The organism is Salimicrobium humidisoli, from assembly GCF_002295105.1.
GTDB classification, from domain to species: Bacteria; Bacillota; Bacilli; order Bacillales; family Halobacillaceae; genus Salimicrobium; species Salimicrobium humidisoli.
The window spans coordinates 1-57,492 of sequence record NZ_NSGH01000006.1 but is presented as its reverse complement, the minus strand read 5'-3'; the positions used below and the strand labels follow the sequence as shown (position 1 = coordinate 57,492).

The following is a 57,492-nucleotide window of genomic DNA, read 5'->3' as shown; positions in this document are numbered from 1 at the left end:
GTTTTCAGGGTTGATCGCTTTCTTTTTTGCTTTTTCAATAATGCTGTTCTTTGGTTTTACCCTTCCAGTAACGAATTCAATCGGAGATTCTTCTCCTTCGAAATCGTACTGCTGCCGCATCCCTTTAAGCTTCACTTTCAGTTCCTCGACTACCTGGGCGTAAGGTGCAAAAAAGGCTTCCCAATTCATACTGCGCACCACCTTATCACTCATTTATAATAGTTATGAAGTGATTTTTTATTCAAAACCATTGTATCATAATACCATAACCAGCAGACTGCATACATTAGCCGAATCATATTTTTTTACTGAAGGAGCGTGAAGTAGTGAGTCATGAAATCGAGATTGAGTTCAAAAACTTGCTTACGGAAGAAGAATATAAGAGAATGCTCGAGGAGTTGCCGTTTGATCCGGACGAATCCTTTGATCAGACCAATTATTATTTCGAAACAGAAAAGCTTCTTTTAAAACAGCACGGAGCTGCTCTTCGTATACGTCAAAAAGGTTCGGGGTGGACAATGACCCTGAAAGAACCTCACCCTGAGGGCCTCCTTGAGACTCATGATGAAATCGATGAATACGAAGCCAATCTGTGGATCCGCAATGAAGGACACGCCCAGCCGAACATTACAAAACGGCTTTATGATCTCGGAATCGATATCAGTGATTTGCGCTACCTCGGTTCCCTTTCCACCCGGAGACGGGAAATCAGGTATCAGGAGACGACAGTGACACTTGATTACAGCCGTTATTTTCAGACATACGATTATGAACTTGAAATCGAAGCCGGTTCCAGGGAACAAGGTTTGAAAGTTTTCCGGGAGCTCCTCTCCGGGTTTTCCATTCCTCAAAGAGAAACGAAAAATAAAATTCAGCGATTCTATGAAGCGAGGGGCAGGTCAGATTAGTTGTCGGCACCCCTCCTCATTGCTACAATAGATTATATAGATAGGAAGGGATGAATTATGCCCCAGGAACATCGGTCTATTTACGAAGCGATCGGAGACGAAAAGCTGCAGATACTTGTCGACGCTTTTTATAAACGTGTGGCCTCCCACTCGGAGCTCACCCCCATTTTCCCGGCCGATTTAACCGAAACAAAACGTAAGCAGAAACAGTTTCTGACTCAATTTTTCGGAGGGCCGCCCCTGTACATTCAGGAACATGGACACCCGATGCTGAGAGCTAGGCACATGCCTTTTCCCATCACGCCGACCAGAAGGGACGCCTGGCTTTCATGCATGAGAGAAGCCGTTTTTGAGGTCGGTATTGAACAGCCATATGAACGTATCATATTAGAGAGGCTGACAATGACAGCAAACAATATGATGAATACACCGGAAGACGAGAAAGGGGAATCTATGTGAGTTGGAGAAGCTTAAGCCAGGCGGATCAAACATCCCAGGGCTTTGAGGAAGGTTTTTTCAATTTGCAGAAGCGGCCTATCGAAATCTACGTTTTCGTCGACCCGCTCTGCCCCGAATGCTGGTCTCTTGAACCTTTCATCAAAAAACTTACGCTTGAGTACGGCAGATATTTCAAAATCCGTCCCATATTAAGCGGATCTCTTACCACCTGGCAGCGGAGCCACTCAGAGAAACCCGAGAACCTGAAGCGTCAGTGGGATCAGACTACTTCCCTCACAGGTATGTGCTGTGATGGTGATGTATGGATTGAAAACCCGGTCCACTCCCCTCTTTCTACGGCTCTTGCAGTGAAGGCCGCCGAATTCCAGGGAAAGAAATCTGGTATGAGATTTTTGAGAAAAGTTCAGGAGTACGTATTCCTTGAAAAACAGGACGTTTCCAAAGAAGAAATACTGGTGGAATGCGCAGAAAAGAGTCATATAGATGTGGAAGAGTTCAAACGGGATCTTCATTCCGAAACCGCTAAGCGGGCTCTTCAGGATGACATGAAACTCAGACAGGAAATGGAAGTTGACGAAACCCCTACAATCGTTATTTTCAACGAATCCGAAGAGGACGCCGGCCTGAAAATCACAGGCCTTTATGAATATCATATTTATGTTAAAGTTTTGAAAGACATGCTTCAACAGAACCCGGCCCCTTCGTTAAAACCAAGCCTGGAAGAATTCATGAATCAGTACCGGTTCGTAGCCAACAAAGAAATCGCTGTCGTCTACGACTGGACTGAAAAAGAAGCCAGACGGGAAATGCGCAAACTCGTTCTGAAACAGAAAGTACAGGAAATACCTGTGAAACACGGTGTATTCTGGGAATATATACGTTAAAAAAGATGGACATCTATAAGATGGCTGCAGCTTGCAGAGAAACCCGGGGTTTCTCTGCAAGCTTTTTTGTGTCAACCGACAATAAGCGACAACAACGCAGCCCGTAAGGTTGTTTTGAACTTGCAGGACCATGCTGAGGGCAAAATTTAACCCCCGGTGTTATACCGGGGGCCAGCTGATAATATCTTTCACTTCGACTATTTATTTGTCAGGAGAATCAAACTATCACCCTTCTAGCAGACGCTCCATTTCGTCAAGCTTCTGTTCAAACACGTCGAGCGCTTCCAGTACCGGCTGTTTGGACGTCATGTCCACTCCGGCTTTTTTAAGGACTTCAATAGGGTAATCACTGCTTCCCGCTTTAAGGAAATCTTTGTACCGTTCCACAGCGGAAGCCCCCTCCTCCTGAATCTGCTTTGCAAGAGCTGTAGCGGCAGAATAGCCGGTTGCGTACTGATAAACGTAATAACCCATGTAAAAGTGAGGGATCCGTGCCCATTCCAGTCCGATATCTTCATCGATAAACGCATCGTCTCCAAAGTACTTTTTATTAAGATCGTAGTAGATTTCTGTCAGTCTCTCTGCAGTAAGAGCTTCGCCTTCCTGCTCTCTTCTGTGAATTTCATGCTCGAATTCAGCAAACATCGTCTGACGGAAAACTGTGCCCCGGAAGCCTTCCAGGTAGTTATTCAATAAGAAAAGTTTCTCTTTCTCGTCATCCGTCTGCTCCACCATATAATCGTTCAATAATGCTTCATTCGTAGTGGAAGCGACTTCGGCTACGAAAATCGAGTAATTCCCGTAACGATATGGCTGATGCTGATGCGTGTAGTAACTGTGAAGCGAGTGGCCCAATTCGTGAGCCAGCGTGAATAAGTTATCCACATTATCCTGCCAGTTCATAAGAATGTAAGGGTTTGTGCCGTAATGACCAGAGGAATACGCCCCGCTTCTTTTTCCTTTATTCTCTTCTACATCAATCCATCGATTTTTGAATCCTTCTTCGAGTTTTGCAGTATAATCCTCACCTAGAAGTCTGAGGGCCTCTATCACTTTCGACTGCGCTTCTTCAAACGTAATCTTCATTCCGACATCTTTGACGAGAGGTGTATAAAGGTCATACATATGGACTTCATCCAGTCCGAGAACCCGTTTTCTTAAACGGACATATCTGTGCATAAGGTCAAGACGGTCATGTACCGCTTCGATAAGATTGTCATAGACGGTTTCCGGTATTTTATTAGAATCAAGCGCCGCTTCTCTCGCACTGCGGTAATTACGTACGGTCGCCTTGAAATTGTTTTTCTTAACGTTAGCACTCAGTGTGGAAGCGAACGTGTTTTTAAAAGAGCCGAATGTATCATACATAGCACGAAAAGCATCTTCACGTACTTTCCGGTTGTCGGATTTCAGGAAGTTGATATAGCGGCCGTGTGTCACATCCACTTCATTCCCCTTCTCATCGTTTATGGAAGGGAAAGTGAGATCGGCGTTATTAAGAGCTCCGAAAGTCTGAGCAGGAGCACCTGCGATTTCAGAAAAACCGGCAAGCAGTTTCTCTTCTTTCTCGGATAGTATATGTTCTTTCTGGCGGATTATTTCGTTTAACGTGTGCTCGTATAATTTAAGCGGTTCGTACTCTTCGAGAAACTTATCAACCGTTCCCTCAGGCAGCGCCAAAATTTCGGGTACTATGAAACTCATTGCCTGAGACGCTTCAGTGAGTAACGTCTCAGCTTTCGTATTCATCTCCTGGTAATATGCATTTGTCGTATCCTGGTCACTGCGCATGTGTGCATACGTGAACAGCTTTCCGAGCCTTTGCATAAATCGATCCTGAAAATCGAAAAGTTCGTACAATCGCTCTGCTGAATTTCCGAGCGTATTTTCAAATGGAGGGATCTTTTCCACTTCTTTTTTTAACTGCTCAAATTCTTCGTACCATTTCTCATCCGTTTCGAAAATATCTTCGAGTTTCCACGTGCGCTCTTCAGCCACGTCCTCGCGTTTTGGAAGTTCTTTCGTCTGTACCACTTAAAAGCCTCCTTATTCTATACTGCTCAGGACCATTCGTCCCTTAGCTTTAATTGTATCATTAATTCCCTGTCCTGCCTTACAGCCTGCTCTATGTTTTTAGGGAAAGGGACGTCTTTTCCTTTGTACCATCCTTCTTCTATCTTCTGAACATAACCAAAATCCGCCAGCTCCTCCATGTAAGCTTCTGCAAGGTTGAACTTTCTGCTGCCGATTGCGTCCGACACAGAGACAGGCGGACAGTTCACCTTCTCTCCCCGCTTCAAAGAAGACATGTAAAGAATTATCTTCGTCTGCCATCTGACGGATATATCGTAATACAAAGGCTGACAGCTTACAGGCAGGAAACATACGGAAGGAAGAAGAGAAGGAGATAAATTATTGGAATAAAGGAACTGACGGAATTCATTTTCTTTTCCGGAGTTCCGTGGTGCGGGAGTCGTCCGGTAATAATAGACGGTCTGTAACCAGTGCCGAAGAGATCTGCCGACTTTACGTATGCGGAAAAGATCAGTGAAGGATAGATGATCAATGGAGCGACTCTGTTTCCGGATGAGCCATTTTGCGGAGGAGAGGGCCTGCCGGACATATATGACAGAGAAGGTTTTTGTGGAGGAAGAAAAAGTATAGAAGACAGGTTGAAGATTGAATACGTAAAGGAACGACCTGAGAAACGCTGAAGATGAAATCCGCCGGGAATCTCCTGTCACTTTCTCGTCAGCCAGAATCCATATCGGAATAATCCCGCCCTCACGATAATTTGCAGTTCTTTGTACTATCTTGTCGGCGGGGATGACGGAGCATTGAAATTCTATAGCGAACTTACGTTTTTTCCATTCCACGTAAACGTCGGGCCGCTGGCTGACAGCAGGTATGTAATATTCCAGAACAGGATTCAGATTCTGATTTCTCAGCCATTCGTACAGAAGTACCTTCCCGGAATGATGTTGGAGCGTTTCTCCTTTACGGTCACATGCATTTCCCGGTAAATGTGCAAAATGCGGGGCGTATTTATCACTGAGCCGGAGCCGCACTCTTTCTTTACATTCAGGACAATAGAAAGCTTTTATATGTTTGAGGTGTGCAACTTCCCCTGTCGTTCGTCTATACAGAGAAAATACGGTTCCTTGTGTATCCAAAGCTGAAAACATGTCTCATCTCCTTTATGAAAGTTATACCACTGTTCAAAGTATTACTTTCGTCACGCATTAAGAAAATCCTGCTTTCTTCTCCGGCTTCCGGACGACATAAATAAAAAAGCACTTTCCTTAAGCGGAAAAGTGCTTTTTGATAGATTGTAGAGCATCTTCTTCAAATATAGGATTACCATATTCGTTAATGACGTGAACAGTGTGCTTCGTTTCTGAACCGAATTCCATCAGGCGGCTTAAATAATTTTCCTGAATATTATCACCCATATTCTCATCCTGGAAGCGAACACTTAAATAATACCCTTCCTCATAATGATACAAGGCATTGTGAACGCTGTCCGGCAATGTCAGGTAATGGCTCAACTGAATGACATCCTCGATATCCGGAAAGTGAAGAACGAAGGATAACGGCTCTTTATTTTCTTCTTCCTGCTCACCTTCATTATCTTTCTTATCTTCTGCAGTACTTTTCTCTGAAGGTTCATTCTCCAGTAACGACTCCAGTTTCTCGTCCATCGGAATGTCGATGTTCTTGTCTTCCTCATCCGGCAATTCAAGCTTTTGTCCGTCCTGGGAAAGTTGTGCTTTCGTTACGATGATTTCCATTCCTTTATCCATCGCCTGTACCTGAATCCACAACGGCCCTTCCGGAGAGAAATCTTCCTGGTCGCTTACTTCATCCATCATGTCCCAGAAAAGCTGCTCGCTGCGTTCCCGGTCATACCAGATTTCTTCGCGATTGAATCCCCGTTGTTCTACATCCTGATACGTTATATAAAACTTAACAGTGTTTTCATTAATCCGTTCTATTTCCATTTTCGTCTCTCTCCCTTCGAGGTAGTATAACAGGCTGAAGAGACTGCTCTATTATTTAACACAGTACCCGAATCCGCAACGGTCTACACCCTGCTTTCGAATAATTCATCTGTGCTGTTGACTTCATTATAGGATACCTTCCCTCGGCTTCAAAATAAATTGCTTTCACCTGAGGTAAATGTAAGTTGGTATTACATTTTAGACTATTTTCTTTCTTTTGTCACTATATAAGAAGGAACGAAATTTATCGTTCTCACGTTCGTTGATTATTGATTAATAAAAAAGCTATGCCTCTTATCCGGGCATAGCCTTTAACATCAATTGACAAGACGTTGAGCTTCTTTCAACTGGAAAGTTCGAACGCTCCTTGGGAGGAAGCGGCGTATTTCATCTTCGTTGTATCCAACCTGCAACCGTTTGTCGTCAATAATGATAGGACGGCGCAACAAACCGGGATTTTCCTGGATAAGATCGAACAATTCCTGCATTGGTAATTGATCGAAATCAGTGTCCATTTCCTGGAACACTTTGGATCTTTTCGATATGATCTCTTCTGTTCCGTCTTCAGTCATTCGGAGTATTACTTTTATTTCATCGATAGTCAAAGGTTCTGAAAAAATATTTCTTTCCGTGTATCCAATGTTATGCTCTTCTAACCAGGCTTTGGCTTTACGGCATGATGTACAGCTTGGTGAGGTATAAAGTGTAACCATGTGAGACTTCACTCCTCATTTTTAGAATATAACAATATCTGCAAGCGAAATTGTTTATCAGTTTAAAATCACTTTAATTAAATCTTTATGTTCAGTATAACACAAGAGAGGCCGAAAATCCATACCGCTTCCCGAAAAACTGGTGAAATTGAGGCAGCGATAATAAGTGTCGTTTTACCTTACATACACTATTATACCACGTCTGACCTCTACTTAAACCCCGCAAGCGATTAAGTTCACAAAGTTTTCATTATCAATTAATACTCCCTCATTGAAAAAGCTCCCGTTCTGAAACGGGAGCTTTTTCAAACTTTCTTTTTAACATCGAGAGAATCAATCATGTTCTCTACGGCCCTTTCTTCATCCAGCTTCAGAACTTCTTCCACCGGCTGATAGGATTTGCCGTAAAACTTCTTATCTTTATAAGTGTGTATTTCCTTATACATCTGCTTCATCTGTTCAAATATTTTTTCTTCACTATAATCTTCCGGAGACCAGTAAAGAATCTCGAGCTGGCTCCATTCATTCGTAGCCAGTGAACGGCGGGAATACCCAATAGACTGTGCGTGTGAGAATCCTTCACGCTGATAGAAGCGGAGGCGTTTCTCCGTATCCGAATCTTCGTAATCGACCGGTTCCACTTCAAGTATAATCGGTTTATTCTTTTCTTTCATCCTGTCCATCAGTTTGTGACCGAGACCTTCGCCCCGGGCGCTTGAGGAAACGTATACATAATCGATAAAGACGAAAGTCGGGAATTCAGCGTACATTAACACGTGTTTATCCCCTTCATCTTTGTAGTATAAATCTCCCTTTTCATTCAAAAGAGCTTCCATATGTTCCTGAGATTTCATTTCTTCAATTGGAAAATACTGATTAAGCTTTTCAAACCAGTTCATCGATCTACTCCCTTTTTCGTAGTCTTCTATATTATAACGGAAATCCTCTCTTTTGTTAAATTGGATTAAATAAACAGAAAACCCGGCCGCAATTTAACTGCGACCGGATCTTTGATTAAGGAGTATAGTCTACTCCCTCAGTATAGTTGCTTCCTGCATTCCATATAAGATATTCTTCGATTCCGTTATTATTAAGAGCCTCGATCTGTGCTTCCACTTCCGCTACCCCATACTGTTTCGTCGGACCCGAATATAGCCACGGAGCTTCGAAATCCTGAATCCATGGCCGGGAGACCGGCGGGTCTTCTAACGTTTTCAACCGGTCATTTTCCACTTTAGCGTATTTCTCAACAAGCTTATAAGGTTCTGTGTCTGTATTTTCAATTCCAAAGAAAGAACCCCAGTGGCTCGGGTAAATCATCGAGGAAATCACATCGACATTCGAAGCGATTTTCGAAAAGTTCTGGCCTATATTCGGTTCTTCGGGAACTACCGCCGAGTAGCCGAAAATATCGACAGATACATCAGTATTGTAATTTCTGAGCGATTCTCTCGCGTACTCTACAAAGTCCGTTACAGCATTAACTCTTTGCTGAACGTCACTCACACCTTCTGAATCGTAATCGCCTTTCCCGTACTGAAGTACGTCGTCTCTGGATGCGAACCCTTCCGGAAAGCGAACATAGTCGAACTGCACTTCCTGAAAGCCAAGGTCCGCTGCCATTTTAGCAACTTCAACGTTGTACTCCCACACTTCTTTCTTGAATGGGTTCACGAAGGCCTCCCCTTTCCCGTTCGTCCATATTTCCCCGTTTTCCCTGGTAAAAGACAATTCAGGCCTCTCTTCTGCCAGAACATTGTCTTTAAATACGACAACTCTCGCTATCGGGTATATACCTTTCTGTTCAAGATCTTTCAATATGGCTTCCGGGTCGTCCATTACGCAATCGTATTTACCTTCGAATATTTTTTTATATTTGTCGTTATGCGGTTCGAGCATAATTTCCCCGTGGTCTTCTTTAACATCAATTACCATTGCATTCAAATCCGTCGTTTCTACCAGTTCCGTCAACTCAGGCATCTTTTTCCCTGCTGCCGAATTGGCAGTGACATAAATTCCCCTTACTGCATCGGGATATGTAAACGAGAGTTCCGACTCACGCATAAAACGCTGAATTCTGTCGGGAAATGGATATTTTTCAGGAACAAGTTCTTTGCCTGAAACTTCCGTTGCGGGTAATTTTTCCCCTTCTTCCGCCTGCACCGCTCCCCCAACACTGCAGATCACTATTATAACGAACAAAACGTTGCATAATACATTTTTCAATTTACCATCCCCTACTGTCATTTCCTATATTATATACGAAATTCCTATTCAATGACCATAGATTTCCATTACTTTCATAAAAATACTTATATTTAAAAGGACCGCTTCTGTGCAGAAGCGGTCCTCCCGGTTACTTACCCGGATAATCCTTTTGATATTTTTCCATCTCTTTCGTCGTACAGAGCACCCAGTGGTCCGGTCGCACTTCGCGGAATTCGGGTTCCTCGCTCTGATCATGATCGCTCGGGTCATAGTTGAATCTTCTTCTGGATCTTTCATAATCCGGATCCGGAAGAGGGATAGCAGAGAGCAGTGATTTCGTGTACGGGTGCATCGGATTTTCATACAGATCATCGGCATCTGCAAGTTCAACCATTTTTCCGAAATACATCACTCCGATACGGTCACTAATATATTTTACCATCGACAAATCGTGGGCGATGAACAAATAAGTGAGCCCTTTCTCGTTCTGCAGTTTCTTGAGCAGGTTCACTACCTGCGCCTGAATGGAAACATCGAGAGCTGAAATCGGCTCATCAGCTATAATAAAGCTCGGGTCCACCGCCAGAGCGCGCGCAATACCGAGACGCTGACGCTGCCCGCCGCTGAATTCGTGCGGGTAACGGTTAGCATGGTCTTCGTTGAGTCCTACTGTTTCAAGCAGGTTAACGACAATCTCTTTACGTTCCTGATCGTTGGAAGCAAGCCCGTGAACATCAAGGCCTTCCGCTACAATATCCTCCACTTTCATACGGGGGTTCAAAGAAGCGTAAGGATCCTGGAAAATCATCTGCATTTCCCGGTTGAAACGCTTCAGTTCTTTTTTATCTTTCACACTGTGTACATCTTCCCCGTTAAACAACACTTCGCCTTCCGTTGCGTCATACAGGCGGATGATGGTACGGCCCGTCGTCGATTTACCACATCCCGATTCTCCTACAAGTCCGAAGGTTTCGCCTTTGTATATATCGAAATTAAGACCGTCTACTGCTTTGATGACGCCTTTTTTTCCTGCTTTGAAGTGCTGTTTCAGGTTGCTTATCTCAAGCAGTTTTTCTTTACTCATACTTTATCTCCTTCCGCACTTTCCCGTGTCATCCCTTTCATACGAGTCTGCACACTTTCAGGCGGCTGGACGGCCGGTGCATTCTCGTGAAGAAGCCAGGTAGCTGCGTAGTGATCTTCCGATACTTTGAACATCGGTGGTTCCTGTTCGAAATCGATTTTCATTGCAAAATCACTGCGCGGAGCGAAAGCATCTCCTTTAGGAGGGTGCATCAAGTCCGGCGGCGACCCCGGAATGGCGTACAGTTCGTCGTCCGTGCTGTCCAGAGAAGGCATGGAACCGAGCAGTCCCCACGTATAGGGATGTTTCGGGTTGTAGAAAATGTCGTCCACTTTACCGATCTCTACTATTTTACCTGCATACATGACCGCTACTCTGTCAGCGACGTTCGCCACAACTCCTAAATCGTGAGTGATGAATACGATCCCCGACTCCATCTCCTTCTGAATATCTTTCATTACTTCAAGGATCTGTGCCTGAATCGTAACGTCGAGTGCGGTCGTCGGTTCATCCGCGAGAAGAAGCTTCGGGTTACACGCAAGTGCAATAGCGATTACTACACGCTGGCGCATTCCTCCGGAGAACTGGTGGGGATACTGCTTAAGACGTTGTTCTGCATTTGCGATCCCGACGAGTTCCAGAAGTTCCAGGGCGCGCTTCTTCGCCTCACTTTTACTTTTCTTCTGGTGTTTAATGAGACCTTCCATAATCTGATTACCGACTTTCATCGTCGGATTCAGGGAAGTCATCGGATCCTGGAAAATCATCGCTATATCCTTCCCACGGATTTTGGAAAGCTCTTTGTCTTTCATTTTCGTTAAGTCTTTTCCTTCAAAAAGGATTTCCCCCTCTTTGATTCGGCCCGGAGGACTCGGTATGAGTCCCATTAAAGCTTTTGTCGTTACGGATTTACCGGAACCGGACTCGCCTACGATGGCGAGGGTTTCTCCTTTTTTAACACTGAAATCCACACCCCGGACTGCTTTCACTTCGCCTCCGTAGGTATCAAAGGATACGTGCAGATTGTTCACTTCGAGTAAGTTATCCATGATGTATCCCTACCTCCTATTCACGCATCTTCGGATCGAATGCATCGCGAAGACCGTCTGCTAATACGTTAAATCCAATCATCAATATCGACAATACAAGCGCCGGCCAGAACAGAATGAACGGGTAAATCTGCAGAGATTTGAACCCTTCATCAATAAGCGTACCGAGAGATGCCTGTGGTGTCGGCAGTCCAAGACCGATGAAACTGAGAAAAGCTTCAAAGAAAATGGCAGATGGAATCGTGAACATCGTATTGATGATGATAAGTCCCATGACGTTCGGCACTAGGTGTTTTCTGATCACCCTGTTGTCCGAGGACCCGAGTGTCTGCGAAGCAAGTACAAATTCCTGGCTTTTAAGCTTCAGTACCTGTCCTCTTACTATCCTTGCCATCGGAATCCACCCGGTTATGACCAGCGCGATAGTAATGGACATGATTCCGGGATCCAGAATAAGGATCATCAGTACGACGACGACAAGGTTCGGAATACCGGTAAGTATTTCAATGATACGCTGCATGTAGTTATCAACACGCCCGCCGTAATAGGCGGAAATACCGCCGTAGGCGACTCCGATCACCATGTCGATCGCAGCTGCAAGAAGAGCTATGTAAAGTGAAATTCTAGTCCCTTCCCAAACTCTTGTCCATTGATCCCTGCCGAGTCCATCTGTTCCAAACCAGAAGTTGGAATCGATGTCTTTGGCGGCATACGGGTCGTGTACGGCTTCGACTCTTGCTTCCCCGCCATCGGAGCCGTCACTAAGTACATTTATTTCTGTGAATTCTTCATCGTTGCTGAATCGGGCAAGCGCACTCGAACGTGCAGCTTCCACCGTATCTCCTTCTTCAATCTGGGAAAGCGTGCCATCGAGGCCTAGCCACCCAAGACCATCGACTTTCGCAGGAATCTTAGCCCGCGATAAGTCCTGCTCATTCGCCGTGTACTCGTTCATATAAGGGCCGAATAACGCCATGATTGCCACTATGATAAGCATTACCAGGCCGGCCATTGCGCCCTTGTTCTTCCGGAGACGGATCATGGAGTCTCTCCAGAACGAAAGACTCGGTCTCCCTATCTCGTGCTGTTCTTCTCTTTCGCGTTCCACCGGTACAAATAAATCTTTTGAAGGTGTTTGATTTTCCATACTCAATTAATCTCCTTCTGTCAGTCGGATTCTTGGATCAATGAGCCCGTACAACAGGTCAATGATCAGGATGATAAGGATGAACAGGAACGAGAAGAAAAGGGTCGTTCCCATAATAATCGGGTAATCGTTTGTGTTGATGGATTTGACGAACTGTTCACCGATCCCCGGCACCGAGAAAATGTTTTCAATTACGAGTGTACCTGTCATCAGACTTACAGCAAGCGGTCCCATAATGGTTATGATCGGAATGAGAGCGTTACGAAGTCCGTGTTTAAATACCACTCCGAACTTGTTCACCCCTTTTGCCCTCGCCGTAGTTATAAAATCGGAACCCAGTACTTCCAGCATTTCAGTCCGCATGTAACGTGCGGCAATTGCAATTGGGAAGATCGCCAACGCTAATGTTGGTAAGATTGTATATTCCCAGCCTTCCCAAAGAGCAACTGGAAAAAGCCCCCACCGGACACCTAAATAAAATTGAAGAATCCCTGCGAAAACGAAAGAAGGTATGGATTTACCTATGACTGCGATGAATGTGGAACCGTAGTCCACGACTCCATTGTGATAAATCGCTGCCAGCAATCCAAGCAGAACACCGATTATCGTTCCTAAGATCAGAGACTGTGCCCCGAGCGTCATCGAAGGTCCCATTCTCTCAAGCAGAATCGTCGTTACTTCACGATTATCAAATTGGAACGAAAGCCCAAGGTCCCCCTGGAAAAGTCCGGTAATATAATTGAAATACTGGACAGGAAGAGGATCATTCAAACCGTATTTCTCCAAAACAATCGCCTGCTGTTCTTCCGAAAGCTTATCTGCAGCACTTAAGGGGGTACCCGGCAGAAGCTTCATCAGGAAAAACGTCAGTGTTGCAATAAGCAGCAACGTTATTAACATATACACAAGTCTCTCTAATATGTAACGCACCATATGCTGACACCTCCTGGTTGTTTAATCTTCTCAAACGGTTAATTGACTGAAAGTTCCGTATTATCGGAAAAATTCCTTTACAGGGAAAAAGAGAGCATACGTCCTGCGACATATACTCTCCTTTCTTGTTACTGGCCTATATAAAGTTAAGAATGTCCTTCTTATTTACCTTCAATATAAGCATACTTGTACGTGTAGTCGGCACCCATAGGGTTTACATAAACACCTTTTACATAAGGTTTCTGCAGCTGAGCCACACTACGCTGATAAAGTGGAGCAAGTACAGCATCTTCTTTCATAAGAAGTTCTTCAGCCTTCAGGAAGTTTTCCCAACGGGCTTCAGGATCCTGGGCAAGATCTGTATTAGCTTCATTGATCAGTTTATCGTACTCTTCACTTGCATAACCGGTGTGGTTGTTACCGCCGTCCGTCAGCCACAAGTTAAGGAAAGTATTAGGGTCGATGTAGTCCGGTCCCCAACCTGCGTTCTGAAGCTGGTAGTTCATGTTCGTGTCGCGCTCCAGACGTACTTCGAACGGTACGGAATTCACTTTAACGGAAAGTCCTTCGAGCTGCTCCAGCTGATCTTTGATGTAAGCATCAAGATTTTTAGCAACCTCTGTATCTCCACCGAGATACTCAAGCTCAACGGAATCTTTACCAAGCTCTTCTTTCGCCTTCTTCCAATGTTCTTTCGCTTTTTCAAGGTCGGATGTTACAAGATCGCCATTCAGTTCACGGAAATCTTTTCCGGATTCAGGGTGAGAAACGAAGTTCTCAGGTACCTGTCCTGTAGAAGGTTTCGAACCGTTGTTCAAAATGACATCTACCATTCCCTGTCTGTCGATTGCGTACTGGATAGCTTTACGTGCGTTCACGTTCGAAAGCACTTCGCCTTCCTGGTTCATCTTAATATAGAAAAGAGTAGGTTCGTCTTTGATCTGGAACTCCTCCGAAGAACGGTATTCATCTACGAACTCGGAAGAAAGACCTGTCCGGTCGATTTCACCGGAGTTGAAAAGGTTTACTCCTGTTGCTGTATCTTTCACTACGTTTACGTCGATTTTATCAAGTTTCACGTTTTCAGCATCCCAGTAATCTTCGTTCTTGACTACTGTCCAGCCTTCACCGTGATTCCATTCTTCAAACTTGAATGGTCCGTTAGAAAGAAGGGCATCCGCTTCCTGAGCGTAGTTATCTCCCTGCTCCTCAACGAAATCCTGGTTCAATGGAAGGAATGTTCCAAACGCTGTCAGTGATTCGAAGTATGGTGTCGCCTGTTCCAGTTGTACTTCAAGCGTATGTTCATCTTTTGCAGTTACACCAAGTTCACTTACTTCCATCTCACCGCTGGCAATCGCTTCGGCATTTTTAATGACGCCGTTCATCATGTACGGACCATACTCGGAACCTGTGTCCGGATTGACGGCGCGCTGCCAGGCGTAGACGAAGTCTTCCGCTGTTACAGGGTCTCCGTTGGACCATTTTGCGTCTTCACGAAGATTGAATGTATAAGTAGTTCCATCTTCACTCATTTCATGATCTTTAGCAATACCCGGCTCCGCCTGTGCATCCTCATCCAGACGATACAGACCGTCTTTCGTGGAACCTAACCACTGGAACGCTACTGTATCGGTAGCCATGGATGAATCCATCGTCGGGATATCTGCGGATTCAGAAAGACTCAATACCTGTTCTTTGTCACCTTCTCCACCGGATCCTTCTTTATCTGATCCTGAACCTTCCCCGCTGCTACTATCGTCTCCGCCGGAGCAGGCAGCCAGGAACATACTCAACGCCAGTGTCAACACCAGCAATAACCAATTCGACTTCTTCATGTGAAAAAGACCTCCCCTTATTATGAATGTATTCTGAAAATTCAGCGGTTCGAACAACCCGCAATTTGAATTATACAAGTTTTCTTAAAATTTTGCATTAATTTTTTAAATCTTTTTGAAATAAATATTGTTACAAAAGTACATTCGGACGTTTTTTTAAGTCTAAAGACCTACGTTAAATTACAATACCATTACAACCTTCTATACCTTTACCTTTGAAGGGAGAAAATTCGATGCTATAATTGTAACGATTTGTTACATAGTGAGGAGTGTTTGAATATGGAGGCTGTGAAAAAACCCTTCTTCGTATTACTTGTTAATTTCGTGATTACCGCTCTGCTTTTTTTGTTCAACTCTCCTGAATATACACTGAAGTACTATATCAATTCCGTTTTTTACGTAGTATTTTTCTATTTATTCATCGCTCTTATAATGTGGGTGATCCGCGGAAGATTCTTCGACGGGATCGCTTACAGTTTTCGCAGATTTTACAATAAAACTTCAAAACAGCGGGCTTACCTTGAGGAATGGAAAGGAAAACCTCTCCCCTCAGAAACCGTCAATCGCAGCTGGCTCCGGATGTTTTTCTTCCAGGGGGTTATCATGCTGATGGTTATGTTTGTACTTTTGTTTTTCTACTATGCAGGGGTTGCAAATTAGCCTCCGCTTCCCTATACTTCTATTACAATATATATTCATAGAACAATGATGGAAGATAAGTATGTACTATGGTTTATTCTACAGAGACGCTGTGGTCGGTGTGAACAGCGAAGACATGGTACGGAAATTGGGCTTCCGGAGTTTTACCGTATATCGGCGTTAACGATTAAAGTCGGCTGTATGATTGCAATACAGCAATTAGGGTGGCACCGCGAGCATTCGTCCCTGCACAGGCAGAGAGGAATGCTTTTTGTATGCAGAAAATCAATTATATAAGCAGGGAGCGATTACTATGTCCGTTATTTTTTCAGGTATTCAGCCGAGTGGTACACTTACTCTCGGCAACTATTTGGGAGCGTTGAAGCACTTCGTCGATCTGCAGGAGGATCACCACTGTTACTTCTGTATCGTGGATGAACATGCGATTACTATGCCACAGGACAGATTAAAATTGAGGGACAATATCCGGTCTCTCGCAGCTCTTTATCTTGCTGTCGGTATCGATCCCCGGAAATCCACGCTTTTTATCCAGTCGGAAGTTCCCGCTCACACTCAGCTCGGGTGGATGCTTCAGAGCATCAGCTATATCGGGGAACTTGAACGGATGACCCAGTTCAAAGATAAATCGCAGGGAGGCAGGGACGGAGTTTCTTCCGGACTTCTCACATACCCGCCTCTTATGGCTGCGGATATCCTTCTTTATCAGACAGAGACTGTGCCTGTCGGCGAAGATCAGAAACAGCACCTCGAACTTACACGGACACTTGCGGAACGTTTCAACAATAAGTACAACAACATTTTCACGGTACCCGAAGTCAGCATACCCACTACCGGGGCGCGGATCATGTCTCTCCAGAAACCCGATAAGAAAATGAGTAAATCCGATGCCAACACAAAAGCATTTATTTCAATGCTCGATGCCCCCGATACGATACGAAAGAAAATCAGGAGCGCGGTTACGGATTCGGAGGGAATCGTAGAATTCGATCCCGATAATAAACCGGGAATTTCAAACCTGCTTACCATTTATTCCGTCTGTACCGGCCGTTCACCGGAGGAACTGACAAATGCCTACCACGGGCAGGGGTACGGAGATTTCAAGGCGGACGTAGGGGAAGCAGTCGTCGAAGTCCTCTCCCCTATCCAGGAAAAGTACCATGAACTTCTCCATTCGGAAGAACTGGACCTGATTCTTGATGAAGGAGCCGGCAAAGCGAATGTTTCTGCAGAAAAGACGTTAAAAAAAGCGAAAAAAGCGATGGGGCTCGGACGCGTTCATCAAAAAAGAAAATGAATCTCAAAAACCTTTCCATACGGTACAAACCGGAACTTTTTCAGGTTCCGGTTTTTGTTTTTACATTAAGGGAGCGGCCCGCCGGGTAAATTTGGCAGGAACGCTCAAAAATACAGATATGATTCCGTACTTTATATGGGTGGAGAAAGTAAGGTACAATACGTTCAACTCCTTCTTTACTTATGGAAGGATAAAAGGTACATTTGAATTGGTAAGCTACGGGAAAGGGGAATAATTATGGCTTCGAGCCGTGCAGTGCGCAGACGAAGAAAAAGTAAAAGAAAACTGAAATTGTTCGTCGCACTTATATTGATTTTAACATTGACGGTCGTCGGTTATACGGCTTTTGAATATTTGAGTGGAAAACACAACGCAGAAGGGATGGCTTCTGCAGATGCCAAGGCTTCTTCGAATGAAATGAACAGTGAGTATATGAAAGAATGGGAAGGTACGGATAACGGGGATGGAAAGACGAACGTTCTGATGCTCGGAAGCGATCAGCGCGGCTCGGAAAGGTCCCGTACCGATACTATTATGATTGCCCAGTACGATCCGGGTACCCAGTCAGCGAAACTGGTCTCCATTATGAGAGACACATACGTCAAAATACCCGGCCACGGATATAATAAAATAAATGCTGCATTCGCCCTTGGTGGTCCGGAACTGATGCGGAAAACGATAAAAGAAAATTTTGGTGTGGAGTTGGAATATTACTCTCTTGTAGATTTTGACGGCTTCACACAAATTGTGGATACTATCGCTCCGGACGGACTCCGTATTGATGTGGAAAAAGATATGAACTTCGAGGACAGCGCGGGCAAAATCGATCTTGAGGAAGGCGAACAGAAACTGGACGGGAAAGAACTGCTCGGATACGCACGTTTCCGCAAAGATGCAGAAGGCGATTACGGACGTGTCCGTCGCCAGCAGCAGGTGATCACCCGCTTAAAAGAGGAAATCATTTCCCTGAACGGTGTACTAAAAACACCTCGGCTGATCGGTACAATCCAGCCTTACGTCGATACGAACCTCGGCACCGGGAAAACTCTTTCCCTGGCCAAGGACTTTCTTTTGAACCCTGTGGAGGATATTGAAAAACTACGCATACCGACTGATGACAATACGTGGAATGAACGTAAAGAATACCCTATTGGCCTGGTACTGAATCACGATACAGAAGAGACAGCAAGAACGATCCAGGAATTTCTGGAATAAGCTAAAAGCCTTCCCCGAGATAGTCAGGGAAGGCTTTTTTTGTAATTTATTAACAGATTGCAAAGTCAGTCTGCATATTTTTCAAAAATCAGCGCAACGTTGTGTCCCCCGAAACCGAGGGAGTTACTCATTACTGTCTGAATTTCTTTGGATCTCGCTTCGTTCGGTACATAGTCAAGGTCACACTCAGGATCCGCTTCCTCATGATTTATTGTAGGAGGGAGGATACTCTCATTGATAGCTTTAAGGGAAAAGATAGCTTCTATCGCTCCGGCTGCTCCTAAAAGGTGTCCGGTCATGGACTTTGTGGAAGACATGGCCAGTTTGTAGGCATGATCTCCGAACACGGTTTTAGTGGCAATCGTTTCATATTTATCATTAAGTTCCGTAGAGGTGCCATGAGCGTTAATGTAATCAACAGTCTCCCTACTGATACCGGCATCTCCAAGAGCCTGACTCATGGCTCTTGCAGCACCTTCGCCTTCCGGAGCAGGAGCCGTAACATGGTGAGCGTCTCCTGTAGAACCGTACCCGGTAATTTCACCGTATATTTTAGCACCTCTATTTTTCGCGGACTCAAGCGTCTCGAGAATGACAACGCCTGCGCCCTCTCCCATTACGAATCCGTCCCGGTTCCGGTCGAAAGGTCGACTCGCTTTGGCCGGATCTTCATTCAGCGAAAGGGCCTTCGCTGAAGAGAAGCCGGCAAAAGCCATTTGAATCATCGGAGCTTCTGTCCCCCCGGCAATCATAATGTCGGCGTCTCCCCGCTGTATCACTTTGAAGGCATCTCCGATAGAGTTGGCACCCGAGGCACAGGCTGTTACCGTACACGAGTTGATGCCTTTGGCGCCCAGCGAGATGGAAACCTGACCGGCGGCCATATCCGGAATCATCATAGGGATGAAAAATGGGCTTACGCGGCGATATCCTTTCTTCTGAAACTTCTCGAACTCTGATTCATACGTGCCCATGCCGCCGATTCCTGAGCCGATCCACACACCCGTTCGCGGAGCAATCTCTTCGGTGATTTCAAGGTTTGCATCCTTTACGGCCATGTGGGAAGCTGCTACTGCATACTGGACGAATGGATCCATCCGTCTGGCTTCTTTCTTATCCACGTACGGCGAAACGTCGAAATCTTTAAGCTCGGCCGCCACGGAGACCGGGTAATTGGCAGGGTCCATTTTAGTCATGGGGCCTATACCCGACTCTCCTTTCTTTATACTGTTCCATGTATCTTCGACATTATTACCTAAGGGTGTTACGGCACCCAGACCGGTAATAACGACTCGCTTATTATCCATCCTCTGCTTCCTCCTTAAAAATTCGCTGAATATTATCTATAAGTTACTTTTCGGTTCACCTCGTCCGTGAAACCCTGGAGCTTTATTTGCCCCAGCGCAGGGCGACTGCACCCCACGTCAATCCGCCGCCGAACCCGACGAGGACTACGAGGTCTCCGTTTTTGATTTTACCTGCTTTCACTTCTTCTGACAAAGCGACAGGGATAGATGCTGAAGAAGTGTTCCCGTACTTCTTAACAGTTGTAGCCATTTTCTCCGGAGGGATGCCGAGGCGTTCTCTGGCAGCTTCCATAATACGGATGTTCGCCTGATGAGGCACGAGAAAGTCTACATCCTCTTCTTTCAGACCGATTTTTTTCACTACGTTCACGGAAGACTCGGGCATCTGACGCACAGCAAACTTGAACACTTCACGGCCGTTCATCTGAAGTGCATCCTTCTGATCCTGATACAGATGCGGTCCGCCCGATCCATCGGCACCAAGTTCGAAAGAAAGTATTCCTTTTTCATCGTCTACCGGCCCAATCACTGCAGCACCGGATGCGTCTCCGAACAGCACACACGTATTACGGTCTTCCCAATCGGTGATTTTAGAAAGTTTATCGGTTCCGACTACGAGAATGTTTTTATAGGATCCGGTATCGATGAACTGTTTAGCAGTAATTACCCCGTACATAAAACCGGCACACGCTGCCCCGACATCCATGGCAGCAACTTTATTGGCGCCGAGTTTATGCTGAAGCATGGCCGACACGGAAGGGAAAGGCTGATCCGGTGTAACCGTGGCGACAATGATCATGTCCAGATCCTCTGCTGTCATACCGGCGTCTTCAAGAGCATTGACTGCCGCATTGTAAGACATATCAGAAGTATCTTCCCCATCAGCTGCAATCCTTCTTTCTTCGATCCCCGTACGGGTGCGTATCCACTCATCACTTGTATCTACAATTTGTTCCATATCCTTATTTGTAAGAACTTTTTCGGGTGTATAATGTCCAATTCCGAGAAATCCAGCATTCATGTTTTCATCCCCTTAAGGTATAATCTAATCTTATTACTTGGTGCTAATTCTAATGTAAATTATACCTGTCTGCAAGCACTTTGGCCGGAGAATCGCCTTATTCCGCGAAGATTCAGGCTGACCCCGCCTTTTCGGCGAACTCTCCCGGTCCTGGTTTTTTGTGAATGTCATCTGACAGAAGGTCCTCCTGGTCTCTTGTCCCCTGAAGGTACTTGGTGAAATATGTTTTTTTGTTTTATTTCTTTCCGTCTTTTGGTAATATGAATAGTAAGATTGTACATAATTGAGGTGAATAACAATGCGTATTCTTTACACGATTCTATGGTCATTCCTATTCAGCTTCATGACTGCTTACGTAATAAGCAACATGAATCAGGTTGATTTCTCCATGCTTCAGGTCATTTTAATGACTGCCATATTCACGGTCGCAGTCATATTACTCGGAGAAGTCGGTCTCAAAGAGGAAGATGCTTAAAAGAAGCGCTCAGCGCGCTTCTTTTTTTAATGGTGGAAGACCCGTACTGCAAACAGAAGTTTATTCAGAAGGAGGCTTCTTTACATTGGAAGCGATATGGTTATGGATCAAATACTTACTATTGGGCATATTTCAGGGATTCACCGAACCGATTCCCATCTCTTCAAGCGGACATCTTGTCATTTTACAGGAGCTTATTTCCCTGAGTGATGAAGGACTTGATTTTCTTGTGCTCGTCAACTTCGGTTCATTAATTGCCGTCCTCATCATTTACCGGAATGATATTATCCGCCTCGTCCGGAACGGTTTCGGCTACATTTTCAAACAGGAAAAAGCACATAAAGAAGACTTTGATTTCATTCTCTACCTTGTAGTTGCGACTATTCCTGCAGGTATTCTCGGAGTTGTATTCGGAGATTATATAGACAGTAACCTCGATGCCGTATGGATTGTGGGCGCGACGCTGCTCGTAACGGGACTGGCTCTCTGGGTCATAAGGAATATCCGTGGTGGTAAAAATGACAGGAATCTTACTATGAAAGATGCGATTATCGTAGGGCTCGCCCAAGGGGTCGCCCTCATACCCGGCATCAGTCGTTCAGGAGCGACTATTGTAGCCGCCATGCTGCTCGGAATGAAGCAGGAAACGGCTCTGCGCTTCTCTTTTCTTCTGTTCATCCCGGTAAGTCTCGGTTCGATGCTTCTTTCGCTCGAAGACATTCTCGGAGCAAAAAGCGGACAATTATGGGCTGCTTACGTACTGGCTTTTGCCGGTTCCATAGTAGCTTCCTATTATTCCCTTCGCTGGTTCATGAACGTCATGGCCAACGGTAACCTGAAGTATTTCGCCTACTATTGTTTTACTGTCGGTATTCTCGTCCTGCTGTTTTTATCCTGAGCAGCAGCCCGAGTATCAGCATAAAAAACTCCCTCCGGAGGAAAGCGTCTGTACTAGCACGCAGCCTTCGGGGGGAGTTTTTAGATTTCGTATAAATCAATCCGGGATACCGAGAGCTATCTTCGCATAGCGGCTCATGCGATCTTTGCTCCACGGCGGGTTCCACACGATGTTGACCTGAATTTCATCAATTTCAGGGAGATCGGATAAAGCACGTTTCACATCCTGCTCGATGTGTCCTGCCAATGGGCATCCCATCGCAGTAAGGGTCATCGTAACGACCGCCTTATTATTTTCATCTACGTCTACGCCGTATACCAGGCCTAAGTTCACGATATCGATACCAAGTTCCGGGTCAATAACGTTTTCAAGAGCACCCATTGCGTTTTCTTCGATTGCAGTAGTCATTATTCAGCCTCCTTCTTATCTTCTTATACGTATTATAACGAAAAACAGGCCGAACGTTAAATTTTTCGCTACAATATTTTTTCAAGCCACTTCGTCATCTCGAGAATACCGCTCCGGCTTACTTTGTGATCTCTTCCCGGTTCTTTGATATGACGAATCGCCTGCTTGTTTCTGTATTGACTCTCCACTTCGTTATAAAACTCATAGCTGTGAGTGAACGGCACGACCGGATCCGCATCTCCATGCCAGAAAAAAAGCGGTCTCTCTTTCAATTTCTCCGGATGAAGCGAGAGATCTATAGTAGACAGCGCCCAGTACAGACTGTTCAACTCTTCGTCGCTGACAGGAAGCTCTCCACCGCTTGCTCTTACGTCCTCTATTATCTTTTTCGAGAACTCTACCGGTTTCGGAGAGCCCATCATGACACAGGCTGCACTTATCCACGGGTACATCGTCAAAGCCGCCGTAGTCGTAATACCCCCCATGGAAGTGCCGCCGACTCCGAAGCGGTCCCCTTCCAGCAGATCACGGATTTCCAGTTCATCATACAGAACCTGGAGTTCTTTCAGGTTTTGGTAAACGATATCCCAGAATTTGAGATTGAGCTGCTGCTGGTGCAGTTTTTCTTCGCGCTCTCCGTGGTACAGACTGTCCGGGAGCAGCACACGGTACCCTTTCTCCGCAAGCAGATAAGCCTGTGGTAAGTTGTGTTCTTTGGCGGAAGTGAATCCGTGGAAATATGTAAATACCGGGAGCGGTTCTCCCTGTTTTGCCGCTTCGGTTACGTGAAGCAGCGGAATTCCTCTCCATGACTCGCGTTGTACTGAAATCATCGGCTCTTTCCTTTCTTTTCTAAATTTATTTTGGTAAAATACGAATATTCTCAGTTAATAGTAACATTCACAAATTTTATTGGAAAGTTTTACATATTTCCAATAGTCGAGGTGACGAAATGAATAAACATATAATTGCGCTGGACCTGGACGGAACGCTTCTCACAGATGAAAAAACGATCAGCCCCGGTACGAAAGCAGCCGTACAACAGATTATTCAGGAGGGCCACATCGTAGTTATATCTACCGGCCGGCCGCACAGGGCCAGTATTAAATATTATCACGAACTCGGACTGGATACTCCGATGGTGAACTTCAACGGGGCACTCATCCATCATCCACTGAACCAGAAGTGGGACGCCATCCACTCCCCTCTCCCTTTGCGAAAAGCAAGAGAGATCATCCATATGGCAAACGAAATGGGTGTGAAGAATATTCTCGCCGAAGTAAAAGACCATGTCCACCTTCATTATTACGATGAAGATATGATGAAGATATTCGATACGAACGAACATCCCGTAACCGTGGGCCCACTGGCCAGCCATCTGAAAACCGACCCCACGTCCCTCCTTATTCAACCGAAAGAAGGCGACATGGAAAAAGTGAAGTATATCCGCGAAGAGCTCGACAAACATGCCGAAGCCATCGATCACAGGCGTTGGGGCGCTCCATGGCACGTTATCGAAATTGTCCGGGCAGGATTGAACAAAGCGGTAGGTCTTCATAAGATTGCTCACTACTACCGCATACCACGCGAGCGGATTATAGCTTTTGGTGATGAGGACAACGACTTCGAGATGATAGATTACGCCGGTACAGGAGTGGCGATGGGAAATGCGATTGACGGACTTAAATCAATTGCCGATGAAACGACTGCTTCTAACGAAGAAGACGGCATTGCACAATTTCTTAACAGTTATTTTGAAATAAAACCTTCCATACGATAATTGCATAATGGTATGAAAGAGGAGTCCGGACGTAATCACCACGCCCGGACTCCTTATTTATCATATTGATCTGAGGGACCTGATCCGAAAAAAAGACAGCCGACTGTAAGCTTACTCCTCCTCTTTTTTCTCTCTCAGACAGCAGCAGGGCGGTCTTTCCATTTCAGTACATCATAACTGCCGGACAGGACCAGTCCGAATACAGCATGTCCGGCGAGCCAGAAGGAAATTGCCTTCCCGTCCCGAAGTGAAGGTGTTTCCTGTACCGCAAGAAGAGTCAGCGGAACATACGTAATTGCTGCTCCTGCGGACAGCAGCCCGGAGAGTATGAAACGGAATGTCGAGTCCCATGCGTTTCTCTTTTCAACTATATAAACGAAAATAAAACCTATGCTCAAAGAGACAGATAGATGAAGCAGCCACTCAAGCGCAGGGTGACCCATCGCATGACGGACCCCCGGAATAAAATCCACGTTCATCAGAAGGGTATAGACGGAAAGACCAAAAATCTTCTCTATGCCGTAAAGAAAACTTCCGAGAGCCACACCTGCAATGGTGCCGATCCACGCTCCGATTTTTTTGATCATTTCCGTCTCCTCCTTTCAGTAATGCTCCTGAGTTCTCAATTCCCTTAATATCTGAAGTAAAACCTCACAAATTTCTTCTTCCTCTTCATCGATCAGCCGGAAGTAAAGAGCGCGAAGCAGATGCTTACCGTTATTAATGATAAGATCCTCCTCCGGGTCCTTCCAATTTTCCCGTTCATAGAGGAAAGTCCAAAGCCACGCGACCTTTTCTTCTTTTTCTATCTTATCGAACATAGTTATAATCGCAGTAACCATATGTTCTTCTTCATCGAACAGGTAAGGTCTGTCTATAAGGAATTGTTCACGGATGATCGGCAGCATTCCTTTCACTTCTTCCCCTGTAATACAATCACAGGCGGACAGGCTGTTAAGTGCTTTGCCGGCGTGAGCCATCGTGTGCACCCAGCCTTTCCCTTTCACGTAACCGCGATGATCCTGTTCCTGCTTCATGTATTTTTTCAGATTTTCCCATACCCGGTGTATATTTTCCTCGGAAAGGAAAGCGTTATTCGAATGTCGGGAGAGGATGGGGGACATGAGTAATACTGAATAACTGCGACGGAATACAGCGTCTTCTTCCTGTTTGGACGTATTGATTCTATAAAATAAATAATTTTTATTCATCAGAGATGTAAGCATATTTCTAAGCTGCTGATCTGAGTATTTTTCTCTTTGGATGAAAGTGGACAATATATCGTGAATAAGTTCCGAACGTAAATAAGGGTCCACCGCCCCCATACTCTGGAGCATCACTGTCGTTATTTCCTGCTGGTTGACGCGTTCAGGAAGAGTATAGTCGTTTTCCTTGATCTCTTCCAGCGTTTCTTTAAGTCTGTTTTTCAATATGTTCACCTCTACGCAGCGAATAGAATGTTTTGTTTCTTCGTTTTGCTCCCGCCCTTTTTCTGCTAAAATAAATAAGTATAAAGGTTACAAGGAGGTTTTTATAGTGGGCGTAGTTGTAGAAGAAACACCGAATCCCAATGCCAGAAAATTCACGACGGATTCCCGTATTTTCCCCGGGGATGGAAGTGTGTCCGTAATGCCGGGACAGACGAGCGATTTCCCGATTATGAATGCACTGATGGAACTCGAAGGTGTCGATAACGTATTCGGCTTCCAAAATTTCATTACTGTCAATAAAAAACCGGATGCCGACTGGGATCAGCTGACTCCGAAAGTGGAAGCTGCAGTTAAAGAAGCCGGCTATTAAGAAAACTCTGAGACAGAAAGGCTGTCTCAGAGTCTTCTTTTATTTCATCCGTCTTTCCGGGCTCATTCGCCCCCGAACCGGTCAAGAGGTACGTAATTAACGTTCACGGGCTCACTGTCCTTGGCATTTCTGTCGTACATCATAAGCGTAAGCGCTCCGGAATCCGGCAGATCAGATTCAGGGATGGAAATGGCGAGTTCAAATTGCGACCAGTTCGGCGCCCCTGCATCCACTTGAACAGCCGTTTCCGAAATCAGTTCATTGTGACCGTCTTCTACTCTGTAGAGGAAGTCCCCTTCGAAAACGCGGGCTTCCCCCCTCACTGTATAGTTTCCTTTTTCCCCGGACAGTTCAAGATTACGAAAAGCATCATTGCCTTCAACAGAACTCGACGGTTTGGATGATTCCGGGTCCCCTTCTTCCTCTGTACCTTGTTCAGACCCTTCTCCCTCAGCATTTCCTGACTCTTCGGAAGAACTTTCCTCCTGTTTCTCGATAGTGAAAGCTGAAGTGGACGTAAACTCCATACCCTTCACTTTTTCACCGTTCACCGTATCAACCAGAAATGTCGCTGTCGCTTCATATTCTCCTGGCGTCACGTTTTCTTTCCATTCCACTGCATTCTCAAGCTTTTGTCCGGCTTTTATATTCTCGGATGTTTTAGCCTGGGTAAAAGAGCGATCAGCAGAAAATGTGTACACATTTTCACCATTTTGATCCGTTATGCGGACATCGAACTGCTGTCCCGACAGGAACCCTGCTTCAATAGCTTCTTCACCTTCGTTCGTCAAAGAAAAACTAATGACGGCTTTTTCCCCTGAAGTTTCAGCACTGCTTTTCACTGCAAGCTGTTCAGCCAGTGCCTGCCCGTTACTCTCGTCATTGGTGTTCTTTTCTTCATTTCCCTCGTTCTTCTGCTGTACACTTTCTTTCTCGTTTTTCTTTTCTTCATTTTCTCCGTTATTCTGCTGTTCGCTCTCTTCTTCATTTTTCTTTTCTTCTGTATTACCCGTTTCATCGGCTCCACACGCCGAAAGACCAATAACTCCCGTAATCAGAATTGCCATCCACCATTTTTTCATTTCATTTCCCCCTTAAAGGACTGTTATACTACTTTACTAATGTACCTTATTTTCATTCTTTTCGGAAGAAGCCGAAGACACCGGTGGTCTGGACAATATTGGTGAACGCCCGGTCATCGACATCGTGAATAATATGTTGAAGATCGTAAAGCTCGTAGCGGGAAATAACCATTATCAGCATATTCTTGTCCTCGCCGGTGAAAGCCCCTCTTGCCGGTAACGTAGTAATCCCCCGGACCACCTGCGCGTGGATCGCCTCTTCCATATCTTCTGCCTTCGAAGTAATAATCATCGCTGTCAGTTTTTCATGACGGGTATGTATTGCATCAATCACCCGCGTCGTAACGTACAGAGTCAGCAAAGTATATAAAGCGTTTTCCGGTTCATAAATCAGGCCGGCAACGGCGATGATAGCACTGTTGATTATAAGGAAATAAGTGCCGATCGGCCGGTCTTTCATGCGGGAGAGGACCATAGCGATAATATCAAGTCCTCCGGTGGACGCCCCCCATTTAAGGGTGATACCTACACCGACACCCCCGAGCACGCCACCGAACACAGCGTTAAGTATAATGTCCTCCGACAATTGCAAAAGAGGTATAACTTCCAGGAAAAATGTCGTAAAAGCCACTGATATTGCGCTGTACACAGTAAACCCTTTTCCTACTTTCAGCCATCCGAGTATCGCAACAGGTATGTTCAGAATAAATAATATGATTCCGGTGCTGATAAAATGGATGTCCAGAAAATCCTGGATGATACTCGTCAAGAGCTGAGCCATACCGGTAAAACCGCTTGCGTAAACATTAGCTTCTATGAGAAATAAGTTCAGGCTGACTGCGTTAAACAGCGCGCCTATAATAACGACGATGATCCTTTTCGTTTCAAATGTAAACATGGTGCTCCCCCTGTCTTTTTAATTATAGATTATTATTACTGAAATGAACATATGCTATACTTTGACTAAATAACTTCTTAGACATAAACTTAACATAGAACTCACTCTAATAGAATGAAGGTGAAAAAATGAGCGTACAAATCATCTGCGATTCTGCATGCGACCTTTCAGAAGCTACATTGAGCGAATACGGAGTGGATCGCGTATCGTTGAAAGTTCTTCTTAAAGGCAAAGAGCATGAAGATGGTCAGGACCTTTCTCCCAAAGAAGTGTATGATGCAATGAGAAACGGGGAGGCTCCGAAGACGTCACAGGTGACGGCACAGGACTTCCGCGAACTCTTCACCGAAAAAATTGCCGCTGATCAGCCATTTCTATACATCGCTTTTTCCTCCGCCCTCTCCGGGACTTATCAGTCGGCAAAAGTAGTGGAACAGGAGCTGAAAGAAGAATACCCGAAGGCCAAGTTTGCAGTAATCGACACGAAAGCCGCCTCTCTCGGGTACGGACTCATCGTGCTGAGAGCAGCGGAAGAGAGTCGGAAGAACGCGACGCTACGGGAACTTATATCCCTCGTTTCCTACCACTCCAAACATATGGAACATTTATTTACAGTAGACGACCTGGCATACCTGCAGCGTGGTGGGCGGGTAACTAAAGCAGAAGCTTTCGTCGGCAGTCTTCTTAAAATCAAACCCCTTCTGCACGTCGACGACGGGAACCTGGTGCCCCTTGAGAAAATCCGAGGTCAGAAGAAAGTATTTAAGCGCATGATTGAACTGATGGAAGAGCGCGGAAAAGATCTGAAACGCCAGCGAATCGCAATCAGTCACGGAGATAGCGAAGAGAGGGCGAAGCAGCTCGCCTCTATGATTGAAGAAAGATTCTCCCCTGCAGATATCCACATAGATATGGTGGGCGCAGCTATCGGAGCCCACGCCGGCCCGGGAACGATAGCACTCTTCTTTATAAATGAAGAGTACAGGTAAAAACCCCTCATTTACAGAGCAAAAGGTCAAAAAAATCAACGAACACGACGCTCAGTGTCCGTTGATTTTTTGTTTTCTGTTTTTTACCATTGTCATTATAACAAAGATGACGAAAATAGCCATTACGCTTACGACAAAACCGACGAATAACCAGTTGATCCCTGCCGAATCTTCCACGACGAACACGTCGGCGGTCTCACGCTCCAGCACCACCCGGTACTTCCCATCATCTGACTGTCTGAGAAAACCGTCATGCATAAGACCGCGTAACTGTTTATTGTCTCCGAGCGAAGTTACAATGCCGCTTTTCGTTTCCTCCGAATTGTTTACGGCTACAAGCATTGTTTTCTCCCCGTCGATTTTAAACACTTCCATACCGCCTTCGTTATACACTTTCTGAACTTCACCTTTCGCAAACGACGGGAACTCATTTTGCATCGCGTTCAACTTATTTATCCTTCTGGTTACTTCTTCGTCTGTTCCACCAAAGTTCATCATCGGTAAATTCCCGATTCCCGGCTTTTCCCCCATAGGGATCGCTGTTCCATACTGTACTACGGCTACATCGTGATCGGTATACAGTTGGGTCAGAGCCAGTTTCCATCTCGTCACCGGGTTAAAACCAGCCTCCTGAGATAACGTCGTGAAACGTCTCGTATCATGAAAATCAACAGCACTGGCGGTGGTCCCCTCTTTCGCCGGAGCCGGCAGTTCTATGTTACCTGTTCCTGAAAAGCTTTCGGAAATCGCTTCCTGATACGATTCATCATACCATATGTCAAAACCTGCTTTGCTGTAGGAAGAATCTTCTCCCTTACCGATCAGTACCATATCCGTAACATCGCTTAAAGTTTTTTGCCAAAAGTCCGGGCTGGCCTCTTCCACTTCCGGAAAACCGAAGCCGTCCAGACCCGCTTCTTCTTTCCAGTACGAAAGAATGGAACTTATTTCTTTTTGTACATCCCCGCCGGTTTCCTTCACCTTGACTTCCCCGTTTCCGGAGCGTTCCGTAAAACCTTTTTCCACCCATGGATGGTCTTCGTCGATGCCCATCAGTGGCATATCCATAATCACTTTCATATCTCGATCGTGGGCTTCTTCGGTAAGAGTCCGGACTTCTTTCATTGTACCTAAGTGTTCATCCACTTTTTTGTAGTCCTTCACCTCGTACCCTTCAAAGTCCGACGAACTCATCAGCGGCGATAACCAGATTGTCGTAAATCCGAGATCCTTGATATAGTCCAGTTTCTCTGTGACGCCCTGGAGGTCGCCACCGTGATACCCGTTTTCTTTGCCGGTCTCAAGGTTCTTATCGTTAGCGGTCTTCCCGTTCATGAAACGGTCCACCGTTATGTAATAAATACTTTCACCTTTCCATTTCTCTCCTTCTTCTGCCGTGGCCGGTGTGGGAAGTACCCAAAAAAGAAGAGACGAAAGAATGAGCATAAGACCTGTCATTCTTCTCATCTGTCCTACCCCCTCAAATTTTCAATCATTATTAAAGGTTATCCTCCCAGTACCTTTACCGTCAACTATTATCTTTACATAAATACTCTCTCAGATTGAAAAGAGTATAAATCGTCCACACTTTCTTCACAGCTCTTTTCGATGTCTCGAGTTCCTCCACTTATTGCAGTAATTCACTTCTATCCGCTATAAATATTTTCAAAAAATTTATTGACTTTATAAATGAGAATGATTATCATTACAAGTGAGGGTGATTCCTCGCCATAACCTTGAACATAGTAGCAGGCACTCCCCCGTGCCTAACCCCCTTATCACAATAAAAAAAGGAGTGATCCGCTGGTCCGGACCACTCCTTTTTTTATTAAATTTACGATTATGGCAATATGCCCATCGGCAGCATTACGAAACCGAGGAAAAGTGCCAATAGCACGGAAATGGTGAGCTGTGTCCACCAGCTCGTAACTTTTTGACCTTTTTTCTTTTTGACAGCCACCATCTCTATGGAGGCGATCACCCAGATTCCGACCAGGAGTTTAATGATAACTGCCGGACCGTAGCTGGAGTAAGAAGCGAAAAGATCTCCTCCGGAATAAAGAATCAGTAAATAGTCTAAGCGTAGAATCATGTGAGAAATCTTGGCAGGCTTTAAATTTCCCGAATTTAAAAACGTTGACACCAGCGCAAGAAGTGCTAAAGCCAGCACCCATGAAAAAATATGTAGATGCGTCATTTCATCATCCTCCTTTCTCTTCTTATCGTATCACTTCTCCCTCCCGATTCCCAATGAAAAATGGCTGGAGAAATCAGTAGAAAAACCTGTTATAATGGAAAAGTATTGTTATAAAGATTCAAAGGAGGTCCTGTATGTCTCGTAACAGTCAACAAATCATTGATCAGACCCAAGAATATGGTGCCAAAAACTATCACCCGCTCCCTGTAGTCATCTCGGAAGCAGAAGGAGTATGGGTAACAGATCCGGAAGGTAACCGTTATATGGATATGCTTAGTGCCTACTCGGCCGTTAACCAGGGGCATCGCCACCCTAAAATCATTCAGGCGTTGAAAGACCAGGCCGACCGGGTGACTCTTACATCCCGTGCTTTTCATAACGACCAGCTCGGACCCTGGTATGAAAAGATCTGTAAAATCACTAATAAAGAAATGGCTCTTCCTATGAACACAGGAGCTGAAGCCGTAGAGACCGCTCTTAAAGCAGCCCGCCGCTGGGCTTACGATGTAAAAGGTGTGGAAGAAGACAATGCGGAGATCATCGCCTGCACAGGTAACTTCCACGGACGGACGATGGCTGCTGTTTCCCTCTCCTCGGACGAGGATAACAAACGCGGCTTCGGTCCTACTCTCCCGGGCATCAAATTAGTCCCTTACGGTGACATCGACGCTCTTCGGGAAGCGATTACAGATAATACAGCGGCTTTCCTTCTTGAACCCATCCAGGGAGAAGCAGGGATCGTTATGCCACCGGAAGGTTTTCTGAAAGAAGCTTCCGATCTTTGCAATGAGGAAAATGTTCTGTTTATCGCAGACGAAATTCAGGCCGGCCTTGCGAGAACCGGAAAGATGTTTGCGTGCGACTGGGAAGATGTAAATCCGGATATGCTTATTCTCGGTAAAGCCCTCGGCGGCGGTGTATTCCCTATTTCCTGTGTAGTATCCAACAAGGATATTCTCGGAGTATTCAATCCGGGTTCCCACGGGTCCACGTTCGGAGGCAACCCGCTTGCATCAGCTGTATCTCTCGCTTCTCTCCAGGTGATCGAAGACGAAAATCTGGCCGACCGCTCTCTCAGACTCGGCAATCATATGATGGAAGAGTTAAAATCCATCGACAGTTCCATTATAAAAGAAGTGCGTGGAAAAGGGCTCTTCATCGGTGTGGAACTTACCGAACCTGCGCGTAAATACTGTGAAGAACTGAAAGAAAAAGGACTTCTCTGTAAAGAAACGCACGAAAACGTCATACGTTTCGCTCCGCCTCTGATCATTTCCGAAGAAGATCTGAACTGGGCCATCTCTCATATCAAAGAGGTTCTGAGCGTTTAATATCACAAAAACATGAAAGCGGCTTCTGTCCAGGACAGAAGCCGCTTTTTTCTTTCGAAAGTGTTTATATATCAGTTTTGTACGTTCCTCTTCTCCACAGCCATTCCACCGGACCATACCGGTATTTTTTCAGCCACCATCTGCTTATGACGACCTGCAGCAAGAAGACGATCAGCACAAAAATGGTACTCTGCAGCGGCGACACTTCCCCGTAAAATCCGAAACCGACAGAGTAAAAAGCGATGAAACTTACAACCGACTGCAATATATAGTTCGTAAGCGACATCCTCCCTACCCATCTAAACGGCCGTATCGCCCGTCTGACCGAATTTCTGTACAACATAGTAATAGACAATACGTAGAACACAGCCGAGGCGGACCCGCCGATGTTGTCCTGAGCCAGTTCAAACCACATGGGCCTTCCGAAGAAGTAAGGTCCGACCTTGAATACGAGGAACAATACACCGGTCACTACCCACCACTTCCACATTTCATTTCTATGGTTCTCCGGTTCATGAAGCCACCTTTTTCTCGCGATGTACATACCGAACAGCATCATCGGAAGCATGCTCATGATTAAAAACGGCCAGTTCCCCGGGCTGTTCGTATACCACCAGTCCGTCAAATTCTGCGCCCATATCTCCCCGAGCGTCCCTTCACCATAACTCGTCATTGCCGCCTGTATAGCTTCCCTGTTCATCACAGCCGCATTGAAATCTCTGGCTGCATAAAGCAGTAAAGTGAATGGTAACGTTACGGCAGCCAGCATTCCGAAAGCGGAACGAAGCAGCGTCCGGTTCTTCCCTTTCATAAATAGCAGAAGAATCATCCCGAGAATGCTATAGGTGAGCAGTATGTCTCCGTGCCATATAAGGAAAGCATGTACGATTCCGAAAAGAAAAAGAATAAACATCCTTCGCTGTAAAACGGGTTCGTAACTTACGCCTTTTGCCACCAGTCGGTCTTTCATCATTTGCAGGCCAAACCCGAACATAAGAGCAAAGAGCGTGTAAAAACTTGCCTGGAAGAAGATATCAATGATCGCCCGAATCATTCCGCTCATTTCTGAAGAAAAATACTCCTCTCCTCCTCCATATAGAAAAAAAGGGGCGTTAAACGCCGGAGCGTTCACCATAAAAATACCGAATATCGCGAAGCCTCTGGCGACATCCACCCATTCCAGACGCTCCTTCTCTACTATTGGGCCTCCCTTCGGCATAGTCCTCCCCCCTTACTTCCTTCTATTGGCTTTTTTCGTAGTGACTCTTTTAGCCGGATCCTGCTTCTGCACCCATTTCACATACTTTTTCATATCAGGGTGGTCCTGGAGTCGTTCAATCCGGTTGTAGAACCGGGCCAGTTCCCGGTTGGAGAAAAGTGCATGAATCTGACGATGGCAGGCCGTACATAATTGAACCGTCGGCCCGTGTACGCCTCCGTACTGTTTAGGGGTAAGATGGTGTTCTGTTGTTTTCACCGGGAAGCGCCAGCACAACTCACAAATCTCCTCCATCACTTCAATCCCCTTTCACCTCCACAACTTTTGCTGCATCGAAAAAGTAAAGTATGCTTTTGTACACTTTCTTTTTTCTTATATCCTCAATCGCTTTTGTATAAAGGGAGAGCTGGGTGCGGTAACGGGAAGAAAGCTCTTCATCCGTTTCCTTTCCGCTCAGACTGTCTGTTTTGTAGTCAAGCAGAATATATCCATCTTTATAAGGGATGAGAAGATCCACAATCCCCTGGATAAATACCCGGTCGTTATCGTCTTCCTTCCAGTCGCTATATACTTCTTTTGCAGGAAGCATATAGTTGAAAGCTGCTTCACGTTCCACTCCCGGTTCGGAAATTACTGTCTCACCCGTTTCTGTATCAAAAAAACGGGAAATGGCCTCGGCATCGATTGCGTCCGCTTCCTGACGTGTTATTATTTCCCGGGTAATAAGTTTTTCAGTGAATTCTTCCACTTCCCGGGGGGTATGAGGTTTTAGAGGAATGTGCTGCATCACGGTGTGCATAGCTGTCCCCCGCTCGGCGGCAGTGAGCGCTTTTTCCTGCTGCATAAATTTAGGTCTCTTTCTCATCGGAGGCCGGTAAGGAAGAGCAAGAGTCGTGTCGGCATATTCATCCACTTCCTGTTTCCTCTTGATTTCCGTCACCGTCTGTTTGGCGCGTCGCCTCGCTGCCTGTTCATGAGGATAGCGATAGCCCAGTCTTTTCTCAACAAACGGTTCTATTTCGTGATCAACGGGAGACCACTTAAAAACGGATTCTTTCACTGTATCATCCCGATGTTCTCTTTCCTTTTCTGTACCGGTTAATTCTCTGCCGTGGATGACTCCGACAGACCACTGTGATTCATCCTTGTGAATAGCGGAAGAAGTTGCCACTTCCACTTCCCCGGCCGTAAGAATTTGGGCCTGCTGATGTCGGACAAGAGAAGGACCGATCCAGTCCAGGTACGATTTCGCGCTTAGTCTGTCAGCTGCCGGCAGTGTCCATGGTTCATAGCGGGCAAAACGCTTCCATTCCTCCTGTTTTGCCTGAAAAGAAGCGACGTTTCCTACAAGCACCAGTTTTTCCTTAGCCCTCGTAAGAGCCACATAGAGCACCCGCATTTCTTCGGCGAGCATCTCTCTTTTTTTCTTTTCGCGCAAAGCGTGATAAGCGATCGTCGGGTAAGTGAGCCTTTTTTCGGGGTCGATGTATTTCGATCCGAAGCCGAGATCTTTGTGGAGTAAATACCGGGAATTAAGATCTTTCATATTGAATTGCTTATCAATACCTCCGAGAATGACCACCGGAAATTCCAGTCCCTTACTTTTGTGGATCGTCATAATCCGCACGACATCTTCCTGCTCTCCAAGAGCCCGGGCCGCCCCAAGATCGTCTCCCCTTTCTTCCATTCTTTCAATGAAACGAAGGAAACGGAACAGTCCGCGGAAAGATGTAGTCTCATAGGAGCGGGCACGGTCATAAAGTGCCCGGAGATTTGCCTGACGCTGACGTCCTCCAGGCATACCTCCTGTAAAATCATAGTAACCGGTCTCACGGTAAATGTACCAGATCAGTTCAGACAGGGCTCCCTGTCGCGCCCGCTCCCGGAAATCGTGGAGCATGATCAGAAAACGGTCCAGTTTTCCGCTTAACGAATCCGTTTCTTTGGCGGTATATAATTTAACAGCTTCATAATAATTTGTCCGCTTGTCTTCCAGACGGATGCGTGCAAGCTCGTCCTCATCCAACCCGACAATCGGAGACCTGAGTACCGAAGCCAGCGGAATATCCTGTTTCGGATTATCAATGATCTTCAACAGGCTGATCATTACCCGGATTTCAATCGCTTCGAAATACCCGGTGGAAAGTTCTGCGTAGACCGGAATCCCCTGCTGTTTAAGTTCATCCATTATAACCGGCGCCCACGTCATGGAACGTTGGAGAAATACTATATCCCTGAATTTAAGAGGTCTCGGCATACCTGTTTCTTTATCCATTACCTGCATCGGCTCGTTGCCATCATACCCGAGCCACTTTCTGATTTTCCCTGCGTAAGCCCGGGCTTCCAGCTGTGCCTTTTCCAGATCACGGTAATCTTCTTCCATGTCCTCCTGCTCCTCTTCTGCTTCTTCCCGGTCAATTAACAGAAGTTCCGTGCTCGTGTCTTCTTTGAACCATTCGTCGTAGGAGGTGTTCCCGTAAATAAGTTCGGCTTCTTTCTCATACTCCATCTCCCCGACCTCTTCGTCGAGAATTTGACGGAATAGATAGTTCGTTGCATCGAGCACCTGGGTCCGGCTGCGGAAATTTTTGGCCAGATCTATTCTCTCTCCGTCTTCTTCTTTCTGCTGGAAACGGCTGTACTTCTGGAGAAACAGGGAAGGTTCCGCGTGCCGGAAGCGGTATATACTCTGTTTCACATCCCCCACCATAAACAAATCTCCCGCCCCGTCATCGGCAGTCAATAGTTTAAGGAGCGTCTCCTGTACCAGATTCGTGTCCTGGTACTCATCTACGAGTACTTCCGTAAACTGGCGCTGATAATTTTTCGCCACCTGCGAAGGTACGAGATGTTCCGGCTGTGAACTTTCATCCCGTAAAATATTCAGTGCATAATGCTCCAGGTCGGAGAAATCGACTACCCCTTTTTCTTTCTTCGCTTCCTGGTAGCGCTGTTTAAAATCTTTCACTACAACTCCCAGCTGAACGATGACCGGATACAATTCCCCCATCTCTTCAAGATATCTCACAAGGGGGCGTGCAAACCATTCTTCCTGAATCTTTTTGAATCTTTTCTTATATCTTTCCCGTATTTCTTTCGCTTCATTTTTCTTATCCTCTGTCACGTCTGATTTTTTTCTCGACAGTGACGGAAATTTAGCTTCTTTCACGTAGTTCTCAAGCGACTGCCAGGACGTGGCGAGGCTGGCTTTCGCTTCACGTACAAGAGCGAGATCCTTGTCTGCCGTTTCCCCGTATGTATAAGGGCCGTCCGGCTTGCGGGTAAGTTCAAGGAATTCTTCTGCTTCTTTTTCCATAGCTTCAAGCTGATGGTGTACTTCTCTTTTCAGCAGCACAAACCAGGGCAGATCTTCCACCTCTTCATTCACTGAAACGTTATACATTTCTGCCACCTGGTCCAGCCAATTTTCCGGCCACGGATGCTGTTCCGAGAAGGTGTACATCTGAAGAATAAGCGACTCCACGTCCAGGTCATGACGGTCCCCAGAGAACCGGTCCACCAGGTCAAAAAACCGGGTTCGCTCCTCGCCTTCTCGTCCATACCAGTCTTCCAGAAGATCTTCCAGCACTTCCTGCTTCATTAAATCCGCTTCTACGGAATCCGCAATTCTGAAGGCCGGATCGATATCCAGAAGATACGCATGTTTCCTTATCACTTCCATACAGAAGGAATGAAGTGTCGAAATGGACGCACTCTGCACAAGGGAGAGCTGTTTTTTCAGGTGGATAGAATCCGGCGACTGTTCAAGAGCTTTGTCGAGCGCCTCCGTCACCCTGTTCCTCATTTCCTGAGCTGCTGCGTTCGTGAAGGTTACTACGAGAAGGGAGTGGATATCCACCGGGTTCTGCCTGGCGATCACCTTTTGAATGATCCTTTCTACAAGAACCGCTGTTTTTCCCGATCCTGCCGCTGCCGAGACGAGAATATCATGGCCGGAATTATAAATCGCCTCTTCCTGTTCTTTTGTCCAGCTAACCATCGACTTCCCCCTTTTCCTTCAATTTCTCCCAGACTTTACTGTCTTTCATATCGGCCAGCTTCCGGTACTGGTTCTCCGCAAGAGTCGGGTCGAACTGACAGACGGAACGGAAGGAACAGAACTGACATGCCGTTTCCTGTTTCTTCTGATATGGATTAAGCGGAATATTGCCTTCCGTAATATCCATCCCCGCCTGCGTCATCAGTTTACGAACGTAACCGTCCAGCGCTTCGAACCTTTCCCTGTCCGCCACTTTGGAATTGGAATAAAAACCGCCTTTTTCCTTTAATCCTGCCGGAACCACCGGGCTGTAACCTTTATCCGTCTCTGTATCCATCATGCGGACAGCGGCTTCATCTTCCAGAAGCAGCCCCTGCATTTTGAAACTTTTCACGATTTCCCGTTCCAGTTCTTCATCGTTCAGCACTTTCTTTCCTGTAATCATCGGGTTGTGGACGTGGAAATACAGTACACCTGCAGGAGTCGCCTCCATTCCGAGCCACTCTTTCGCATTCTGTAATATAACTTCGAGATAAATAAGCATCTGCAGCGAAAGACCGTAATATACATCGGAAAGATTCAGACCTCTTGCACTTGACTTGTAGTCAATGATTCTCAGGAACATCTCTTCATTATCAACAGCCTGATCCACCCGGTCGATCCTTCCTCTGAGCATGAGTTCGAAGCCGTTTGGAAGATCCAGACTCATAGCCGGAAGGGCTGCATCTTTCACTTCCCCGAAACCGAGTTCAAGACCGACAGGAGCAAAATTCGTCCGTCTCGCCTGTTCTCCGAGGATATATGTTGCCTGGGCGATCACTTTACTCAACTTTTCCTGAATATATCTGTATCGATTCGAACTTCTGAGCACCTGATGCTGCAGAACCGGTGCAAGTTCCTGTGTGGCACGGCGCGCATACTGTTCGGCAGAAGAACGATCCAGTTCCGAAAACTGCTTCCCTTCTTTTCCGATCCAGTCGGTTATCTGCCGAAGAGCCTCATGGAACAACTGGCCTATATCGGGAGCGTCCAATTTATACGTCCGTCGTTCCTCCAGATTCAGCCCTTTACCGGCAAAGTGCTGAAATCCGCAGCTGTAGTAAGATTCCAGGGCGGAAACACTCGTTTTCACCTGTTTCTTATGCATGCGGCGGGCTGTGTCCTGCTGGAGTTGAACGGGTTCATTTTTATAAAACAGACTGTGAAGCACTCTTCGCGTCGTGCTCTCTTTCGTTTCCGCCTGAATATACCAGTTTAACACGCCCCACCAGGCATCCTGGATCCGGTATCCTTTAATATAACGGGCCAGCTGGGCGGTGAGAGCCGATCGCGTCTTGACCGGCGTAGTGATAAAACGTTCGGCTTCTTCCAGATCATCCGGATCCTGAAGAAGCACATGTTCCCTGCAGGCCGGAAACAGTTCTTCGATGCGGGTGATCATGGGAGAAGCCGCCTTCGCTTTACCTTCCTCATCACTCAGCGGATAACTCACCCATAATTTCCCGCTCGGCATCGTTGCTGCAAGATACATGTAGAAACGGTCATAAAGCAGCCTTTCGCGACTACCGGCCGCTAATTCCACTCCATGCCGGGACAGAAGTTCCCGGTCTTCCTCAGAAATCATTCCGTCTCCGGCCGGTTTCATCGGCCACGTTCCTTCGTTGACTCCGAGAAGAAATCCGGCTTTTATTCCGTTTAACCTGGAACGATCCACGCTTCCGACAATGATATGATCCATACTTGGAGGTACGTGAGCGAAAGTAAGGGCATCGAGACCACTTTCGAATGCCTGACGGAACACCTGAAGAGACATAGTTTCTTCCCCTATCATCTCCACCATTTCGTCGAGAAGTTGAAGCAGACTGTCCCATACCTGTTCCTGCTCCCTTCCTTTCTCCACTTCTCCGTTTTCATCATAGAAACTTCTCCATATTTCAAGCGTGCCCGGAACATCCATTCTGTCCAGCCACTCAAAAAGAGCGGTAGCCCTCTTTTCATTGGACTTCCTGCCCCGGAGGTCGTCATCCAGATTTCCGAGGGCTTCTGTCACCTGATGACGGTATGCGTTAATGCGATCCTGTTTCTGCTTCTCCTCATCCGTCTGTGCCGCCTGTTCAAAGCCCCGAAACCGCTGATATTTCCATGGCTCCGCCGACCTCCATTGATCTCTCGAACGGATACCATATTCAAGAACGTAATTTTCCAACTCATCAATGGCTTCTTCGTTAAGAGGATGTTTCTTATCGCCGGAAGGGATAAAACCGGTTTTCAACAGCCGGAATACCGCATCATAGCGCCATCCCCCCTCTACGACATCAAGTGCGGAACGTATCAGTTCCAGGAGCGGGTGGTTCAGCATCGTCCGCTTTTCATCAAGAAAGACCGGTATACCATAATCGGTAAAAATCGTTTCGATTAAACTGTGATACATACCGGCATCACGCATGAGAATCGCTATATCGCGGTACCTGTACCCGTCTTCCCGGACGAGCCGGAGGATTTCCTGAGCAGCTCCTTCCACTTCCGCCCTGGGGTGGACAGCTTCATAAATACCGATCGGCACGTCTCCTTCGAAAGGAGGGGCAGGACGTTCTTCAAAGTTGTTCTCCAGGTGCTGAAATGCTTTACGATCAAGAAAACGACCCTCTTCATTCGAAAGGGTCAGCGTCTCCTCCACTTCCACGCCCCCTTCTTCAGCCAGCTCTCTTAGAATGGCACAGGTTTCTTTCGTTTCCGCAAAAAGATCGACATCTTCAGGCTCTCCGTCTTCTTCGTCGAGTGTCAGTGTGACCTGTACCTGTTCCGCATGCTGGAAGAGTTCACGCAGAACCTCATACTCCTGGGGAGTGAAACTGTGGAAACCGTCTATGTATACTTCTGCACCCTGAAGAAATGAAGAGTGGGGGATTTTCTCTCCGAGCAGTTTTAACTGGTCTTCCCCATCCACGTAGACGCCTTCCATGTAGTGGGTGAGACGGCTGTAGATATAATGAAGATCTTCCAGTTTATCCTGCAGCGCCCTTTCTTCAGCGGTCCGGTGGACATATCCTTCCATAGCCTCCATTTGGGATTCAAGCGTCTCAGGAGTCACGCGATATCTTTTGAATTCGGTAATCATTTCTTCCAACTGATGAATAAATCCCTGTTTCTCCATCGCCTTTTGGAAGACATTCCAATCGGATGTGCGTTCCTCCACGATTTTTCTGAGCAGCATCTGTACTCCCGTAGAGCTTATATAAGATCTCGTCGCACCTCCGGTTTCCTGAAACACTTTCCAGGCGAGACGGGAAAAACTGAGCACATGAGCTCTCGTCGCACCGTCGATATTCCCCCGCTTCAATAACGCATACTCCTGCTGGAAGGTCATCTGATCCGGCACCAGATATACAATCGGGCGGCCTGCAGGTTCCTTTTGAAGTTTCGCTTCGATTTCACTCAGACAGTAGTCACTTTTTCCGGCTCCCGAACGTCCGGTTATGAACTTAATGCTCATCCGCCTTCCTCCTTTTTCCTTATCTTACAATACCATAAGAAAATGAACCACCCGGGCGGCAGTTCATTGAAATGTTATACCCACCTGTGACATCGGCCAGTAACGTATTGACACTTTTCCGACCACCGAAGCTGAATCGATAAAACCGAAGCGGCGGCTGTCCAGGCTGTGCCGGCGGTTATCCCCGAGAACGAAGAGTTTACCCGGAGGGACTGTCGGTGTTCCTGTTATTCCTTCGAGCGTGAAACTGGGGGTGAAAACTTCCCCGTTTTCCGGACGCAGCTTATCAAGATACGTTTCTTCCAACCGCTCATCGTTAACGTATAATTCGTCGTCTTTCACGGCTATCTCATCCCCCGGGAGACCGATCACCCTTTTTACATAGTCGTCTTTTTCGTTGTAATGAAAAACGATGACGTCCTGCCGGTGTATTTCCGTCCATTCATAGGAGACTTTATTCACCATTAAAAGATTTCCATCGTGTAACGTAGGCTCCATCGACTCCCCGTCCACAATATAACTTGCGAAGATAAAAGTGCGGAAGAACACCGCCACAAGGGCTGCCAGAACGACCGCATGAAACAGATATTTATGTTTATTCATTCCGTTTCCTCCAAAGGGTTTAATACTGGTAATTTACCCGGGAGAGGGCCGGTTCAACCCTTCTTCCTTCTGGCACGTGCCGCCAGCCGCTGCTCCAAATATTTACCGAGGAGCCAGAAAAGACTGATACAGATAAGCACAACGATAGTTTTGACAGGATTCGAAGTAAAAGAGGTGATGCTGTCACCGACGAACGTTATCGAAAAAATCATTACGGATTTCCCGAGTACAGCAGCCAGTAAAAAGTCTCTGGTCTTCACTCCAGACAATCCTGCAACGACATTAATGATGGCGGAAGGGGAAAAAGGAAAGCACATGAGAAGAAACAACGGACCGAATCCGTGCTCTTCAAACCATACCATCACCCGTTTTACCTGACGGTTCTTTCTCAAAAAACGAAAAAAACGCCGACGTCCGAGACCTCGTACTATAAGAAAGACGAGTACGGCTCCTGCCACAGCCCCGATCCATGAGTAGAGAAATCCTTTAATAAGACCGTACACCACGGCATTGGCGACTACAAGTACTATGAGCGGCAAAACAGGGAGAAAAGCTTCGATAAGAGGCAGAACTATACCGGGGAGCGGACCAAAGCGATCCAGTCTCTCCAGTTGCCGTATAGCGTAATCGAACAATTGATCATTTTCAGCTAGCAATTTCAATTCCTCAAGCGTTGGCATAAAGGTTCATCCTACTCTGTTTATCTATAGTAATTTTATTTTACTGGAATTCTTCTTTTCTGCCTACCGTGTCACTTTCGAAAATTGGATTGCATAAGCGAAGGGGTTCTATGATATACTACCATACAAGAACACATGTTCGCAATGAATGAGAGGAGGTCCAGGTATGGCTCACCTGAAAGAAAAACAACTTGATAAAGCCTCCCGCTACCTGTTCCTGACAATGGCGATCACTGTCATAAAACAGGACCGGCAACATATAGCGAATGGCGCCCACAAGATTAAAGAACCTTACCTCGAACTGCTTGGTAAAATGGAAGTGTGTGCCAGGGAAGAAAGAAAGCATCTTCGTTCATTTATGGATACGCATCAGGTTTACGTTATTGAAACATCAAGGCACGAAGCCTTTACCACTTTTTCCTTTATGGCTGCAGGTTATGAGGAAAAGAGAAACTATTTCAATCCGGCTATCCGCAGGAAAGTGGAATTCATCTTATGGGAACTGATGGAGAAGGCTCTGAAACAAAAGAATGTCTCACCGTAGAAGTGAATCGTTTTTCGTACATGAGCCTGAACTGGGCGGTGCGTTCCAGCTGGTTCGAAAATACGCCGGGGGAGACGGGCAATTCTTCACTCAGTTTGTTTACAAATTGAACTCTCGTTCTTCTGGGATCGGTCTGGCCGGGGGCGAAATCACGTACAAAACTGTGGGAAATCCAGGAGCATTCAAGTCTTGAAGGGGACATGGTCGGGAAGTAATAGAGCTTCAGCATGCCGGAGATGACTATGGGGGATTTGTGTGTGTAGTTCGTAATAGCTTTTGTGCCGGAAATTCTACCGGAGAGGTTGCTTCCAAAATACTTACAGGAGTTGTCGATCACTTTCGTCGGGGGCAGGTCCACTGTAAAAGAATCTTCCACTTCCATCACCCTCGTTCTGATTTTCCCTTCTTCTTCGATGGCGATGAGAGCAACTGTCCGTTCGTTCACTTCATATTCGGTTTTCAACATTTCTTTCACGGTTATCATATCCCTTCCTGTGAGTGCAGTAATTGCTTTTTAAATATAGCAGATTATTTTCGAACCGTCTACGTTCCTGTTATTTTCTTCCGAAAATTCCAACATCTTTACCGTTTTTGTTATAATAACAGTAAAATATCGGAGGAGATTGCTATGTGGATGCGTAGAAAGAAGAGGGAACCTGCCCCCAAAGAGTTGGAAACTATGGACTTGTCCCTGAACGATATACGAAAAGCCATCAACGATTATGCCGAAAAAAAATCGGACAGGGTGCCTTTGAGTGTAATCATTAATGAAGATCTTACCATCGACTACGATCTTCTTGCTCACTTTATCGAAGGGAAACCGAGGAAGACTTTCTACATGTCCCGGGAAACTTACGAAGTATTTGAAGAAGAAAACCTTCAGCTCGCAAAAGATATCGATATGATGCAGCGGGCAGTGGATGCTTACGTTCAGCAGGAGAAAGAACTTCCAATCATTGAAGACGACCCCTATCGACGGGTGAACTGCTACAAACTGGAGCGTCTCGGTTTGATAACCCACCGCCCCGACAGAGAATTTTATATTACTAAAGAAGAATACATGGTGGATTACGAGAGGAAGTGACTTCTCTGATAGAGATATTCGATCACGCTATCCCGCACTCGGCATTCTTATCTCTGTTCAACCTAAAAAAGAGCCAATGCTACGGGGAGCATTGGCCAAAAGAGACGACTGATTAACTTTTGAGTGAGGGGTTTACATGAATGAAAAGGCTCTTTAGCGTACAAAGGCTTTTCTTTCATGCAGACAGTTATTTAAACTGCCTTTCTCAATTTTCATTATAATACAGCCTCTGAAAAATCTCACCGAAAGCTTTTTGCGGTCTACCGCATATGTGTCTGCGATATTTCTATTAACTGACAACAGACATCTGTTAACTTTGCTGTAAATGCTCTCGCAGGTTCTTTCTTAAAATTTTACCGGTCGTGTTTTTAGGGAGCTCTTCCATGAACTCTACGCGCTGTGGAAGTTTGTATTTCGCCAGTTCCTTCTTACAGTATTCAATGACAGCTTCTTCATTCAGGGAAGGGTTATCTGAAACGACGAAAGCGATCACTGCCTCTCCCATCTCCGGATGAGGTTCTCCGACTACAGCCGCTTCCGTAATTTCCGGGTGCTGATAGAGGACTTCCTCCACTTCTCTCGGGTAAACGTTATAGCCGCCGACGATAATCAGATCTTTTTTCCTGTCCACGATATAAAAGTACCCTTCCTCATCCTCACGGGCCATATCTCCGGTGAACAGCCAGCCGTCTTTAATCGTTACCGCTGTTTCTTCCGGCATTTTATAGTAACCCTTCATCACATTCGGTCCTTTGACGACGAGCTCGCCTGTTTCTCCGGCAGGTACTTCCTGGCCGAGCTCATCAACGACTTTATTTTCGACGTTAGTGATATTCTGTCCTATAGAACCCGCCCGGCGCGGCCGGTCTAAAGGATTAAAAGCTGTCACGGGAGAAGCTTCCGATAACCCGTACCCTTCCGACACCCGTACGTTGAATTTTTTCTCGAAAGCTTCGAGGAGAGAAACCGGAAGAGAAGAGCCACCCGAAACGTTGATACGCATATTTTCAAATGTGCTTTCCTGGCCGTCTCCTGTCTGCAGAAGATAGTTGTACATCGTAGGCACACCGGCAAATACAGTAGCCTCATAATCTTTCGCAGCTTTGAACACTTCTCCCGGTGAGAACTGAGGGATGACTATAATCGTTCCTCCATTTACAATCGGAGCATTCAACGCCACGGTCAGGCAGAACACGTGGAACATAGGCAACGTTGCAATTACTCGATCTTCTTTACTTATTGCCAGGTAGGTGGCCACATCTTTTGCGTTCGAATAGATGTTTTTGTGGGTAAGCATCGCTCCTTTCGGCTTCCCGGTCGTTCCGGAGGTATACAGAATAACTGCCAGGTCATCATCATCCACTGAAGGAGGAGTGAACGAAGTTGACCCTTGCTCCACCGTTTTTGTAAACGATTTCATTTTTGGTGAAATAGTAAAAGCTTCCAGATCAATATCCGCCCCGGTATCCGCAACGAAATAATGGGTGACATCCAGTTCATCGTCCACTACGTCCAGCTGACTTACGAGAACATCAAGTGTTATAACACCTTTGACATCGCCATTCTTTAAAATATACTTCATTTCCTTAGAAGTGTACGTAGGGTTGATAGGAATGACGCTGAGACCTGCACGAAGAGCGCCGTAAAGGCCAATCATAAACACAGGACTGTTGCCACTGATCAGTGCGACGTGATCCCCCTTCTCGAAACCGGCATCTCCGAGGGCGCTTGCGAATTTAGTTACAGTAGCATCGAAAGTCCGGTAATCCGTCCTCTCTCCCTGAAAAATATACGCATCTTTCCCGGGCATTTCCCGGGCTGTCAAGCTTAATCGTTCACTTACGTTCATAGGTACTTCCCCCTTCTTTTATTAAATGAATGAATAATCATTCATTATAAGGAATATCAACTTAAATTATAAATTATTGCCAGACTATTCGCAAATTTATTTCCATTCTTTTTTATATTCCGTAAATTCCGTAAATTACCTGGTCGATGAAGCGATTATTCATACGGGCGCCGGACCGGGAGACTCCTTCTTTCGTAAACCCGAGACGTTCCGCGACAGCCCGGCTCGTTTCGTTTGCAACAGAGGCCCGAATAATCACTTTATTCATACCGAATGAAGAGAAAGCACAGGTGATCAGTGATTTGACGGATTTCGTGATTATCCCTCTCCCCTGGTACCTTCTCCGAAGCCAATATCCTATGTAAGTGGTGCGATTCGTCCAGTCCAGCTCGTTGAAACTTACCACTCCGACGATCTCTCCCTGGAAAAGGACGACTGCGGTCATGCTTTCATATTCGGCATAACCGCGACGAAAATTCCTTATCGCATTTTCCATCTCCCGCACTCCCCAGGTATTCTCTACCCATGGAAGCCAGGCTTGTAAGTAGCTCCGTTCTTCTTCAACTATTTCGAACAGCTCACCTGCGTCGAAAAATTCCACGAGACGCAGTTCCGTTTTTTCATCAACTTTCCGAACGAACATTTTCTTCCTCCTGCTCCGCTTCCTCCCGTACTCTTTCCAGAAAGTCATGCACCACTTTTCTGTTACTCTTATCCCTGACGATTTTCAGCATTATTTTCCCTAAAACGCTGGCACCCTCATTGGTCCCTTCATAAATGAGTCTCGTCCTGTTTTCTGTCAGTTTTTGAAAAGTATAGGAAGTCTTTATATCAAAAGCACGTCCTACAGTGAATGTCACTTCTTTCAGTTTATGCTCTTCCCTGTCTTCACAGGCCGTAGTCGTCACAATATATGTCTCCGTTCTCTTTCCTTCCCTGTAGGTCTGACGATGCCTTGCTCCCACCTCGTTCTCTTCTTTTTCAATGAGAGCGTGTTCTTCCACTTGCGGCATAATCCTGGTGATGTTCTTATCTTTAAAAAGTTCCCATACTGTTTCAATATTTGCATCAATCGTTATCTCTTCACTCCAGGTAATCATCATTCGTACCTCCTACTGTTCGTATTCAACTGTAGTGCATTTCCTTCTACAAAACGGCCCGACTCTTTCCGGAGCCGGGCCTGTTTGATTAGTACACAATCGTTAAGAAGTCTTCTTCATTAATCTTCCCGAGATAGTGGGGAAGGTCAATGTCTTCGACTGACTTCCTGATTGCTTCTCTTTCATATTTTGTCCCTATTAAACGATTTTCCACATCAGAAACGTCCCCGATTCCGAAAAAGTCGCCGTAGATTTTAGCATTTTTAATATATCCTTTATCTACATCGAGACGTATGTCATACGTTCCTGCACCTTCAATACGCTTCGTCTGGCTTATATTTGATTTCGGTGACTTTCCGTAGTTCCAGTCCCAGTTGCGGTAACGTTCTTCCGAAAGCTTTCTGATCCCCTCCCAGTCTTCCTCGGTCAGTTTGTACTGAGGCACATCCTTCACATCTTCCACATCGAAAATATAGCGGAGAATCATCGACTTGAATTCTTCCATAGTCGTTCCTTCCGGAAGATATTCGGAAATATTGGCTACCCGGCTGCGAATCGATTTAATACCCTTCGACCGGATTTTTTCCGACTTCACGTTCAGACTGCGTACTACATTTTCCACTTCGGAATTGAACATGAGTGTACCGTGACTGAACATCCGGCCTTTTGTCGTGAATTGTGCGTTTCCGGAAATTTTGCGGCCTTCTATCGTCAAATCGTTTCGGCCTGACAATTCTGCAGGAGCGCCGAGCTGCTTAAGTGCTTCCACAACGGGTTTGGTGAATTTAGCGAAATCATGAAAGCTGTTTCCGTCGTCCCTGGTAAGAAAGCTGAAGCTGAGATTTCCTTTATCATGATAAACTGCTCCGCCTCCGGAAAGACGACGAACGACGTGAATGCCATTCTCCTCTACGAAATCAGTGTTGATTTCTTCTACGGCATTCTGGTTTTTTCCTATGATGATGGACGGTTCATTAATATAAAACAGTAAGTACGTTTCACTGATATCGAGGTTTTTAAGCGCATACTCCTCAATAGCAAGATTAATAGTCGGATCATAAATACCTTCGTTATCGATAAAGAGCAAGATTCTCATCCTTTCCTGTCAGTCTTTACTTATTTCAAGTATAAAGGAGAGGGGCTTTCTTCGCAATTACTCGTCTGTCCACTTCAATCCTTCCTCCGCCAGTTTCACTTCTCCCTGATACACGTCCGCAGCTTCCTGTTTCAGTTTCGAATGATTGCCGAAATGCGGAAGGTGACTGAGCCAGAGCTCTTCCACATCCGATTTCACAGCGATTGCAGCCGCCTCCTCACTGGTCATGTGACCGGCCGCCCGGGCATCCATCCCTCTGTAAAAACTGGTGTCGGCAATCAAAAGATCCGCTTTCCAGGAAAAATCAATCCACTCTTCCTGATAACAGGTATCTGCTGTATAGACGATAACCGATTCACCATTTGAAATCCGCATACCGTAGCACGGAACAGGATGATCGGTTTTCAGGAAAGAAATGGTGAAGGGCCCTATCGTCACGGGGGCATCGGGATCATAAGGAATCGCCTCCGTATAGGAAGAGGACAAAGCGGCGAAGCCATCCGGGTCTTCCTCATGCCCGTAGACCGGAAGTTTTTCATTCACTTTTTCAAGCAGGGTCTGTACAAGCCAGGCGTGTTGCAGTACACCAATATCAGCTATGTGATCATGATGGTAGTGGGAAATGAGGACAGCGTCGATGGAACTTAAAGGCATATACCCCTGAAGACGGGAAAGCGCTCCACTGCCGCAGTCCAGAAGCAGTCGAAAACCATTTTCCTCTATTACATAGCTGGATGTCGCGCTGTTCTGGGCAGGATAAGCTCCCCAGTATCCGATAGTTGTAATATTCACAATATTCCTCCTTTTATAATTCTTTAGTCCTATTTTGAATTGTTTTATAACATCCTGTTGCTTTCTCACTTCTGTTATAATACAATGAATTTAACATAAAAACAGAGGAGGCATTACCCTATGATGAACGTCGTTGAATTCTTCCGTAACTTGCCTAAAAAACAGTGTGCCAAATGTGGAGACGTAATCCAGGAGCAGGCGGACTGCTACGGTAATACGTGTCATGATTGTGAAGGTCCCGCTCTTTAATTCCAGAGGAATAAATCAAAGAAGGGAGCAGACTGCTGCTTCTTTCTTTCATTTTAACAGACTATTTCCGAAACTTGTGAAGCGACAGTCCCGTTCCTATACCAGCTACTATATAACAGTTGTTACTAAAAAGCTTACAGCAATCTATGTACGGATTGACTGTAAGCTTTTTTATTATTCACTTTCAATAATTCGTCCGGCTGCTTCTTTCCCCTGATCGATACAGTCAGGGAGACCGATGCCGTAATAATGGGCACCTGCAAGCTGAATACCCGGCAAATCTTTCTTCATATGGTTCGTGACCTGATTCAGACGTTCTTTATGACCTACACTATACTGGGGCATCGCATTGTGCCAACGGGTAACGACGAAAAAGTCAGGCTGGTCGGTGATATCCATTATTTTTTTAAGATCCTTCATAACGATATCCCTGATCTCTTCATCTGTTTTATCGACGACTTCCTCGTCTCCCGGCTTTCCGATGTAACAGCGGAGCAGCGCTTTCCCTTCAGGTGCTGCATGAGCCCATTTTTTATGCGTCCACGTACATGCCGTAATCCGGTAGTCATCTGTCGTTCTTGATACCACAAACCCGGTACCGTCGATATCCTGTTTGATCGCTGATTTGTCAAAAGCCATAGCGACATTGGCCACCGAGGTTGCTTTCATCTGTTTCAGAGGTTCCGTCCAGTCATAGTGAGCAAGCATTTTTGCAGCTGCTGGAGCGGGGACAGCCAGAATAATATCGTCTGCCCGTTTCACTTCCCCGTCACTCATCAGTATGTGGTAGCCGTGCTCTTTCTTCTCGATGTGGTCTACGCCTTTGGACAGCTGGACGCTCCCCGGCTTCAGAGCACCCTGCAGGGCGTCGATGAAACCTGAAAGTCCGCCGGTGAATGAACGGAAGGCACTCGGTTTTTCCCAATTCTTCTTTTTTCTCACAGGGGGGGCAGTCCCGGTATCCTTCAGCCCTTTGACCAGACTTCCATACTCTTCGGTGATTTCTCTGAACTGCGGAAAAGTGGCGTCCATACTCAGACGATCGATATCTCCGGCATAAATCCCGGAAAGAAGCGGTTCCACTGCGTTCTCCACTACTTCATTCCCGAGCCTGCGCCTTAGAAACAACCCGAGAGCCTCATCCCCGGTCATTTCTTTCACCCGTTTGCCGGGCTCAAGCAGAGCTCTCATTTTTCCTCTTCCGGAAAACAGGGTGGACTTCAGGAGCGGCCGTTTCCGCGTCGGAATTCCCATATGGGACCCCTGAGGCATACGGTTCAACCGTCCTTTCGCCAGAATATATGCGTTCCCGGTCGAATTTTTGACGACTTCCTCCCCCATTCCGATTTCTTCTGCCAGTTCAAGCATGCTTGTTTTACGGGCGAGAAAGGAATCAGGCCCTCTTTCAATCGTAAACCCGTCCTTATGAAAAGTTCTTACCTTCCCGCCCAGACGTTCTGTTTTCTCCACAAGTTCCGTATCCACGCCGGCTTTCTGTAAATAATAAGCGGCAGATAATCCCGTTATCCCGCCGCCTACCACAACTGTTTTTCTGCTCATTCTATTTCTCTTCCTTCCACTTGGACCAGACCACATCGACAAGCGTTTCTATGAACTTCGGATTTGTGTTGGGCATCTCCGGGCGGTAGTAATTTGCCCCCACCTCGTCACACACGACTTTACATTCGTAGTCATTATCAAAAAGCACTTCCAGGTGGTCTGCCACGAAACCTACCGGCGCGTAAACGAAGGAAGTGTAGCCCTTCTGTTCAAAGAGATCCCTGGTCAGATCCTGAACATCCGGGCCGAGCCACGGATCCGGGGTATTCCCTTCACTCTGCCAGCCGATTTCATACTGGCTGACGCCGGTAGCTTCCGAAATCAGTTCAGCCGTCTCCCGCAGCTGGTCCGGGTACGGGTCTCCTCCCTGAAGAATTTTCTCAGGAAGACTGTGGGCGGAAACGATCAGACAGGCTTTCTGCTTCTCCTCTTCCCCCATTTTTTCATATTCCTGAAGAATCCCTTCTTTCCAGAAATCGATAAACGTCGGATGGCTGTACCAGCTTTCCACAGAGCTGATCCGGATTCCGTGTTCCTCTGCCTTCTCCTGGGCACGCCCATTATAAGACTTGACGCTGAAAGAGGAGTAGTGCGGAGCGAGTACGATCGAAACAGCTTCTTCGATTCCGTCTTTGGCCATCTGATCGACCGCATCTTCGATAAACGGGTTTATATGCTTCAGACCGATGTAGAGTTTGAAGTCCACATCTTCCTGCATACCGTTCAGCTCATTGCGGAGCGCCTCTGCCTGTTCTTCTGTTATACGGGCCAGTGGAGAAATTCCCCCGATCGCTTCATAGCGGTCTTTAAGATCCTGAAGCGCTTCCTCCGAAGGCTTGCGTCCTTTTCTGATATGCGTGTAATAAGGTTCAATATCTTCTTCCTTATAAGGCGTACCGTACGCCATTACAAGTAAACCTACCTGTTTATTCGCCATTTCCGTGAACACCCCTTAATTGTTTTTGGAATATGTGTGTACCAGTTCGGTCAGTTTTCTTAACGTTTCCGGCTTAATTTCCGGAGTAACACCGTGACCGAGATTGAAAATATGCGGCCCGTATTTGAGCCCTTCATCCAGTATGGATTTTGCCCGGCTTTCAATAACGTCCCATTCAGATAGAAGGACTGCAGGATCGAGATTTCCCTGGAGAGGTTTCTGAATCCCCATTTCCCGGGCCTCTGTAATAGAAGTGCGCCAGTCCAGTCCAAGTACGTCGATAGGAAGTTCATCCCAGTCCCCGAGCAGGTGAGGAGCGCCGACACCGAAAAGAATCAGCGGTACTCCTTCTTTCCTCAATTCGCGGAAAATACGGTCCATGACAGGCTTGATGAATTTCCGGTAATCCGCAGCATGAAGTGCCCCGCCCCACGAGTCGAAAATCTGAATGGCTCGGGCGCCGGCTTTCACCTGGGCCTGGACATACGTAATGATCATCGAAGCGAGTTTATCCATCAGTAAAAACCATGTTTCTTCATCTCTGTACATCAGTGACTTCGTTTTATGATAATTTTTCGAAGGGCCGCCTTCGATCATATAGCTGGCCAGTGTGAATGGCGCACCGCTGAACCCGATCAGAGGAACGTTAAGCTGCTCTTTCGTCAAAAGGCTGATCGTATCCAGTACATACGGAACGTCCGACTGCGGGTCGATTTCCCCAAGATTCTCCACATCCTGACGGTTCCGGACAGGATTATGAATGACCGGCCCTACCCCTTTCCTTATTTCCACGTCTACACCGAGTGCAGGGAGCGGCGACATAATATCCTTATACAGGATAGCTGCATCAACACCGTAATTCTCAACGGGCAGCCTTGTTACATAAGCGCACAGTTCAGGCTGGTGAGTGATTTCAAATAACCCGTACTTCTCTTTCAGTTTCCTGTATTCCGGCTGGGAACGCCCGGCCTGACGCATATACCACACGGGTGTATGTTCTGTCGGCTCCCCGCGGAACGCTTTTAAAATTGTGTCGTTAAATGAATTAGTCATATAGCACCTGACTCCTTTATATTCTATCCGATTCCAACTATAACGATTATGTGCCCCGGTGTATAGCGATAAGCCACATTTGTCACTATTTTGTACCTTCTGACAGATGTGACTCTTTTACCTGTGCGTTCGGTACTCTGAAAAGAGCGGGGTTCTACCATTCCAGTGTCACTTCATTGGACGGCTCCCCTTCTCTTCCCGATTCCGGATCAAAAGGCACGACGTAATACGTCCGTGAATCAAAAAGTCCGAAGCTCTGAATCGTATGGCTGGTTTCCTTCGTCTTTGTTATCAGTTCCTTTTCTTCGCCTTTTTTACGATAAATTCTGTATGTTACATCTTCATCTCTTTCGTCTGTGTTCCAATTGAGTTTCCCGCGCACCAGTGTCCATCCGCCGATGTCGATGGAACCTTCCAATTGGATATTCCGAGGCAGATCCACCGGCTCTTCCAGTGAAGTAAGACCTTCAGGATCGGTGAATTCCTCTCCCGGGTCGAGCACTTCCTTAAGGTTTGTAAGCATCTGTTTCGTAAGCGACACCGGTACGCTGCTTGAATCATCAAGGTAATAGTCACTTCCCGAATCCCCGTACCCCATCCACATGCTCATAGCATAGTTGGGAGTGAGACCTGCAAACCACACGTCTCTGTTCTTGCCTTCCACCTCCGGATGCTGCGCAGTGCCGGTTTTTCCTGCAAGCGCGCCACTGTAGTTTCCATTACGGGCCGTGCCGGAGCTCACTACGGTCTCAAGCATTTCCCGGAGCTGGAAAGCTGTTTTTTCATTGAAGGCGCGTACAGCTTCTGTTTCTTTCTTCGGCTTCACGGTTTCACCGTTCCGGTCCGTAATGGTAGAAACGGTTCTGAGCGGCACCCGTTTCCCGTTATTCCCGACAGCCTGATAGCCGCCCGCGATCTCCATCGGGCTGTATCCTTCCGACATTCCTCCAAGCGCGATGGAGAGGCCTTCGTCTTTAGTGGCAAGGCCGAGTTTTTCAAGATAGCTCTTACTTTCCTTCACGCCTATTTCGTTCAGCAGCCAGACTGCTGGAGCGTTTTTCGATTCGACGAGGGCTTCGTACAACGTCACCTGGCCTTCGTACCCGTCCAGATTCTTCGGGGTGTAATCCCCGTAGCTGAGCTCCTCATCTTTCAGTACGGAATAGGGGCTGTAGGTGTCGCCCATTAAGGCGGGCCCGTAAACTGCCAGCGGTTTCATTACGGATCCGGGCTGGTGTTTAGTGAGGGCATGGTTCACTTCCCCGTGTTCATACTCTCTCCCCCCGGTAAGAGCTGTCACCTTGCCTTCTTTATCTGTAAGCACAAAAGCTCCTTCCACCCCTTCGACAGAACCGGACGCGTAGTTCCCATTCTTCATCGTTTCGTAGGCTATCCGCTGGGCTTCCGGGTTCATATTCACTTCGATTTCATACCCTTCCGTTTTCAACGCCTCTCTTGAAATACCGTAACGGTCCACCACTTCCTGGACCACGACGTTTACGTAAGCGTTCGACCACGTCTCACCGGAAGGTGCTTCTTCAGTATATTCCACCTGTCGATTGGAGAGTGCTTCTTCTTCTTCCTTCGAAATGTACCCTTCATCCTCCATCCTGAACAGAACCGTGTCGCGCCTGTCTTTGGCCGCTTCGGAATCTGCTATCGGTGAATAATTGCTCGGGGCTTTCGGAAGGCCGGCCAGGAGAGCCGATTCCGTTTCGTTCAGTTCCGGCACAGGCTTTGAGAAATAACGCTCTGCTGCTTTTTCCACTCCATAGGTTCCTTCGCCGAAGTAAATCGAGTTCAGATATAGTTCAAGAATTTCATCTTTTGTATAATTCCGCTCCAGGTACAGAGCTACCATTACTTCCTTCGTTTTTCTCAGCCACGATTTATCGTTGGAGAAAAATAAATTCTTCGCTACCTGCTGGGTGATAGTACTGGCTCCTTCCACCTTCTCCCACGCTAAAACGTCGCGGTAAAGAGCCCTCGCTATGCCACGGGGGTCAATACCCGAGTGTTCATAGAACCTGCTGTCCTCGGTAGCCACCACGGCTTCCTGCAGAAATTCGGGCACCTCCTCCAGGGATATGAGACTCCGGTTTGTGGAATAGATTTCTTCTATCTCTTCTCCATCCGCAACTACTTTAGTCGCTGCATCAAGGGTCATTGCATCTTCGGAAACGAAGAAGCGTCCTCCGAACATGAGCAGAAGCAGGCCTATAGCCATGACGAATAAAAAGCTCCCCAATCCGATGAACGTGTTCCTTAACCGTTTCCCCTTTTTCTTCATTTGCTTATATTCTTCGCGTTTCACTATAAGCCATCCTTTCTTCCTGCTTGCAGTTTCTCCTGACCTCTTGCTAAAATTTAACTGAAGAAGAAAGGAGAATCTTTATATGATAGTTTCCATGACTAACGGTACGATTGATTTCCTGAAAAAGATTCAAAACCAGCATCCCGACAAACAGGTCCAGCTTATGCAGGGGGATAACTCCACGATCGCTTACTACGAGGGAGAGGAGCCTTCTATTTTCGAAGAAAGCCGTGATTATGAAATTGTCGACTCTACAGGGGATGTACAGAACAGCGGTTTCGTAGTGACTAACAATATCCCTGTATCCGAAGAAGGACGTGCTACATTTGAAGACCGCTTCAAAAGTCGGAAAGGGAACGTTGAAGGGATGGACGGGTTCCAGGCCATCCGTATTCTCCGCCCTAAACAGGGGAAAACCTATGTCGTATTCACGCAGTGGCGTGATAAAGAAAGCTTTGATAACTGGAGGAACTCCCAGTCTTTCGAACAGGCCCATAAGAAATCGGGTCCGGAACATAAACAGAAGCCGTCGTTTATCGATGGAGATGCTTATATCATGCACTACCGCATGGTGAATCCGGAAGATTGATCATACAGAAGCCGCTGACATTTTCATAGAACTGTCATGCTACAAAGAAAGTGAGCGGAGAGCCCGCTCACTTTTTTCTTAATCCCCTTTAACGTTGTTTTCGAAAAACTCCCTGAAGTTCTCTTCCGGCTGCTGACCGACGATCCGATCCTGTTCTTCCCCGTTTTCGAAATGTACGACCGTAGGCGTTCCTTCGATTCCATACTTGTGTCTCTGCTCGGGGAATTCAAGTACGTTCATCTTCTTCATATCCACGCCCATCTTTTCTGTAAGAGGCACCAGGTACGGTGTTGTGTTCTGACAATACACACATTCAGGACTGTAGAAATATACAGTCACTTCCTCTCCCGACTCCACTTTTCCGGAAAGTTCATCAGGAAGGATCTGATTGCCGTAGTTCGGGTTCTCCAGCTGATCGATCGTGGACTGCTGCAATTCACTTTCGTCCTTGTTATAAGGGTTGCCTTCTGCTTTTTCCGAGTTCTGTAAACTGACAATCAATGCCAGTGCCGCAATCAGTACTACAAGTACAGCTGCGAATATAATCATCTTTTTTTTCATCGTCACTGCTCCTTCTTCCGTAATAGTAATAAATGGGTTATGAAAATTATGATAAAAGCTGTACTGGCCAGGAAAGGGATCGTAATGAAACCTAAATAATTGACGTACTCGACCGTACAGGGGACCGTCCCGCAGCTTCCGCCCGGAGTCTTTAGAGCCGGAACTTTCTGAACCGAATAATGATACGTGGACACAAGCACCCCTGCCCCGCTCAAAATCAGTCCCGGCAAAGCGGTGTTTTTTTCGTTTTTAAGTAAAGCGACACCATATATGATGACGAGGGGGTACATTAAAATACGCTGATACCAGCACCACTCGCACGGCGTATAACCAAGAAATTCCGAATAGAACAAACTTCCGAGCGTAGCGGTAAGGGCCGTCGCCCAGGCCACAAACATCAAATCTGACCTCTTCATACTTCGCCTCATCCTCTCTTTAAGTATTATACAAGGGAATGTAACGAATTGAAAATATAGAATCAAAATTCACGAAATCGCCATCATCTGTTCGTTTAAGCAAGTTCGATGCGGGAATACAAATAAAGAGAAGATATTTATGTCCAAAGAAAGGATGGTCGTCTTATGGATCAGAAAATGAAAGAATTAATCGAAGGTTTGAATGAAGATCTTTCCCACGAATATGCAGCTTCTGTTATGTATACGAATAACGCTGCCGTAGTTTCGGGTTTGTATCGTTCAGTACTGAAGCCGTTCTTCGAAGGAGAAATTGCTGACGAGCAGGGTCACGCCTTATATCTCGCAGAAAAAATAGCGACTCTCGGCGGCACGCCGACGACTACCGTAGCGGAGGTACCTCAGGAAACACGTGTTAAAGATATGCTTGTAGCCGCACGTGATTCGGAGGAAGCCACTATCAAACGTTACGAACAAAGAAAGAAACAGGCCGATGAATTGAATCTGACCGAACTCTCTGTAAAACTCGATGACCTGATTTCGGATGAAACCGGCCACATGGAAGAAATCGATCGGCTACTTCAGGACTCCCGCCTGCACGAATAATCGGAATGACTGACGTTATAATCGAAAAGCGGACTATCCGTCCGCTCAGGCTGTCGAGAAAGTCTCGGCAGCTTTTATTTTTTTCTGTTTTTTAAATAGATCACCGCGTTAATTTGTTATAATAGCTGTAACTTATCAACGAAAGGTGATTGGATGTTTCAATCTAAAACT

Annotated in this window: 57 protein-coding genes and 1 other annotated feature (1 of these 58 only partly in view); of the genes, 17 read left to right on the top strand and 40 right to left on the bottom strand. The window is 46.3% G+C overall.

All coding sequences use genetic code 11. The annotated features are described in order from the left end of the window. Positions 1-189: the 5' end (the start) of a GTP pyrophosphokinase gene (locus CKW00_RS05105; protein ID WP_095821678.1), read on the bottom strand. The gene continues 450 nt to the left of window position 1, outside the view; 189 of the gene's 639 nt are visible here — the first part of the coding sequence; it begins with the start codon at positions 187-189; its stop codon lies off the left edge, out of view. 137 nt (positions 190-326) lie between these two features. Between CKW00_RS05105 and CKW00_RS05100 the strand changes: the two genes are divergently transcribed. From CKW00_RS05100 to CKW00_RS05090, 3 genes are read left to right on the top strand one after another with little or no spacing between them, the layout of a single operon-like run. Further along, positions 327-908: a CYTH domain-containing protein gene (locus CKW00_RS05100; protein ID WP_095821677.1), complete on the top strand. Its 582-nt coding sequence runs from the start codon at positions 327-329 to the stop codon at positions 906-908. Positions 909-965: 57 nt separating this feature from the next. Next, positions 966-1,367 carry a globin domain-containing protein gene (locus CKW00_RS05095; RefSeq protein ID WP_095821676.1) on the top strand — a complete coding sequence of 134 codons (402 nt, stop codon included), beginning with the start codon at positions 966-968 and terminating at the stop codon, positions 1,365-1,367. Beyond that, positions 1,364-2,251, top strand: coding sequence for a ClpXP adapter SpxH family protein (locus CKW00_RS05090; protein WP_008590071.1), 888 nt, complete (start codon positions 1,364-1,366; stop codon positions 2,249-2,251). The genes CKW00_RS05095 and CKW00_RS05090 overlap by 4 nt, the downstream gene beginning before the upstream one ends. Positions 2,252-2,476: 225 nt before the next feature. On the opposite strand, the gene pepF is transcribed toward CKW00_RS05090, so the two are convergent. The 11 genes from pepF to CKW00_RS05035 form a co-directional block, all read right to left on the bottom strand. Continuing rightward, positions 2,477-4,285 (bottom strand): oligoendopeptidase F, encoded by a 1,809-nt coding sequence (pepF, locus tag CKW00_RS05085; RefSeq protein ID WP_095821675.1) that lies wholly within the window; start codon positions 4,283-4,285, stop codon positions 2,477-2,479. 26 nt (positions 4,286-4,311) lie between these two features. Further along, positions 4,312-5,436 (bottom strand): competence protein CoiA, encoded by a 1,125-nt coding sequence (locus CKW00_RS05080; protein WP_095821674.1) that lies wholly within the window; start codon positions 5,434-5,436, stop codon positions 4,312-4,314. Between the two features lie 117 nt (positions 5,437-5,553). After that, the gene (gene mecA, locus CKW00_RS05075) at positions 5,554-6,252 is read right to left on the bottom strand and encodes an adaptor protein MecA (protein ID WP_095821673.1); all 699 of its coding nucleotides are present in this window, start codon (positions 6,250-6,252) and stop codon (positions 5,554-5,556) included. Positions 6,253-6,569: 317 nt separating this feature from the next. Then, positions 6,570-6,965 (bottom strand): transcriptional regulator SpxA, encoded by a 396-nt coding sequence (spxA, locus tag CKW00_RS05070; RefSeq protein WP_008590078.1) that lies wholly within the window; start codon positions 6,963-6,965, stop codon positions 6,570-6,572. Positions 6,966-7,270: 305 nt separating this feature from the next. Further along, on the bottom strand, positions 7,271-7,864 hold the full coding sequence (locus CKW00_RS05065; protein ID WP_095821672.1) for a GNAT family N-acetyltransferase: 594 nt from the start codon (positions 7,862-7,864) through the stop codon (positions 7,271-7,273). 115 nt (positions 7,865-7,979) lie between these two features. Then, a complete protein-coding gene (locus CKW00_RS05060) occupies positions 7,980-9,212 on the bottom strand; it encodes a putative glycoside hydrolase (protein ID WP_095821671.1) in 1,233 nt (410 codons plus the stop codon). 109 nt (positions 9,213-9,321) lie between these two features. After that, a complete protein-coding gene (locus CKW00_RS05055; protein ID WP_095821670.1) occupies positions 9,322-10,257 on the bottom strand; it encodes an ABC transporter ATP-binding protein in 936 nt (311 codons plus the stop codon). Next, positions 10,254-11,306: an ABC transporter ATP-binding protein gene (locus CKW00_RS05050; protein ID WP_095821669.1), complete on the bottom strand. Its 1,053-nt coding sequence runs from the start codon at positions 11,304-11,306 to the stop codon at positions 10,254-10,256. Before CKW00_RS05050 ends, CKW00_RS05055 begins: the two co-directional genes overlap by 4 nt. A gap of 16 nt (positions 11,307-11,322) precedes the next feature. Further along, positions 11,323-12,453 (bottom strand): oligopeptide ABC transporter permease, encoded by a 1,131-nt coding sequence (gene opp3C, locus CKW00_RS05045; protein WP_095821668.1) that lies wholly within the window; start codon positions 12,451-12,453, stop codon positions 11,323-11,325. A 6-nt stretch (positions 12,454-12,459) separates the two neighbouring features. Then, complete coding sequence (opp3b, locus tag CKW00_RS05040) at positions 12,460-13,386, bottom strand: oligopeptide ABC transporter permease (RefSeq protein WP_095821667.1); 927 nt, start codon at positions 13,384-13,386, stop codon at positions 12,460-12,462. 161 nt (positions 13,387-13,547) lie between these two features. Further along, positions 13,548-15,224, bottom strand: a complete 1,677-nt coding sequence (locus CKW00_RS05035; protein WP_095821666.1) for a peptide ABC transporter substrate-binding protein — start codon at positions 15,222-15,224, stop codon at positions 13,548-13,550. Between the two features lie 279 nt (positions 15,225-15,503). Between CKW00_RS05035 and CKW00_RS05030 the strand changes: the two genes are divergently transcribed. From CKW00_RS05030 to CKW00_RS05020, 3 genes are all read left to right on the top strand, one after another. Continuing rightward, positions 15,504-15,884 (top strand): DUF3899 domain-containing protein, encoded by a 381-nt coding sequence (locus CKW00_RS05030; RefSeq protein WP_095821665.1) that lies wholly within the window; start codon positions 15,504-15,506, stop codon positions 15,882-15,884. 36 nt (positions 15,885-15,920) lie between these two features. Then, positions 15,921-16,114: a binding site (T-box leader), on the top strand. Between the two features lie 62 nt (positions 16,115-16,176). Further along, the gene (gene trpS, locus CKW00_RS05025) at positions 16,177-17,178 is read left to right on the top strand and encodes a tryptophan--tRNA ligase (RefSeq protein WP_095821664.1); all 1,002 of its coding nucleotides are present in this window, start codon (positions 16,177-16,179) and stop codon (positions 17,176-17,178) included. Positions 17,179-17,415: 237 nt separating this feature from the next. Beyond that, a complete protein-coding gene (locus CKW00_RS05020; protein WP_095821663.1) occupies positions 17,416-18,393 on the top strand; it encodes an LCP family protein in 978 nt (325 codons plus the stop codon). 65 nt (positions 18,394-18,458) lie between these two features. Here the strand turns inward: CKW00_RS05020 and fabF are convergent, their stop codons facing one another. Then, positions 18,459-19,700, bottom strand: coding sequence for a beta-ketoacyl-ACP synthase II (fabF, locus tag CKW00_RS05015; RefSeq protein WP_095821662.1), 1,242 nt, complete (start codon positions 19,698-19,700; stop codon positions 18,459-18,461). A gap of 82 nt (positions 19,701-19,782) precedes the next feature. Continuing rightward, positions 19,783-20,721, bottom strand: coding sequence for a beta-ketoacyl-ACP synthase III (locus tag CKW00_RS05010; protein ID WP_095821661.1), 939 nt, complete (start codon positions 20,719-20,721; stop codon positions 19,783-19,785). Between the two features lie 298 nt (positions 20,722-21,019). On the opposite strand from CKW00_RS05010, the gene CKW00_RS05005 reads away from it, so the two are divergent. Together CKW00_RS05005 and CKW00_RS05000 are read left to right on the top strand one after the other, a co-directional pair. Further along, positions 21,020-21,196, top strand: a complete 177-nt coding sequence (locus CKW00_RS05005) for a YjzD family protein (protein ID WP_095821660.1) — start codon at positions 21,020-21,022, stop codon at positions 21,194-21,196. Between the two features lie 85 nt (positions 21,197-21,281). Beyond that, positions 21,282-22,094 (top strand): undecaprenyl-diphosphate phosphatase, encoded by an 813-nt coding sequence (locus tag CKW00_RS05000; protein WP_095821733.1) that lies wholly within the window; start codon positions 21,282-21,284, stop codon positions 22,092-22,094. A gap of 96 nt (positions 22,095-22,190) precedes the next feature. Here the strand turns inward: CKW00_RS05000 and CKW00_RS04995 are convergent, their stop codons facing one another. Together CKW00_RS04995 and CKW00_RS04990 are read right to left on the bottom strand one after the other, a co-directional pair. Further along, a complete protein-coding gene (locus tag CKW00_RS04995) occupies positions 22,191-22,502 on the bottom strand; it encodes a metal-sulfur cluster assembly factor (RefSeq protein ID WP_008590109.1) in 312 nt (103 codons plus the stop codon). Between the two features lie 68 nt (positions 22,503-22,570). Next, positions 22,571-23,335, bottom strand: a complete 765-nt coding sequence (locus CKW00_RS04990; protein WP_095821659.1) for an alpha/beta fold hydrolase — start codon at positions 23,333-23,335, stop codon at positions 22,571-22,573. A 119-nt stretch (positions 23,336-23,454) separates the two neighbouring features. Between CKW00_RS04990 and CKW00_RS04985 the strand changes: the two genes are divergently transcribed. Then, on the top strand, positions 23,455-24,282 hold the full coding sequence (locus CKW00_RS04985; RefSeq protein ID WP_095821658.1) for a Cof-type HAD-IIB family hydrolase: 828 nt from the start codon (positions 23,455-23,457) through the stop codon (positions 24,280-24,282). Between the two features lie 134 nt (positions 24,283-24,416). Here CKW00_RS04985 and CKW00_RS04980 read toward each other — a convergent pair whose 3' ends face one another. Continuing rightward, positions 24,417-24,869: a hypothetical protein gene (locus CKW00_RS04980; RefSeq protein WP_233129720.1), complete on the bottom strand. Its 453-nt coding sequence runs from the start codon at positions 24,867-24,869 to the stop codon at positions 24,417-24,419. 15 nt (positions 24,870-24,884) lie between these two features. Continuing rightward, positions 24,885-25,721 carry a DUF2785 domain-containing protein gene (locus tag CKW00_RS04975; protein ID WP_233129719.1) on the bottom strand — a complete coding sequence of 279 codons (837 nt, stop codon included), beginning with the start codon at positions 25,719-25,721 and terminating at the stop codon, positions 24,885-24,887. Positions 25,722-25,818: 97 nt separating this feature from the next. On the opposite strand from CKW00_RS04975, the gene CKW00_RS04970 reads away from it, so the two are divergent. After that, positions 25,819-26,082, top strand: coding sequence for a NifU N-terminal domain-containing protein (locus CKW00_RS04970; RefSeq protein WP_076569138.1), 264 nt, complete (start codon positions 25,819-25,821; stop codon positions 26,080-26,082). A gap of 62 nt (positions 26,083-26,144) precedes the next feature. Here CKW00_RS04970 and CKW00_RS04965 read toward each other — a convergent pair whose 3' ends face one another. Together CKW00_RS04965 and CKW00_RS04960 are read right to left on the bottom strand one after the other, a co-directional pair. Continuing rightward, positions 26,145-27,164, bottom strand: coding sequence for a BsuPI-related putative proteinase inhibitor (locus tag CKW00_RS04965; RefSeq protein ID WP_095821656.1), 1,020 nt, complete (start codon positions 27,162-27,164; stop codon positions 26,145-26,147). A gap of 52 nt (positions 27,165-27,216) precedes the next feature. Beyond that, positions 27,217-28,062, bottom strand: a complete 846-nt coding sequence (locus CKW00_RS04960; RefSeq protein ID WP_095821655.1) for a YitT family protein — start codon at positions 28,060-28,062, stop codon at positions 27,217-27,219. A gap of 128 nt (positions 28,063-28,190) precedes the next feature. On the opposite strand from CKW00_RS04960, the gene CKW00_RS04955 reads away from it, so the two are divergent. Then, the gene (locus CKW00_RS04955) at positions 28,191-29,051 is read left to right on the top strand and encodes a DegV family protein (protein WP_095821654.1); all 861 of its coding nucleotides are present in this window, start codon (positions 28,191-28,193) and stop codon (positions 29,049-29,051) included. A 51-nt stretch (positions 29,052-29,102) separates the two neighbouring features. Here the strand turns inward: CKW00_RS04955 and CKW00_RS04950 are convergent, their stop codons facing one another. Together CKW00_RS04950 and CKW00_RS04945 are read right to left on the bottom strand one after the other, a co-directional pair. Next, entirely contained in the window at positions 29,103-30,518 is a 1,416-nt protein-coding gene (locus tag CKW00_RS04950; RefSeq protein ID WP_095821653.1) for an alpha-amylase family glycosyl hydrolase, read from the bottom strand. Positions 30,519-30,891: 373 nt separating this feature from the next. Continuing rightward, entirely contained in the window at positions 30,892-31,248 is a 357-nt protein-coding gene (locus CKW00_RS04945; RefSeq protein WP_095821652.1) for a YisL family protein, read from the bottom strand. Between the two features lie 134 nt (positions 31,249-31,382). On the opposite strand from CKW00_RS04945, the gene CKW00_RS04940 reads away from it, so the two are divergent. After that, positions 31,383-32,579 carry an ornithine--oxo-acid transaminase gene (locus tag CKW00_RS04940; protein ID WP_095821651.1) on the top strand — a complete coding sequence of 399 codons (1,197 nt, stop codon included), beginning with the start codon at positions 31,383-31,385 and terminating at the stop codon, positions 32,577-32,579. A 64-nt stretch (positions 32,580-32,643) separates the two neighbouring features. Here CKW00_RS04940 and CKW00_RS04935 read toward each other — a convergent pair whose 3' ends face one another. The 6 genes from CKW00_RS04935 to CKW00_RS04910 form a co-directional block, all read right to left on the bottom strand. Then, the gene (locus CKW00_RS04935; RefSeq protein ID WP_095821650.1) at positions 32,644-33,798 is read right to left on the bottom strand and encodes a DUF418 domain-containing protein; all 1,155 of its coding nucleotides are present in this window, start codon (positions 33,796-33,798) and stop codon (positions 32,644-32,646) included. 12 nt (positions 33,799-33,810) lie between these two features. Then, positions 33,811-34,092 carry a hypothetical protein gene (locus CKW00_RS04930; protein WP_040609357.1) on the bottom strand — a complete coding sequence of 94 codons (282 nt, stop codon included), beginning with the start codon at positions 34,090-34,092 and terminating at the stop codon, positions 33,811-33,813. A gap of 4 nt (positions 34,093-34,096) precedes the next feature. Further along, positions 34,097-37,798: a helicase-exonuclease AddAB subunit AddA gene (addA, locus tag CKW00_RS04925; RefSeq protein ID WP_095821649.1), complete on the bottom strand. Its 3,702-nt coding sequence runs from the start codon at positions 37,796-37,798 to the stop codon at positions 34,097-34,099. Beyond that, on the bottom strand, positions 37,791-41,291 hold the full coding sequence (addB, locus tag CKW00_RS04920; protein ID WP_095821648.1) for a helicase-exonuclease AddAB subunit AddB: 3,501 nt from the start codon (positions 41,289-41,291) through the stop codon (positions 37,791-37,793). Before addB ends, addA begins: the two co-directional genes overlap by 8 nt. Positions 41,292-41,354: 63 nt before the next feature. Beyond that, a complete protein-coding gene (gene lepB, locus CKW00_RS04915; protein ID WP_095821647.1) occupies positions 41,355-41,894 on the bottom strand; it encodes a signal peptidase I in 540 nt (179 codons plus the stop codon). Positions 41,895-41,947: 53 nt separating this feature from the next. After that, entirely contained in the window at positions 41,948-42,574 is a 627-nt protein-coding gene (locus CKW00_RS04910; protein ID WP_095821646.1) for a TVP38/TMEM64 family protein, read from the bottom strand. Between the two features lie 166 nt (positions 42,575-42,740). Between CKW00_RS04910 and CKW00_RS04905 the strand changes: the two genes are divergently transcribed. Beyond that, positions 42,741-43,118, top strand: a complete 378-nt coding sequence (locus CKW00_RS04905) for a hypothetical protein (protein ID WP_095821645.1) — start codon at positions 42,741-42,743, stop codon at positions 43,116-43,118. On the opposite strand, the gene CKW00_RS04900 is transcribed toward CKW00_RS04905, so the two are convergent. Further along, positions 43,063-43,584, bottom strand: coding sequence for a competence protein ComK (locus tag CKW00_RS04900; RefSeq protein ID WP_158221278.1), 522 nt, complete (start codon positions 43,582-43,584; stop codon positions 43,063-43,065). The genes CKW00_RS04905 and CKW00_RS04900 overlap by 56 nt on opposite strands. Before the next feature lie 162 nt (positions 43,585-43,746). Here CKW00_RS04900 and CKW00_RS04895 point away from each other — a divergent pair, with 162 nt between their 5' ends. Next, a complete protein-coding gene (locus CKW00_RS04895) occupies positions 43,747-44,202 on the top strand; it encodes a DUF3939 domain-containing protein (RefSeq protein WP_095821643.1) in 456 nt (151 codons plus the stop codon). Between the two features lie 310 nt (positions 44,203-44,512). Here CKW00_RS04895 and CKW00_RS04890 read toward each other — a convergent pair whose 3' ends face one another. From CKW00_RS04890 to CKW00_RS04870, 5 genes are all read right to left on the bottom strand, one after another. Continuing rightward, the gene (locus tag CKW00_RS04890; protein WP_095821642.1) at positions 44,513-46,051 is read right to left on the bottom strand and encodes a long-chain-fatty-acid--CoA ligase; all 1,539 of its coding nucleotides are present in this window, start codon (positions 46,049-46,051) and stop codon (positions 44,513-44,515) included. Positions 46,052-46,163: 112 nt separating this feature from the next. After that, a complete protein-coding gene (locus CKW00_RS04885; RefSeq protein ID WP_158221277.1) occupies positions 46,164-46,694 on the bottom strand; it encodes a GNAT family N-acetyltransferase in 531 nt (176 codons plus the stop codon). Continuing rightward, entirely contained in the window at positions 46,675-47,154 is a 480-nt protein-coding gene (locus CKW00_RS04880) for an SRPBCC family protein (RefSeq protein ID WP_233129718.1), read from the bottom strand. Before CKW00_RS04880 ends, CKW00_RS04885 begins: the two co-directional genes overlap by 20 nt. A gap of 85 nt (positions 47,155-47,239) precedes the next feature. Continuing rightward, positions 47,240-48,238 carry a lipoate--protein ligase gene (locus CKW00_RS04875; RefSeq protein ID WP_095821639.1) on the bottom strand — a complete coding sequence of 333 codons (999 nt, stop codon included), beginning with the start codon at positions 48,236-48,238 and terminating at the stop codon, positions 47,240-47,242. A 66-nt stretch (positions 48,239-48,304) separates the two neighbouring features. Next, positions 48,305-49,039, bottom strand: coding sequence for an MBL fold metallo-hydrolase (locus CKW00_RS04870; protein WP_095821638.1), 735 nt, complete (start codon positions 49,037-49,039; stop codon positions 48,305-48,307). A gap of 120 nt (positions 49,040-49,159) precedes the next feature. Between CKW00_RS04870 and yhfH the strand changes: the two genes are divergently transcribed. Then, positions 49,160-49,288: a protein YhfH gene (gene yhfH / locus CKW00_RS04865; RefSeq protein WP_008590165.1), complete on the top strand. Its 129-nt coding sequence runs from the start codon at positions 49,160-49,162 to the stop codon at positions 49,286-49,288. Positions 49,289-49,462: 174 nt separating this feature from the next. Here the strand turns inward: yhfH and hemY are convergent, their stop codons facing one another. The 4 genes from hemY to CKW00_RS04845 form a co-directional block, all read right to left on the bottom strand. After that, on the bottom strand, positions 49,463-50,848 hold the full coding sequence (hemY, locus tag CKW00_RS04860) for a protoporphyrinogen oxidase (protein WP_008590166.1): 1,386 nt from the start codon (positions 50,846-50,848) through the stop codon (positions 49,463-49,465). Position 50,849: 1 nt separating this feature from the next. After that, positions 50,850-51,785: a ferrochelatase gene (hemH, locus tag CKW00_RS04855; protein WP_095821637.1), complete on the bottom strand. Its 936-nt coding sequence runs from the start codon at positions 51,783-51,785 to the stop codon at positions 50,850-50,852. Between the two features lie 15 nt (positions 51,786-51,800). Further along, entirely contained in the window at positions 51,801-52,838 is a 1,038-nt protein-coding gene (gene hemE, locus CKW00_RS04850; protein WP_008590169.1) for a uroporphyrinogen decarboxylase, read from the bottom strand. A gap of 154 nt (positions 52,839-52,992) precedes the next feature. Then, complete coding sequence (locus CKW00_RS04845) at positions 52,993-55,152, bottom strand: transglycosylase domain-containing protein (RefSeq protein ID WP_095821636.1); 2,160 nt, start codon at positions 55,150-55,152, stop codon at positions 52,993-52,995. 82 nt (positions 55,153-55,234) lie between these two features. Here CKW00_RS04845 and CKW00_RS04840 point away from each other — a divergent pair, with 82 nt between their 5' ends. After that, positions 55,235-55,741: an antibiotic biosynthesis monooxygenase family protein gene (locus CKW00_RS04840; RefSeq protein ID WP_095821635.1), complete on the top strand. Its 507-nt coding sequence runs from the start codon at positions 55,235-55,237 to the stop codon at positions 55,739-55,741. 78 nt (positions 55,742-55,819) lie between these two features. Here CKW00_RS04840 and CKW00_RS04835 read toward each other — a convergent pair whose 3' ends face one another. Further along, positions 55,820-56,302 (bottom strand): thioredoxin family protein, encoded by a 483-nt coding sequence (locus CKW00_RS04835; protein ID WP_095821634.1) that lies wholly within the window; start codon positions 56,300-56,302, stop codon positions 55,820-55,822. A gap of 2 nt (positions 56,303-56,304) precedes the next feature. Beyond that, positions 56,305-56,718 (bottom strand): disulfide oxidoreductase, encoded by a 414-nt coding sequence (locus tag CKW00_RS04830; protein WP_233129717.1) that lies wholly within the window; start codon positions 56,716-56,718, stop codon positions 56,305-56,307. A gap of 165 nt (positions 56,719-56,883) precedes the next feature. Here CKW00_RS04830 and CKW00_RS04825 point away from each other — a divergent pair, with 165 nt between their 5' ends. After that, complete coding sequence (locus CKW00_RS04825; protein ID WP_095821632.1) at positions 56,884-57,321, top strand: ferritin-like domain-containing protein; 438 nt, start codon at positions 56,884-56,886, stop codon at positions 57,319-57,321. The last annotated feature ends 171 nt before the right edge of the window (positions 57,322-57,492 follow it).

Excerpts from the sequence above, each read along its gene's own strand:
- CKW00_RS05020 (WP_095821663.1), top strand. The coding sequence starts at position 17,416 with ATGGCTTCGAGCCGTGCAGTGCGCAGACGAAGAAAAAGTAAAAGAAAA.
- CKW00_RS05030 (WP_095821665.1), top strand. The coding sequence starts at position 15,504 with ATGGAGGCTGTGAAAAAACCCTTCTTCGTATTACTTGTTAATTTCGTG.
- yhfH (WP_008590165.1), top strand. The coding sequence starts at position 49,160 with ATGATGAACGTCGTTGAATTCTTCCGTAACTTGCCTAAAAAACAGTGT.
- CKW00_RS04900 (WP_158221278.1), bottom strand. The coding sequence starts at position 43,584 with ATGTTGAAAACCGAATATGAAGTGAACGAACGGACAGTTGCTCTCATC.
- CKW00_RS04955 (WP_095821654.1), top strand. The coding sequence starts at position 28,191 with ATGAGCGTACAAATCATCTGCGATTCTGCATGCGACCTTTCAGAAGCT.
- CKW00_RS05095 (WP_095821676.1), top strand. The coding sequence starts at position 966 with ATGCCCCAGGAACATCGGTCTATTTACGAAGCGATCGGAGACGAAAAG.
- lepB (WP_095821647.1), bottom strand. The coding sequence starts at position 41,894 with ATGAATAAACATAAATATCTGTTTCATGCGGTCGTTCTGGCAGCCCTT.
- CKW00_RS05005 (WP_095821660.1), top strand. The coding sequence starts at position 21,020 with ATGCGTATTCTTTACACGATTCTATGGTCATTCCTATTCAGCTTCATG.
- CKW00_RS04830 (WP_233129717.1), bottom strand. The coding sequence starts at position 56,718 with ATGAAGAGGTCAGATTTGATGTTTGTGGCCTGGGCGACGGCCCTTACC.
- CKW00_RS04930 (WP_040609357.1), bottom strand. The coding sequence starts at position 34,092 with ATGGAGGAGATTTGTGAGTTGTGCTGGCGCTTCCCGGTGAAAACAACA.
- CKW00_RS05010 (WP_095821661.1), bottom strand. The coding sequence starts at position 20,721 with ATGAATGCTGGATTTCTCGGAATTGGACATTATACACCCGAAAAAGTT.
- addA (WP_095821649.1), bottom strand. The coding sequence starts at position 37,798 with ATGGTTAGCTGGACAAAAGAACAGGAAGAGGCGATTTATAATTCCGGC.
- hemY (WP_008590166.1), bottom strand. The coding sequence starts at position 50,848 with ATGAGCAGAAAAACAGTTGTGGTAGGCGGCGGGATAACGGGATTATCT.
- CKW00_RS05080 (WP_095821674.1), bottom strand. The coding sequence starts at position 5,436 with ATGTTTTCAGCTTTGGATACACAAGGAACCGTATTTTCTCTGTATAGA.
- CKW00_RS05035 (WP_095821666.1), bottom strand. The coding sequence starts at position 15,224 with ATGAAGAAGTCGAATTGGTTATTGCTGGTGTTGACACTGGCGTTGAGT.
- mecA (WP_095821673.1), bottom strand. The coding sequence starts at position 6,252 with ATGGAAATAGAACGGATTAATGAAAACACTGTTAAGTTTTATATAACG.
- CKW00_RS05055 (WP_095821670.1), bottom strand. The coding sequence starts at position 10,257 with ATGAGTAAAGAAAAACTGCTTGAGATAAGCAACCTGAAACAGCACTTC.
- CKW00_RS04885 (WP_158221277.1), bottom strand. The coding sequence starts at position 46,694 with ATGTTCGTTCGGAAAGTTGATGAAAAAACGGAACTGCGTCTCGTGGAA.
- opp3b (WP_095821667.1), bottom strand. The coding sequence starts at position 13,386 with ATGGTGCGTTACATATTAGAGAGACTTGTGTATATGTTAATAACGTTG.
- CKW00_RS04835 (WP_095821634.1), bottom strand. The coding sequence starts at position 56,302 with ATGAAAAAAAAGATGATTATATTCGCAGCTGTACTTGTAGTACTGATT.
- CKW00_RS04985 (WP_095821658.1), top strand. The coding sequence starts at position 23,455 with ATGAATAAACATATAATTGCGCTGGACCTGGACGGAACGCTTCTCACA.
- trpS (WP_095821664.1), top strand. The coding sequence starts at position 16,177 with ATGTCCGTTATTTTTTCAGGTATTCAGCCGAGTGGTACACTTACTCTC.
- CKW00_RS04960 (WP_095821655.1), bottom strand. The coding sequence starts at position 28,062 with ATGTTTACATTTGAAACGAAAAGGATCATCGTCGTTATTATAGGCGCG.
- CKW00_RS04905 (WP_095821645.1), top strand. The coding sequence starts at position 42,741 with ATGGCTCACCTGAAAGAAAAACAACTTGATAAAGCCTCCCGCTACCTG.
- CKW00_RS04945 (WP_095821652.1), bottom strand. The coding sequence starts at position 31,248 with ATGACGCATCTACATATTTTTTCATGGGTGCTGGCTTTAGCACTTCTT.
- CKW00_RS04995 (WP_008590109.1), bottom strand. The coding sequence starts at position 22,502 with ATGACTACTGCAATCGAAGAAAACGCAATGGGTGCTCTTGAAAACGTT.
- CKW00_RS04910 (WP_095821646.1), bottom strand. The coding sequence starts at position 42,574 with ATGCCAACGCTTGAGGAATTGAAATTGCTAGCTGAAAATGATCAATTG.
- CKW00_RS04880 (WP_233129718.1), bottom strand. The coding sequence starts at position 47,154 with ATGATGATTACCTGGAGTGAAGAGATAACGATTGATGCAAATATTGAA.
- CKW00_RS04825 (WP_095821632.1), top strand. The coding sequence starts at position 56,884 with ATGGATCAGAAAATGAAAGAATTAATCGAAGGTTTGAATGAAGATCTT.
- hemH (WP_095821637.1), bottom strand. The coding sequence starts at position 51,785 with ATGGCGAATAAACAGGTAGGTTTACTTGTAATGGCGTACGGTACGCCT.
- CKW00_RS04935 (WP_095821650.1), bottom strand. The coding sequence starts at position 33,798 with ATGCCGAAGGGAGGCCCAATAGTAGAGAAGGAGCGTCTGGAATGGGTG.
- CKW00_RS04950 (WP_095821653.1), bottom strand. The coding sequence starts at position 30,518 with ATGAGAAGAATGACAGGTCTTATGCTCATTCTTTCGTCTCTTCTTTTT.
- opp3C (WP_095821668.1), bottom strand. The coding sequence starts at position 12,453 with ATGGAAAATCAAACACCTTCAAAAGATTTATTTGTACCGGTGGAACGC.
- CKW00_RS04980 (WP_233129720.1), bottom strand. The coding sequence starts at position 24,869 with ATGATCAAAAAAATCGGAGCGTGGATCGGCACCATTGCAGGTGTGGCT.
- CKW00_RS05060 (WP_095821671.1), bottom strand. The coding sequence starts at position 9,212 with ATGACAGTAGGGGATGGTAAATTGAAAAATGTATTATGCAACGTTTTG.
- CKW00_RS05065 (WP_095821672.1), bottom strand. The coding sequence starts at position 7,864 with ATGAACTGGTTTGAAAAGCTTAATCAGTATTTTCCAATTGAAGAAATG.
- CKW00_RS04940 (WP_095821651.1), top strand. The coding sequence starts at position 31,383 with ATGTCTCGTAACAGTCAACAAATCATTGATCAGACCCAAGAATATGGT.
- CKW00_RS05050 (WP_095821669.1), bottom strand. The coding sequence starts at position 11,306 with ATGGATAACTTACTCGAAGTGAACAATCTGCACGTATCCTTTGATACC.
- CKW00_RS04965 (WP_095821656.1), bottom strand. The coding sequence starts at position 27,164 with ATGAAAAAATGGTGGATGGCAATTCTGATTACGGGAGTTATTGGTCTT.
- CKW00_RS04840 (WP_095821635.1), top strand. The coding sequence starts at position 55,235 with ATGATAGTTTCCATGACTAACGGTACGATTGATTTCCTGAAAAAGATT.
- CKW00_RS04890 (WP_095821642.1), bottom strand. The coding sequence starts at position 46,051 with ATGAACGTAAGTGAACGATTAAGCTTGACAGCCCGGGAAATGCCCGGG.
- CKW00_RS04990 (WP_095821659.1), bottom strand. The coding sequence starts at position 23,335 with ATGATTTCAGTACAACGCGAGTCATGGAGAGGAATTCCGCTGCTTCAC.
- addB (WP_095821648.1), bottom strand. The coding sequence starts at position 41,291 with ATGAGCATTAAGTTCATAACCGGACGTTCGGGAGCCGGAAAAAGTGAC.
- CKW00_RS04895 (WP_095821643.1), top strand. The coding sequence starts at position 43,747 with ATGTGGATGCGTAGAAAGAAGAGGGAACCTGCCCCCAAAGAGTTGGAA.
- hemE (WP_008590169.1), bottom strand. The coding sequence starts at position 52,838 with ATGACTAATTCATTTAACGACACAATTTTAAAAGCGTTCCGCGGGGAG.
- spxA (WP_008590078.1), bottom strand. The coding sequence starts at position 6,965 with ATGGTTACACTTTATACCTCACCAAGCTGTACATCATGCCGTAAAGCC.
- fabF (WP_095821662.1), bottom strand. The coding sequence starts at position 19,700 with ATGGATAATAAGCGAGTCGTTATTACCGGTCTGGGTGCCGTAACACCC.